The sequence below is a fragment of the Symbiopectobacterium purcellii genome, from assembly GCF_019797845.1.
In the GTDB taxonomy this organism is placed as follows: Bacteria; Pseudomonadota; Gammaproteobacteria; order Enterobacterales; family Enterobacteriaceae; genus Symbiopectobacterium; species Symbiopectobacterium purcellii.
The window spans coordinates 1,956,690-2,014,360 of sequence record NZ_CP081864.1 but is presented as its reverse complement, the minus strand read 5'-3'; the positions used below and the strand labels follow the sequence as shown (position 1 = coordinate 2,014,360).

The window sequence follows — 57,671 nt, the reverse complement described above, 5'->3', positions numbered from 1 at the left end:
GGGTTGCCTGCATAAGTGCCGCCCAATCCGCCAGGGCCAGGTGCATCCATTACGTCAGCGCGACCCACAACGCCAGAAATCGGGAAACCGCCGCCCAGACTCTTCGCCATGGTGATCAGATCCGCTTTCTCCGCATAGTATTCCATGGCAAACAGTTTGCCGGTGCGGGCGAAGCCGGTTTGTACTTCGTCGGCAATCAACAGGATGCCATGTTCGTCGCACAGCTTGCGAATGGCGGTGATGAATGCCGGCGGTGCCGGGATAAATCCCCCTTCCCCTTGAACCGGCTCAAGAATAATGGCTGCCACCTGATCGGCACCGATATCGGTATGCAACAGAATATCCAGGCTCTCCAGCGCACGTTCAACCGAGATACCACGCGCTTCATTCGGATACAGCGCATGAAAGATCGAACCGGGGAATGGACCAACACCGGTAGAATACGGTGCCACTTTACCGGTTAACGTCAATGTCAGCAGCGTGCGACCATGAAACGCAGCGTTAAAGGCGATGATACCGGGGCGTTTGGTGTAGGCACGCGCAATCTTCACGGCATTTTCTACCGCTTCGGCACCGGTGGTGAAAAAGGCGGTTTTAGCGGTTCCTTCGATCGGGGCACGCGCATTGATGCGCTCAGCCAGCTCCACGTAGCTGCCGTAAGGGATCACCTGATAAGCCGTATGCGTAAAGCAATCCAGTTGCTTACGCACTGCGTCCACAATTTTCGGGTGACGGTGACCGGTGTTCAGCACAGCAATACCGGCAGCAAAATCGATATACTCGTTACCTTCCACATCCCACAGCGTGGCGTTCTCGGCACGCGCCGCATAGAAATCACACATGACAGCCACACCACGCGGCGTAGCGGCTAAACGGCGTTGGTTCAATTCGCTATTACTCATTTTCAGCTCCCGATTACGTTCGTACCCAAAGCACAAGGTCGTATTGACGGGCCAGTGAATGAGAGGACGACAGACCCGTTATCAAATTTGATTCTATTTATGCGCTATCTGGTCCTATAATCCAGAGCCAGTTCATACAATTTGAGGGATCCACTTTTGCGCTCGCTGCTTACCGACTTATTGATGCAACGGTTAGCCAAACAGACGTCAGGCACGCTGAACAAGCGGCTATACGATACGCTGCGCCAGGCGATACTGGCGCGCGCTATCACGCCGGGCTGTCGTTTACCCTCATCCCGCGATCTGGCGCAGCAGCTCAGCCTGTCACGCAACACGGTCCTGGCCACCTATGAACAACTGCTGGCGGAGGGATATATCGAAACCCGGCCCGGCAGCGGCACTTTTGTCACCGAGCAACTGCCGGATGGCAATATGGAGCGGGTACCTGATGCGCAGGAAGGCGCTTCACATGCTGCTGCCCCGGCGCTGTCTCGGCGCGGAATGAACCTGCTAGGTTACGCCGGTGCTTCAGCACGCCAGTGGGGCGCGTTTATGCCAGGCATTCCCGATATTGCCAGTTTTCCGCACGATCTCTGGCGACGCACGCAAACACGCTTGATGCGACGCATGAAGCCGGAACAGCTCTCTTATTCACCGATGGGTGGCAGCCCAGAGTTGCAATTGGCTCTGACGGAGTATCTGCGCGTGGCTCGCTCAGTGGAGTGCACGCCGGAGCAAGTACTGATCACCGAAGGCACCCACCAGGGCATGGACCTGCTGGCCAAGATGCTGTGTAACCCCGGTGATACCGCATGGATTGAAGACCCCTGCTACTGGGGGATGCGTAACGTGCTGACCATTAATGGATTACGCGTGACGCCCATTGCCGTGGACGATCAAGGGATGGCGCCACCGGAAACGCCGCCCCCCGGACGCGCGCCGCGTCTGGTTTGCGTAACCCCGTCGCACCAGTACCCGCTGGGTGCCGTGATGAGTCTGGCACGCCGCCAACGGCTGTTGGCACTAGCACAAGAGCACAATAGCTGGATCGTGGAAGATGATTATGACAGCGAATTCCGCTTCTCCGGCAACCCGGTGCCCGCGCTGCAAGGGCTGAACAGAAATGCACCGGTGATCTACATCGGCACCTTCAGCAAGACGCTCTATCCCGGTTTGCGCGTCAGCTATATGGTGCTGCCACCGCAGTTGGCACAGGAACTCAAAATCGCCCACGCCGAACTGTACCGTGGTGGACACTGGCTAACGCAATCGACCCTGAGTGAGTTTATTCGTGAAGGCCACTATGCGGCACATATTCGCCGTATGCGTTTGCTTTATGCCCGGCGACGCGCGCTATTGACGCAACTGATTGAAAGCCACCTTGGCAGCGAGTATGTCGGCGATCGCAGCAATGCCGGGCTGCATATGTTGTTAAAGCTGCCTGCACAGGTGGACGACGTATTACTCAGTACGCAGATTCTTCGCCACGGCGTCATGGTGAAACCGCTCTCCAGCTACTACCTGCGCCCCACTGCGGAACGCGGCTTGTTGCTGGGGTACGCCAGCGTCGAAGAGAGTGAAATTGTGCGCGCTTTTGACGTGGTGGTTGCCTGCCTGCGCACCCTGCCCGGCCTGGCGCGGTAGCGCCCCGTTATCGTGCGCTGCTCCTGCGGCGCACTGCACCACACGCAAGCAAACCACCGCAATGACGCCCCACGATGGCGCATAACAATAACCGTTCACACCCTGTTTTGACTTTTAACCGCTTAGTTACACAACGATTTCATTGAGTGGGCATGCTTTATGCATTACGGCTGTGATAATACTGTTACGCGAGAGATTGGACGCATGAGAACCTACGTCAGCTTCAAGAATATTCAGAAAACCTACGACGGCGATCGTCTGGTGGTCAAGAACCTGAATCTGGACATCCAGGAAGGGGAATTTTTAACCCTGCTGGGCCCTTCCGGCTCCGGTAAAACCACCAGTTTGATGATGTTGGCCGGGTTTGAAACCCCCACTCAAGGCGAAATCTTACTGAAAGATACCCCGCTGCACAGCCTGCCGCCACACCAGCGCGGCATTGGCATGGTGTTCCAGAACTATGCACTGTTCCCACATATGACGGTTGCCGAGAATCTGGCGTTTCCCCTCTCCATTCGTCGTATGAACAAGAGTGATATCAAGGAGAAGGTGGATCGCGTTCTGGATCGCGTCAAGCTGACCGCCCTGGCGGATCGCTACCCGGCGCAGATGTCCGGTGGGCAGCAACAGCGTGTGGCACTGGCGCGCGCTTTAGTCTTTGAACCGAAGCTGGTGCTGATGGATGAGCCGTTGGGCGCATTGGATAAACAGTTGCGCGAGCACATGCAGTTGGAGATTAAAGCGCTGCATGAATCACTGGATCTGACCGTTGTGTATGTGACTCACGATCAAAGCGAAGCCATGACCATGTCGAACCGCGTTGCCGTGTTCAATGATGGCATCATCCAGCAAATGGACAGCCCGAGCGATATTTATGAACGCCCGCAGAACACCTTTGTTGCACAGTTCATCGGTGAAAATAATACGCTGGTTGCCACGCAAAGCGGCATGGATGGTGATTACTATCTGGCAACATTGGACGACGGCACTATTTTACACGCCCTCAAGGTTCGCCCGAGTTCGCCCGGCAAAAAAATCAGTCTGTGTATCCGTCCGGAACGTATTCGCGTCAACGCCAATCCGCTGACCGCCGGTTCAGAACAGGTCCGTGCGCGTATTCAGCAGTTTATTTATCTGGGCGATCATGTACGTATGATGACGGAGGTCGCAGGGCAATCGTCCTTTATGGTGAAACTGCCTGCCAGCGAAATTCAGCCACACTGGAAGCCCGGCACAGAATTAATGCTCTCCTGGCAACCAGAGCACCTGCGCGCACTGGATGTGATTGTTACCCATTAACCACCACCTACCCGGGTTCAGCCCGGGTTTGCTATTCAACGCCAAATCTTCTCTTCTTGTCACAGCCTTTCAGGTCACGATTTGCTACCATCAGCAAACAGACACTTTTTCGGCTAACCACATGGATGTAATCGGATTTATCGCTACCATGATGCCCATCGCCCTGGCACCTGGGGCCAGCTTAACGTTAGCGCTCAATAATGCGGTGACACAGGGTGCTCGTGGCGTACTGCGTATAATTGCCGGCACCGCATTGGGCATATATACGCACGCGATACTGGCAAGCATTGGGATCTCAGCGCTGTTGCTACACTATCCCGTACTGATGCGCGTGCTCACACTGCTCGGCACCGGCTACCTGGTCTATCTGGCATTGCGCCTGATACAACGCGGCTGGCAAGGTTCTGCACACGCCCCTGCGTCCGGACGTTCATTGGGGATTCGCACTGCCTACGTTGCCAATGTGCTCAATATCAAAGCCATTTTACTGTATGTGACGGTAGTGCCTCTGTTTGCCGGCGCCGCGCCTGAGCGTGATAGACTGGCACAGAGCGCGATGAGTTTTATGGCGCTGGCAACGGTGCACGTCGCCATCATGGGCGGGTGGTTACTGCTGACAACGCTGGTGCTGCTGCGTTCGGCGCGCACAATCACTATGCGGAGGATGGAAACCACTATCAATCTCGGCGGTGGAATCCTGCTGCTGGGCCTCACCCTGTGGCCTTATCTATAGGGATAAAGGCGGGAAAGTTATCCCGCCACCGTCGATTACTCACGAATTTTACGGTACACCAATAGCACCACCAGAGCGCCAATCACTGCAACACAAAAGCTGCCAAGATTGAAACCGTCCACGCGACCAAACCCAAAGAAAGTGCTGATATAACCGCCCACCACCGCGCCGACGATGCCGAGCAGTACCGTAATAATAAGACCACCCCCGTCTTTGCCCGGCATGATCCATTTTGCCAAAATACCGGCGATCAACCCAAAGATAATCCAGGACAAGATTCCCATAACCACCTCGTGTTTTACCCATGAAAACGCGTATCCAAGACACACGCGAACGACCCGTTCTTGATCAAGTATAGGCAAAAATGGCAGCGAGCAAGTTATCTTGCGTTGCAACGCTTTATGGACAATGTAATTGAAGATTAAAGGTTTACTATTAATACCGCCCGACCAACCTAAGAAAATTCATCATATTTAATAGCGTGTAGTTTCATTCTTAAAACAAAAAATAAAACCTATTCGATAGATAAAACTCTTTATGATTGATATTTTACAAAAGAACAATAACAAAAAATTAACCAGTGTTTACCCAGAAAAACCAACTAGTAAAACCACCTTGTGTTAATTAGCAGTATTCTTATTTACAAAAGAAAGAAACAATGTTTTACAATTTGGGAGCGGTGTTTTATTTTTTTAGATTCAGATCTCATATTAAAAAAAATACGCTGAGAAAAATGTGTTATTCGTGCTGTAGTAATAGGGTAATAATTATCGTAACGCTAAATTTTAAAGATGCAGAGCCTATCCCAATAGGCGTCATTGACGCAGCCTGTTTGCGCCACCGAGAGTATGCCGAAATTACAGTTCACGCAGGCAGGAAAGGTGGCCAATTGGGATAGGCTCTTAATAACGTCAACGCATGTCGCATAACATTGGCGGGAACGGCCACGTTTGTTCTCCTGTACCGCTGTGCCAAGAGCCGCTGTTATGCAAGTACGTTAGTCATCACTATATCTACAGGGTCAACATGGACATATTATTAAGTCTGGTTAAAACGCCGTCTGTCATCATCGCCATCGTCGCTTTTTTAGGATTATTATTCCAAAAAGCCACGCTATCGCGATTAATAACCGGGACATTTCTGTCTTTTATTGGTTTTACCATGATAAAAGTGGGTGGCGGCATTTTAATGAAAGTGCTTACCGCTTTTAGCAGTTTATTTTCTCATGCCTTTAACATTGTTGGTGTCGTGCCCAGCAATGAAGCCATTATGGCAGCGACTATTGACAAAATAGGTGCCACCGCAGCATTGATATTGCTGTTCTCTATGATCATCAATATCTTGTTAGCTCGTTTTACCCGTATGAAAAATATCTATTTATCGCTGCATCTGGTGTTGTTTATGGCCTTCGCGCTGACCGCCGTCTTAGCGCAATTAGGCTACAGCGTGATGTCTATCGTTATCATCGCATCGGTATTCATCGGGTTCTACATGGCATTTGCTCCTCATGTGTTAGGGCGATTCAGCCGTAAAATCATCGGTTCTGATGAATACTCTATCTCCCATGCGGCAATTTCCTCCTATATTCTAGGCTCTTACATGGGGAAATGGTTTGGTAACACCCAGCATGACACCGAGCATTTGGAAATCAGTAATCGCTTCGACTTTTTGCGCGAGCCGAATGTCGCCACGTTGCTGACCATGCTTATCTTGCTGGTTATCTCCTGCATTTTTGCCACCCAACCGCAAATTAAAGACGCCATGGTAATGGTATATGGTAGCGGCGCGGCGGATAAAAACGTGCTGATTTTCATTTTGGAGCAATCCGCTACCTTCGCCTGTGGTCTCTATTTGGCAAAAGCGGGCGTCGGCCTGTTTACGGCTGAAATCGTTCCGGCATTTAAGGGATTTGCCAAAGTCTTCGCCCCCGGAGCAGTTCCTGCGGTTGACGTGATGGTGTTGTTCGATAAAGCGCCGAACGCGACGCTGATCGGTTTTTTGGTGAGCTTCCTGGTTGAGTTGATTTGTATTTTGATCTTTCCGTTTATCGGCCTGCCGATCATTGTCCCCGGCATTATGGCGAGCTTTATCACCGGCGGCGCAGCAGCCATTTTCGGCAATGCGACTGGCGGATTCAGAGGTGCCATCGTTGCCAGCTTTATCAATGGGCTGTTGCTTTGTGTATTGCCTGCCCTTACGCTGCCGCTGTTTGCCGATCTGGGCGCGAAAGGGGTGACCTTTGCTGACCCGGATTTCACCATTCCATCGCTGATCCTGAATTTTGTGCTGGGGCTGTTTAAATAACAGCAATACAGGAACAAAAAAAATCCCGCTGAATAACGGCGGGATTTTCTATATCGGTATCGCTTAGCGGCGATTGCGCACCAACTGATAACGACGCGTGAGATATTCTACCGGCGCGCTCCAGATGTGAACCAGGCGGCAGAACGGAAACATCACAAACAGGGTCAACCCGAGCACAATATGCAGTTTGAACACCCAGGCAACACCTTCCAGGTGTGCCGATGCGCCGCCGTGGAAGGTCACAATCGACTGCGCCCAGCCGACCAATTTCATCATTTCGCTGCCGTCCATGTGCTGCGCGGAAAACGGAATGGTCAACAGCCCCAACCCGGCCTGAATCACCAACAACGACAGGATGAGAATATCGCCTACGCTCGATGTAGCGCGAATGCGCGGATGAGTGAGCCGGCGCTTAAGCAACAAAATACCGCCCACGAACGTCAGTACACCGGCCGATCCACCACCAATCATCGCCATTTTTTGCTTTACCTCAATGGGCAAAAAGGCTTCATACATCCAGTGCGGTGTAAGCATCCCCAAAAAGTGACCAGCAAAAATCCCTAAGATCCCCAGGTGAAACAGGTTTGAGGCCAAGCGCATGCCCTTTTTATCCAGCATCTGGCTAGAACCGGCACGCCATGAGTATTGCCCATAGTCATAGCGCAGCCAGCTTCCCACCAGAAAAACCGTGCCAGCCAGATAAGGGTAGATATCAAACAACAGCATATTAACGTAGTGCATGGTTTTTTCCTCCGGCAGGTTGTGCGTCAAGATCCAGATACTGGGGTACTACCGCGCCTGCAAAACGACGCTGGTGCGCGGTCTGCTGCGCACTGTCGCACCCTTTATCCGCAAAGAACTTCACCTGCTCTTCTTCCCAAACCGCATCCAACGCCTGCGGTGTGTCGTCACGGGCTTCGTCCGCCACTTTGTGCGTGACATCGTCACTTTTTAAGGCGCTACCAGAAAGCGTCAGCAACACATCGAACAACAGGGCATAATCGCTGTTGCGCCGCTGTAAACGTGCGCCGAGCAAGGCCAGAATGGGCGCGATATCCAATAGTCCCGCACGACTTTCTGCTGATGCCAATCGCGAGAGGTATTCGAGATAGAGCGGCAGAAAATCCGGCAGTTCGCGACAATCCAGCTCAAGACCCGCCGCGTGGTAATGCTGCATCAGGTCCACCATCGCCTGGCCGCGATCGCGCGATTCACCGTGCACATGTTCGAACAACAGCAGCGACGTCGCGCGGCCCCGGTCGAACAGCGCGCAGTATTGGGCCTGCTTATCCAGCAGATCCTGTGCACACTGTTGCCGGATAAACCGCGCTAATGGCTCACGCAGTGGCGATGACAGCATGTCATCTTGTGCCAGCACCTCAATCAGTTCCTGATGATGCGCCCACAGTTCCCCATCGGGATAATCGAGCAGGCGGGCAATAATGCGTAACGTCATCATCATCAATCCTTCTGCATCACTTTGCTGTTCATGTCACGCGTTTTGCTGGTGACATCAATGGCATCAATGCGTTTGCTGTTAAACAGGTTGAATTTGCTGTCGCTGCCGTGGCAACCGTCGCCGAAGCTGAAACCGCACCCTTTGCTTTCAGGAAAGGCGTCACGCGCCAATTCACGGTGGCTAGACGGCACCACGAAGCGATCTTCATAGTTGGCAATCGCCAGATAGCGGTACATTTCCTGCGCCTGAGATTCGGTCAAACCCACCTGTTCCAGCGCGCGGGTATCGATCGCCCCGTCTACCGTTTCTGCCCGTTTAAAGTGGCGCATTGCCAGCATGCGTTTCAGCGCCAACAGTACCGGTGCGGTATCGCCCGCCGTCAGCAGATCGGCCAGGTACTGCACCGTAATACGCAGACTTTCCACGTCCGGCAACACACCGCTGTGTGCCAGCACGCCCGCATCGGCGGCAGATTGGATCGGTGACAACGGCGGCACGTACCACACCATGGGCAGCGTGCGATATTCCGGGTGCAGCGGCAGCGCCAACTTCCACTCCATCGCCATTTTGTAGACCGGTGATTGCTGTGCCGCTTCGATAACCCCGCGCGGTACGCCGTCTTTCAGCGCCTGAGCAATCACGTCTGGATCGTTCGGGTCGAGGAAGACATCAAGCTGACGCTGGTAGAGATCCTGCTCATTTTCTGTGGCCGCCGCTTCCGCGATACGATCGGCGTCGTACAGCAGCACACCGAGATAACGGATACGGCCAACACAGGTTTCAGCGCAGAGGGTCGGTTGCCCGCTTTCGATGCGCGGGTAGCAGAAGATGCATTTTTCGGATTTTCCGCTCTTCCAGTTGAAGTAGATTTTTTTGTACGGGCAGCCGGTCAGGCACATGCGCCAGCCGCGGCATTTATCCTGATCGATCAGCACAATGCCATCTTCACCCCGTTTGTAAATCGCACCGCTCGGGCAGGTCGCAACGCAGGCCGGGTTCAGACAGTGCTCACACAGGCGCGGCAAATACATCATGAAGGTGTTTTCGAACTGGCCGTACATCTCCTTTTGCATATGCTCAAAGTTTTTATCTTTGGCACGTCCGCTAAACTCACCGCCCAGGTCATCTTCCCAGTTCGGCCCCATTTCGATTTTCTTCATGCGCTGACCGGTAATCAGCGAGCTCGGACGCGCTATCGGCTGATGCTTCCCTTCCGGCGCTTTGCGCAGGTTTTCATAGTCGTAGTCAAACGGCTCATAATAGTCATCGATTTGCGGCACATCCGGATTGGCAAAAATCTTGGACAGTACGCTGACGCGGTTGCCCATGCGCGGTTCAAGTTTGCCGCTGATTTTACGGATCCAGCCGCCTTTCCATTTGTCCTGATCTTCCCAGGCGTGGGGATAGCCCACACCCGGTTTGGTTTCGACGTTGTTGAACCAGGCGTATTCCATCCCTTCGCGGCTGGTCCAGACGTTTTTACAGGTAACGGAGCAGGTATGACAGCCGATGCATTTATCCAGATTCAGCACCATGCCCACTTGGGAACGAATTTTCATCAGGCTTTCTCCTGCGCGGTCAGTGAGTGGGCTGCGGGCTGTTGGTAATCCTGGTCTTCATCATCCAGCCAATCGATACGTTTCATTTTGCGCACCACCACAAATTCATCGCGGTTACACCCGACCGTACCGTAGTAGTTAAAGCCATAGGCTAGCTGCGCATAACCACCGATCATGTGCGTGGGCTTTGGCGTAATACGCGTCACCGAGTTATGAATACCGCCGCGCTGGGCGGTGATCTCTGATCCGGGCAGGTTCACGATGCGCTCCTGCGCGTGGTACATCATGGTCATGCCTGCCGGTACGCGTTGGCTGACCACCGCGCGTGCCGTCAGCGCACCGTTGGTGTTGAATGCTTCCACCCAGTCGTTGTCCACAATGCCCAAATCCCGGGCATCATCCTCACTCAGCCAGATAACCGGCCCACCGCGCCCCAACGTCAGCATCAGCAGGTTGTCGCTGTAGGTGGAGTGAATGCCCCACTTCTGGTGCGGCGTCAGGAAGTTGAGCGGCTTCTCCGGGTTGCCGTTTGGTTTCTGATTAATCACCGGTGGGCGGTACACCAGCAGGCTTTCGCCAAAGGCGCGCATCCATTCATGATCTTGATACAACTGCTGACGGCCTGACAGCGTGCGCCACGGGATCAGCTCATGCACGTTGGTGTAGCAGGCATTGTAGGAGACGTGTTCATCTTCCAAACCCGACCAGGTCGGGCTGGAGATGATTTTGCGCGGCTGGGCCTGAATATCACGGAAGCGGATTTTTTCATCTTCTTTGTTCAGCGCCAGATGCGTGTGATCGCGACCGGTAAATTTGCTCAACGCCTCCCAGGCTTTTACCGCCACCTGGCCGTTGGTTTCCGGTGCCAGCGTCAGGATCATTTCCGCCGCGTCGATAGCGGTGTCAATTTTTGGCCGCCCTGCTGCTGCCCCTTCCGCCTTGGTGTAGTTGAGTTTTTTTAGGAAATCGACTTCAGTTTGGGTATTCCACCCAATGCCTTTACCGCCGTTACCCAGTTTGTCCAGCAACGGGCCCACCGAGGTGTAGCGCTCATAGAGATTCGGGTAATCCCGTTCAACCACCATCAGGTGCGGTGAGGTTTTGCCGGGGATCAGATCGCACTCGCCCTTTTTCCAGTCATCCACGCCGAACGGCTGCGCCAGTTCCGCCGCGGAATCGTGTTGGATCGGCAACGTCACCAGATCGCTTTCCACGCCAAGGTGCCCCTGGCACACACGCGAGAAGGTTTTGGCAATGCCTTTGTAGATTTCCCAATCACTCTTGGCATCCCAGGCAGGATCGACCGCCGCTGACAACGGATGAATAAACGGATGCATATCCGAGGTATTCATGTCGTCTTTTTCGTACCAGGTGGCCGTCGGCAATACGATATCGGAATAGAGACAGGTGCTGGACATACGGAAATCCAGCGTCACCACCAGATCCAGCTTGCCTTCACCGCCCTGCGCCTGCCACTCCACCTCTTCCGGCATAACGCCGCCCTGCTTACCGAGATCCTGACCTTGCAGACCGTGTTCAGTGCCGAGCAGGTATTTGAGCATGTATTCGTGCCCTTTACCGGACGACCCCAACAGGTTAGAACGCCAGATAAACAGGTTACGCGGGAAGTTTTGCGGGTTGTCCGGCTGTTCAGCGGCAAACGCGATAGTGCCCGCTTTCAGCGCCTGTACGGCATACTCTTGCGGCGTCATTCCCGCTTGCTGCGCGCTGGCGGCAATACTGAGCGGATTGACATTCAACTGCGGCGCAGAGGGCAGCCAGCCCATGCGTTCAGCACGCACGTTGAAATCGATCATACTGCCGGTAAAACGGGATTTATCCGCCAGCGGCGACAGGAATTCCTGCGGTGCTACCGTTTCGTAACGCCACTGGCTGGAGTGGTTGTAAAAGAATGACGTGCTGTTCATGTGGCGCGGCGGACGCTGCCAGTCAAGACCGAATGCCAGCGGCGTCCAGCCGGTTTGCGGACGCAGCTTTTCCTGCCCGACATAGTGTGCCCAACCGCCACCGCTTTGGCCGACGCAGCCGCAGAACACCAGCATATTGATTAAGCCACGGTAGTTCATGTCCATGTGGTACCAGTGGTTGATACCGGCACCGACGATAATCATCGAACGGCCGTGGGTTTTGTCAGCGTTATCCGCAAATTCGCGGGCGATACGCACGATGTTATGGCGCGAAACACCGGTGATCTGTTCGGCCCACGCCGGGCTGTAGGCTTTCACCTCATCATAGTTGCGGGCGCAGTTGTCATCGTTCAGTCCGCGATCCAGCCCGTAGTTCGCCAGTGTCAGGTCATAAACGCTGGCGACCAGTGCTTCTCTGCCATCGGCCAGCGTCAGGCGTTTTACCGGCAGTTTATGACGCAACACCTCGTCAAGGGCAACGCTGCTGAAGTGCTCACTCGGTAGCCCACCAAAATACGGGAAACCAACGTCCGCCACTTCATCGTGCGCACCCAGCAGACTCAGGCGCAGTTGTACTTCTTCGCCACTGACGCCGTCACGCTGCTCCAGGTTCCATTTGCCCTGATCGCCCCAACGGTAGCCAATGGAGCCTTGCGGCGCGGTGAGATTGCCACTCTGCTCATCAATCGCCACCGTTTTCCACTGCGGGTGATTCTCCTGACCGAGATTGTCCAGCAAATCGGATGCGCGCAGCATGCGGCCTGCCGCGTAGTAACCCGCTTCACGCGGCTCCAGCAACACCAGCATTGGCATGTCGGTATAGCGGCGCACATAGTCAGTGAAATAGCGGCTTGGGTTATCCAGATGAAACTCTTTGAGGATCACATGGCCCATCGCCAGCGCCATGGCGCTGTCGGTGCCCTGTTTCGGATTTAGCCATTGGTCACACAGTTTGGCAATTTCCGCATAATCCGGCGTGACGGCCACGGTTTTGGTGCCCTTGTAACGCACTTCGGCAAAGAAGTGCGCATCCGGGGTACGCGTTTGCGGTACGTTGGAACCCCAGGCGATGATGTATGACGAGTTGTACCAGTCCGCGGATTCCGGCACGTCGGTCTGCTCGCCCCAGGTTTGTGGCGAGGCCGGCGGCAAATCACAATACCAATCGTAAAAACTCAGGCAGACACCGCCGAGCAGCGACAGGTAGCGCGCCCCTGCGGCATAAGACACCATCGACATCGCCGGGATTGGCGAGAATCCGATAATGCGGTCGGGCCCAAAGGTTTTAGCGGTGTACACGTTGGAGGCCGCGATCAGTTCGTTGACCTCATTCCAATCAGAGCGCACAAAACCACCGCGACCGCGGATTTTCTTGTAGTAAGCGGCTTTTTCCGGGTCGGTCACGATAGAAGCCCAGGCATCGACGGGATCCGGATGTGCCAGTTTGGCTGCGCGCCACAGTTTGAGCAGGCGCTTGCGCATCATCGGGTATTTCAGGCGATTGGCGCTGTAGAGATACCAGGAGTAGCTGGCACCGCGTGGGCAACCGCGCGGTTCATGGTTCGGCAGGTCCGGGCGGGTGCGAGGATAGTCGGTCTGCTGCGTTTCCCAGGTGACCAGACCATTTTTCACATAGATTTTCCAACTGCACGATCCCGTACAGTTGACGCCGTGCGTTGAGCGTACCACTTTATCGTGTTGCCAGCGGCTGCGGTAACTGTCTTCCCAATCCCGGTTGGTATTGAGCGTCTGACCGTGCCCATCAGCAAAGGGCTCGGCTAATTGTTTAAAGTAACGTAACCGGTCAAGAAATTTGCTCATCCGGACTCTCCTGCTGCGAAGCCTGCTGGCTTCTGTCGTTATGAATGCGCGTAGTCGATACGGTGTGTTGCCTACGGCACATTGCTCCAATTGGCGCTAGGGTAACGACCTGAGACGGGTCCAAAATTGATACCGATCAAGCTCCTCCGGGGTGTTAAACGGTGAGAACGAACGAAATACCACCAAGGGATTATGGATAATGAAACCGATATCCATATGAAAATAATAGCTTTTAATAACCTTCATACCCACATGGATAAAGATAATTGCAGTACGTGACTATTTGGAGGTAGGTAGAGCGGTGAGACGCAGGCAGAAAGCAAAACGCGGCGCAAATGTGCGCCGCGCGAGGTTGCAGAAATGATGACGTTGATCTTCATCGGCAGCGGAGGGTTCACCACCAGATTATCGGCTATCGCACTGTTTTACGCCCATAGAACAGCCAGGTGATCAACACGCACACCGCATAACACAGGATAAACACTTTTATTGCCCCCGCCGGTGAACCGGTCAACTCAAGCGACGTGCCGAACGCTTTGGGGATAAAGAACCCACCGATCGCGCCAATGGCAGAGATAAAGCCAAGTGCGGCGGCGGAGTCCGTCGCCGCTTCACGCAGTGCGTCGTCATCGCTGCCGCCGCGCGCTTTAACGCGCTCTGCGGTCAAACGCCGGAAAATCACGGCTATCATCTGGAAGGTCGAGCCACTGCCTAACCCTGCGGTGAGGAACAGCAGCATAAACAGCCCGAAGAACACGGCAAAACTGCCCGCATGGCCATCCGCAGCCAGCGACAGATAGAGTAATACCGAGAATAGCGCCATCAGGATAAAGTTGATCAAGGTGACGCGTACGCCGCCGAAATGGTCGGACAGCATGCCTCCCACCGGTCGTGCTAATGCCCCAAGCAGAGGGCCGAAAAAGGCGTAGTGCAGGATAACAATATCGGGAAATTGGGTTTTGGCGAGCATGGCAAATCCCGCTGAGAACCCGATAAACGAACCAAACGTGGAGAGGTAAAGAAAGCTGAGTACCCACAAATGCAAGCGTTTGAGTACCGGCAGTTGCTGACTGATTGAGGCTTTGTTGGTGCTCAGATCGTTCATGCCAAACCAGGCCGCCAGCGCGGCCACCAGCAGGAAAGGTACCCAAATCCAAGCGGCGCGGTATAGCCACACTGTGCTGCCATCCGCCTGTGTCACACCGCCAGCCGAGCCAAGCAACGGCAAGAAAATAACCAGTGGCACCAGAATCTGCATCACGCTAACACCCAGATTGCCCAATCCGCCATTCAGCCCTAGCGCACCACCCTGCCTGGCTTTAGGGAAAAAGAAGCTGATGTTCGCCATGCTGGATGCAAAGTTCGCCCCGGCAAAGCCACACAACAACGAGATGATGACAAAGGTGTGATACGACGTTTGCGTATCCTGCACCACAAACCCCAGCCACAGGCACGGGATCACCAAAATCAGGGTACTCAGGGTGGTCCAGCGTCGTCCACCACAGAGGGGGATGACAAAGGAGTACGGTACGCGCAGCAGCGCGCCGGATACCGAGGGAAGTGCGGTTAATAAAAACAGCTGGTCCGTCGAGAAGTGAAAGCCCACTTTATTCAGGTTAACAGCCACGGTGCTAAACAGCATCCAGACACAGAAAGAGAGCAATAAGCAGGGGATGGAAATCCACAGATTGCGGGTGGCGATGCGTTGCCCCTGCCGTTGCCAGAAATCAGGGTCTTCCGGATACCACTCCCCGATGGTCGCGTTAAGCGGCTTTCTCGTAGGATCATTTTTTGTTGTAGTAGGCTGCGTCATAAAAACCTCAGTGCGTAAAAACTCGGTATATAACCCTGAGGAAATAACAGGGTATTCAGGGCGCAACATGAGGGATGCCAGTGTAAATAAAATTGATATGAATCAACGCACTGTCAGGTAAAAAGCGCCCTTCTAACGCCACCCACCACCTTGTGAGTAACCCTGCGTAAAAAAATAAAAACCGCGAATTCAGCCCGTTAACGCGGCTTTAACGTCAACTACTCCCAGCCATGACTGGCTACGGATATTTGTGGGTACTTATTAAGGGGTATAGGGTTATAGCAAAGGATGGTGAAGAATGCAGACCTATCAGATACCTTTCGCTTTGTCGCCCTGTTTCGCGGCAAAGCACACGTACAAAAACAGGACATTCGTTGAACAACAATGTGAGCGAAGGATGGCGACGTGGCGTTCTCATGGCGAGACGCCTTTTGCTACCACTGTCCCTGACACATCAGGTCGCAATGCTGATGCTGTTACTCGGACTACTCGGCATTGCAGGCATGGCTATATCCAGTTGGATGTCACAGAACATTCAAGGGAATGCGCACGCCATCAATAAAGCGGGCTCCTTACGCATGCAGAGTTATCGCCTGCTCTCCATGGTGCCGTTATCCAACAGCAGCCACATTTACCTGGACGATCTCGAACGTGACGAGGCCAACAGCGATTTGCAGCAGGCGGTGCGTCGCGAAGGGTTGAGCGACCCTTTTTCTCAACTGCGCACGTTCTGGCAAACCCAATTGCGTCCCCGGTTACAGCAGGCGTCTCGTCCGGATGAAGCCGCCAGCGATGTTGCCACCTTCGTCGCGCAGTTAGATGCATTGGTATCCGCCATCGATCACAGCACCGAAGAACGCCTGGCGCTGGTCACCAAAATCCAACGCCTGTTTATCGTGCTGATGGGCATCGTGCTGCTGGCAACCATTCTCTATTTGCGCCATCGGTTGCTCACGCCACTGCGCAAACTGGTCGCCATGGCCCAAGCCATCGGCCACGGTGATTTTAGTGAACGTGTCAGCCTCTCCGGTAAAGATGAGATGAACACGCTGGCGCAAGCGTTGAACAGCATGTCGGATGAACTTTCCGCCATCTACCACCAGTTGGAACAACGCGTCACGGAACAGACCACCCGTCTGCGCCAGAAAAACGATACCCTTTCCTTTCTGTATCGCGCCAGCCGTCGTTTGCATACCAACGCACCGCTGTGCAGTCGGGTGATGCCGATTCTCAACGAATTGCCCACGTTAACCCCGCTGAACAATATCCAACTGCGACTGTATGAGAGCAATAACCAGGAACAGTTTCATCAGTTTAGTCACGAAGCGCCTTACGATGCGGCAAGTTGTCCTGACGCCAGTTGCCAAAGCTGCGGTGTATACAGCAACGCGAATGCGGCCAGCGGTGAGCCAGTATTTTGGACGCTGCACGACCAACACCACCAATACGGTATGGTTTTGGCTACTCGTACCAGTGAATGCGAACTGAACCCCGATCAACAGCAGTTGCTAAATACCCTGTTGGGCCAACTCACCAGTACATTGGCGCTGGAACGACAATCTGAACACCAGCAGCAGCTGATATTGATGGAAGAACGCGCGGCAATTGCGCGTGAATTGCATGATTCACTGGCCCAATCGCTCTCTTGCCTGAAAATTCATGTCAGTTGCATTCAGATGCAAGGCGGAAATCTGTCGGATGAGGTACACAGCCAGTTAACCGAAATGCGTGAAGAGCTGAACACCGCCTACCGTCAACTGCGTGAGCTGTTGACCACCTTTCGACTTCAACTCAACGAATCCGGCCTGTTAGCCGCGCTGCGGGCCACCGTCGAAGAATATGAAAAACGGCTGGGATTTACCTTGCGGTTGCATTATCAATTGCCACCGCAAGCGGTATCGGCCCATCAGGGAATTCATGTCCTGCAAATCGTGCGTGAGGCGCTCAGCAATATTTACAAACATGCACAGGCAACCGAGGTCGACATCACGCTGGTATGGCACGATAAACGTATCGAATTGACCGTACGTGATAACGGCATCGTTCAGGATAGCCAGCGCGTCAATCATTACGGTTTGATTATCATGCGAGACCGCGCACAGCCTGCACGGAGAGTGTGTTATTACGCGCCATCAGGATGGTGGAACGCAGGTGAAAGTGACTTTTGACGCAGAAAACCGCTACCGCCCCGAATTAACAGGAGAACACCATGACGAATGAAGTGCCAAATGACGATAGCGCGACCCTTTTATTGATCGACGACCACCCGATGTTGCGCAATGGCGTAAAACAGTTGCTCAGCATGGTACCCGGTTTGCGCGTGGTGGGGGAAGCCAGCGACGGGGAACAGGGCGTGGTATTGGCGGCCGAGTTAGATCCAGACCTGATTTTACTGGATCTGAACATGCCCGGCATGAACGGATTGGAGACGCTGGTGCGCTTGCGAGAAAAGGCGCTGTCAGGCCGCGTTGTGGTCTTTAGCGTTTCCGATCATGAAGATGACGTAGTGAGTGCCTTGAAAAACGGGGCAGATGGCTACTTGCTTAAAGACATGGAGCCGGAAGATCTGTTGGCGTCATTGCATCAGGCCGCATCAGGGAAGATGGTACTCAGCGAAACCCTGATGCCGATCCTCGCCGCCAGCCTGCGGGAAAATCGTCAGGGGAGCGATCGCAGCATTCAGCAGTTGACGCCCCGTGAGCGTGATATTTTGAAACTGCTGGCACAAGGGCTTGCCAATAAGGTGATTGCACGCAAGCTTTCCATCACGGAAAGTACGGTGAAGGTGCACGTTAAGCATCTGTTGAAAAAAATGAAGCTGAAATCGCGAGTGGAAGCAGCGGTATGGGTACTGCAAGAGAAAATATTTTAGTCGCCGGGAGCCGTCGTAAGCGCCATCCCGGCAGTGCCGCGTTGGCGGTTATCGCAAGAAGATTTTGCCTTCCGAATAGGTGACAGCCTGGCCGCTAATCAGCACCCGATCGCCTTGCCATTCGCAATGCAAATCGCCGCCACGGGCAGAAACCTGACGCGCACGCATCGTGGTTTTTCCCAAGCGATCGTGCCAATAGGGGATCAGCATGCTGTGCGCCGACCCCGTGACCGGATCCTCGGCAACGGCTTCTCCCGGGCAGAAAAAGCGGCTGACAAAATCATAGTCGTCTCCCGGTGCTGTCACGCACACCATTTTGCCCAGGGGCTTCATGGCGTGAATATCTGGCGTTAACGCCTCTACCTGTTGTTGGTTTTCCAGCACCACCAGATAATCGCGCGCTGCACGCACCTCAACCGCGCCGTCGATCCCCAAACAGCGCAACAGCAGCGCGGGCGGCGTGACCGGCTCCGCCTGCCAGGCAGGGAAATCATACGCTGGGCCTTGGCGTAGGTTGGTAACCCGTTTCGTCGCCATTGGCTGATGTAGTGCGGTCAATGGCGACGCGATAAGAGGTTGTTTAGTGCTGTGTTAATTGATGTTGCGTTGATTAACGATGCTAAACGCCCCACCAGTCACCCTGCTGTGGATGCGCCTGCTTCGCCTGTTCCTGAAGCTCTCGCACCCGCTGCGCCAGCGCCGTTAGGCATTCATCGGCCATACCGTGTTTTTTGAGCGCCTCTTCCAGCGCAAACAGATACTGTGCATTGGTTCCCAGCGGACCGCTAGCTCTGGCAATCAGGGGGGCAACGCGGTGTATACAGGTATCCGCTTCGATCAGCGGATGCTGTTCTTGTGAAACAAACACCAACGCCGTGAGTGTCTCACCGCTGTGGCAGTGCAAATCGCACCACTCCGGACGATAGCAACCGGTGATCATCTCACGCTTCCACAGCAGTTCCAGATCTTCACGCAGCGAGGCCTCCGGCAAACGAAATGCCATCCCGGTCGTTTTCCCGCCTGGCGTTAATGCCAGCATGCGCCCAGGTTGGGTTGCCGTACCGCGTCCTGCCGTAAGGCGCAGGCAAAATGCACGCTGCCAGCCGGAAAGTGTAGCCAAACGGGCTTCCTCCGGTGTAAATACCGGATTCCACATCAGTGAGCCATAACCAAAGACCCACACCGGGCTATCAGGGCGACGCGATAGCGTCTGGTTCAGGGAGTCCGCTCGCTGCGAAGGCGTGAGCAGCAAGTTTTCTTCGATACAACCAAAAGACGTACCACAATCAGCCTTTTGTAAAAAATCGCGTGTTAACAATACCTTAAAATCCCCAACAACCAATAACCGAACAAAAAACGCCGCGTACTTTCTGACAAAAACCGCGTAACTGCTTAAAATTTCTGCAACTGGTTCCAGAATATGCCATTTTTTGTGTGGCAATCAAGCTTGATCTTAATCACAAAGGGTTAATGTAACGCTGAAATCGTAACAAAAAAGGGTGAACAACACTTTTTTAGCCACGCGTGCTTTTTGCCTGTCACTAAAATGATAATCACTATCATCAACATGCTATGATGTTGTCCATCAAATCAATAATGATATCGGCTGAATGATGGAGAAATTTAATGGCTCATCCGACAGGTTTTCGCCCAGCCCAACCCCGATTAATCCAGGTTAAACGCATCACCGATCTCTCACCGCACTTGCGCTGCATCACCTTTCACAGCGACACCCTGCTCGACTACCCGGCAGTCGGGCGACATGCTGCACATATTAAACTGTTTTTAGCGCGTCCCGGTCAGAAAGCACCTACGTTACCCACATTAGGAGAGCGAGGCCCGCAATGGCCAGAAGGTGAGGCGCGCCCCGTCGTGCGCACTTATACTATTTATGCTTTCCGGCCCGAATTGGGCGAAGTGGATGTTGCCTTTGCCCTGCACGACCACGGCGGACCCGCCGTCACGTTTGCCCGCAACGCACAGCCAGGAGATAGCGTAGGCATTACTCAACCGGGCGGTCCGCACCCGATGCTGCCTGCGTCCAGCGCCTATTACCTGGCAGGCGATCCCTCTTCGCTACCCGCCATTGCGGCGTTGCTAGACGCATTGCCCCGCGATGCCACCGGTCATGCCGTTATCCGCGTCGACAGCGAGGCCGATCGTCTGCCACTGACCGCCCCCATTGGCCTCAGCGTGCATTGGGTGGTCGGCTCGACCGCTAGCACGGATACGTTGTTGCAAAAGTTCCACGCTGTGACGCGCGATATTGACGCCAGCAGCGCATTTTTCTGGCTGGCAGGCGAAGACCGTATCGTGGTGCAACTGCGTCGTTATGTACGTAGAGAGCTCAAGGTTGATAGAAATCAGCTCTACGCCGTGCCATATTGGCGTGAAGGGTTAAACGAAGAGGATTATCACCAGAAACGTCACGATGTTATGGATAATCCAGATGATTGAGCTTGCTAAAATTCACTAGCCACATCAATACAGTGGGGAGAAAACTGCAAAATTCTCTCCACTTACCCTCTTTTTATCACCAAGAATGTAAAATCACTTAAAATCTCCCGCCTGCTGCGCGCATTCTGCTAATCTGTTTTTGTTTTTTAGGCTATAACTATACCTTAAAGAATTCGTGTTGCAGGGCAAAACGTTTACGCTTTGAACAGCGCCTATGCTGGCCCGTAGGGTGAACCTCAGGATGAGGTTCATTCATCCCGATGCGCATACTCAAGTAAGTGATTTGGATGAACGCATCTGCAACGTGAAGTATGACAGGTATACCTGTAAGCCATTTCTTTCCGCAACGCCACACCCTTGCACATGGATTGCCGTCGCTACCCGTCAGGCATAAGTGAAAAGAACAATAAGGCGTGCGGCACGACCTGTGAGATTCAATACTTTTGATAAGGAACCGCCTGCAATGAAGTCGCACACTGAGGTGATCAAAACGCGTCACCACGAATATTCCCTGATATTCCCCATTATTGCGCTGTTTGTTTTGTTGCAATGGAACGATGCACAGAACCTGATAGCAATCCTTGGTATCAACTTTATTGCATTGGTAGGTATTCTCGCCAGCGCCTTTAGCGTCGTGCGCCATGCTGACGTGTTGGCCTACCGGTTAGGCGAACCTTATGGTTCACTGATCCTCAGTCTCTCCGTCGTCATCCTTGAAGTCAGCTTAATCTCTGCGCTGATGGCCACGGGGGATGCGGGTCCGGACCTGATGCGTGATACGCTTTATTCCATCATTATGATCGTCAGCGGCGGCCTGGTCGGGTTTGCCTTACTGTTAGGCGGTCGGAAATTTGCCACACAGCACGTCAACTTGATCGGTATCAAGCAGTACCTGATGGCCATTTTTCCACTGGCCATTATCGTGCTGGTTTTCCCCACTTCACTGCCGGGTGGTAATTTCACCACCGGGCAAGCGCTGATTATCGCCCTCATTTCCGCCGCCATGTACGGCGTGTTTCTCCTGATCCAAACACGCACGCACCAAAGCCTGTTTATCTACGAACATGAAGATGAAAGTGATGACGGCGACCCGCACCATTGCAAACCCTCTGCGCACAGTTCGCTGTGGCACACCGCCTGGCTGCTGATTCATCTGGTAGCGGTGATCAGTATCACCAAAATGGACTCCGCGCCGCTTAACGCACTGCTGACGCGCATGAACGCCCCGGAGCAATTCACCGGCTTTCTGGTGGCGCTGCTTATCCTCTCTCCAGAGGGGCTGGTCGCGATTAAAGCAGTGCTGCGCAATCAGGTGCAGCGTGCAATGAACCTGTTTTTCGGATCGGTGCTCGCCACCATTTCACTGACCGTGCCAGCGGTCACCGTGATTGCCAGCCTAACGGGTAATACGCTGAATTTCGGTCTGGAGATGCCAAGCATCGTCGTCATGGTCTCGGTGTTGATGCTGTGTCATATTTCGTTCTCAACCGGCAGGACCAACGTGTTGAACGGCAGCGCACATTTAGCCCTGTTTGCTGCATATTTGATGACAATCATGCTGTAATCCTACGGGAAAGCCCTGATTTTGCGTCAGGGCATCCTGCATTTTGATGTAAGTCTTAACACTCCCCGCTTAACAGGCGTATCCTACACTTCACTTATCGACGACGGGTCAACTGCCCGCCATTTTTTTGTCCTTTTTTGGTCTGACATAAGATGAAAACGCATGGAGTAAGCGGGGTTACGCCTTTTAGTGCGCTGATCGCCGCCTGTTGGCGCGAAAAATATACCGCACAACGTTTGGTTCACGACATTATCGCGGGCATCACCGTGGGGATTATTGCCATTCCACTGGCAATGGCGCTGGCGATTGCCAGTGGTGTTCCTCCGCAATACGGGCTTTACACCTCGGCGATTGCCGGGATTGTCATTGCGGTAACCGGAGGGTCACGCTATAGCGTTTCCGGTCCAACGGCAGCCTTCGTGGTAATTCTGTATCCAGTTTCGCAGCAGTTTGGCCTCTCTGGCTTGTTGGTGGCCACACTGCTTTCCGGGGTATTTTTGGTGTTGATGGGCGTCTGCCGCTTTGGGCGCCTGATTGAATATATTCCGCTGTCAGTGACGTTAGGCTTTACCTCCGGTATCGGTATCACCATTGCTACCATGCAGATTAAGGACCTGTTTGGTCTGCACCTGACCACCGTACCCGAGCACTATATCGAAAAGGTGATAGCGCTGGCACAGGCGTTTCCCACCCTGACGCTGGCTGACACGCTGATCGGCCTGACAACGTTGGCAGTGCTGGTGTTGTGGCCCAAACTGGGCATCCGCTTGCCAGGCCATTTGCCGGCGCTGCTGGCAGGCGTTGCTGTCATGGGTATCATGTCGCTGATGGGCCACGATGTCGCCACCATCGGTTCCCGCTTTAGCTATATGCTGGCTGATGGCTCGCAGGGTCAGGGCATTCCGCCCATTCTGCCGCAGTGGGTGCTGCCATGGAACGTGTCCGCCGCCGGTGAACCGGCCATGACGCTCAACTGGCAGAGCATTTCCGCCCTGCTCCCTGCGGCATTTTCCATGGCGATGCTCGGCGCTATCGAATCACTGCTGTGCGCGGTGGTACTGGACGGAATGACCGGTAAAAAACACAACTCCAATGCCGAATTGATGGGACAAGGCTTCGGTAATCTGGTCGCGCCGTTCTTTGGCGGCATCACCGCCACCGCGGCTATCGCACGCTCCGCCGCCAACGTGCGTGCCGGGGCAACGTCCCCGGTGTCGGCGGTGGTGCACGCGCTGTTGGTGCTGTTGGTGCTGTTGGCGCTTTTGGTGCTGGCTCCCTGGCTCTCTTATCTGCCATTGGCCGCCATGGCCGCGCTGCTGCTGCTCGTCGCCTGGAATATGAGTGAAGCCCATAAAGTGGTGGATTTGCTGCGTCATGGCCCCAAAGATGACATCATTGTCATGCTGCTTTGCATGTCGTTGACCGTGCTGTTTGATATGGTGATTGCGATTACGGTGGGGATTGTGTTGGCGTCGCTGCTGTTTATGCGCCGCATTGCCCAAATGACCCGGCTGAGCGAACGTCCAGAGACCTCATCGCCGACGCGACTGGTACTGCGGGTCAACGGCCCACTGTTTTTCGCCGCGGCGGAACGCATTTTCAACGATATTCTGCAACGCAGCGAGCATTATCAGACCATCCATTCTGCAATGGGACGCGGTGCCGATTCTGGATGCCGGAGGACTCAATGCGTTCTTGCGTTTCAGCGATGCCTTACCCGCTGACAAACAGCTATTGATAACCGATATTCCGTTCCAACCGCTAAAAACCTTGGCGCGCGCCAATGTGCATCCCATTGCAGGACGACGCACATTTTATCCCACGCTGGCCCAAGCGTTGGAAGCAACGCAGTCTATCGATTAATCTCACCACCCATTAGGCCGCGCAAGCGGCCTAGACCGGTGTGATCTGGACACTCATTGCGCTGCGACACTGTTGTTGATGCCGCACAGGCTTCCCGGATCGTCACTAACTGTTGTGACGTCAGCGGATACGGCAGCACAATATTCAGTGCTGTCAGCTTCTGCTGCTGCGCCAAGGCGATCAATCGCGTCAGGTTGGTTTCATCGTTGACCTGAGTGGAAAGCACCTGCATTGCCAGCGTTTTCATTTGCTCTTGCGGGGCTACCTGACGGGCCGACGCAGATTTTGTCACCATGCCGATAATCGGCAACACGCCATACATGGCATCAATAAAACGCCAGCGTTTGTTACACAGCGCTGCCAAATACTCAGCGTAATCAATACTTAACGCCTCATTGGAACACACAGACTCTGGGTTATCTCCCATGTCCTTCTCTCCTGTTCGCCAGTGGGTTCATCGCGTCACTTGTACGTCAATCACCTTTCATCAAGCGTCGATAATACATCTGCCCTGTTTTACCAGGCTCACGGGTTACCCCCCTATATTGTCATGAGCGTGAGTGATTTGACAGCGCGAGCACGTTATCAAGTTCACGATATTGCAATGAAATCCGGTATCTGCGCGTTATACCCTTTTACGCTTCATTGCTGGCGCTGCCCATGTGTGGGCTCTATGCTAACGCAAGACGAAAACGGTCTGTCACACGGCAGGCTGACGATAGAGCAACAAAAGCTACGGTGACTATGCATAAGATTGCCTTTGTGGAAGATGACCCTGAAGTGGGCAAACTGATTGCGGCTTATCTGGGAAAACATGACATAGATGTTCATCTGGAGCCGCGCGGCGATAAAGCGCTCGACTTCATCGCGCAGCAAAATCCCGATCTGGTGCTGTTAGATGTAATGCTGCCAGGCAAAGATGGCATGACCATCTGCCGCGAGTTACGCCCCCTGTACAGCGGCCCGATCGTACTGCTGACCTCACTTGACAGCGACATGAACCACATATTGGCGCTGGAAATGGGCGCAGATGATTATATTTTGAAAACGACGCCGCCCGCCGTGCTACTGGCCCGCCTGCGGCTCCATCTGCGGCAATACTCGACGCAGCCTGCCACACAGGTTGCGCCGGAAACGCCCGCAGTACAGGCGCAAGTTCAGGTGCACAAAACGCTGCATTTCGGGTTGCTGTGTATCGATCCGGTTAACCGTGAAGTGACGCTGGCGGAAGAGAATATCGTGCTATCCACTGCCGATTTCGATTTACTGTGGCAGTTGGCAACCCATGCCGGACACACCATGGACCGGGATTTGTTGCTCAAAAATCTGCGCGGCGTCAGTTATGACGGTATGGATCGCAGTATCGATGTGGCTATTTCCCGTCTGCGCAAAAAATTGCACGACAACGCCCTGGAGCCCTTCCGTATCAAGACCGTGCGCAACAAAGGTTACCTTTTCGCGCCGAATGCCTGGGAGAGCGCTATACCATGAGAAAACTGTTTGTGCAGTTTTTTCTGTTGCTGTTTGCCAGCTTCGTGGTGATGACGCTGCTGGTAGGCCTGGTCTACAAAATGACCGCAGAGCGCGCTGGCCGCCAGTCGATGGACGACCTGATGAAAAGCTCGCTCTATCTGATCCGCAATGAGTTGCGTACCATCCCGCCGCGCGAATGGCATAAAACCATCAACGAGATGGATTTGAACCTGTCATTCACGTTGAACATTGAGCCACTGAGTAAATACCGTTTATCGCCGAAAGCACAGCAGCGGTTGAATCAGGGCGAAATTATCGCGATTGAAGATCAATACACCTTTATCCAGCGTATCCCGCGCTCTCACTATGTGCTGTCGGTTGGGCCAATCCCTTATCTGTTTTTCCTGCATGAGATGCGGCTGTGGGATTTGCTGTTTGTGATGCTGATTGGTCTTTCTCTGGCACTTCCCGTGTTTTTGTGGATGCGACCGCATTGGCAGGCCATGTTGAAACTGGAAAATGCCGCGCAGCGATTGGGGGAAGGTCATCTTGAAGAGCGACTCCACTATGACAACACCTCCAGTATGGTGCGACTGGGTATCGCATTTAACCAAATGGCCGATAATCTGAATCAACTGATTGTCAGTAAAAAGCGGCTGATTGACAACATTGCCCATGAATTACGCACCCCGCTGGTACGCCTGCGCTATCGCCTCGCCATGAGCGACAATCTGAGTGAGGAGGAACAAACCGCGCTCAACCGCGATATTGGGCAATTGGAAGCGCTGATTGACGAGTTACTGACCTACGCACGCCTCGATCGTCCGCAGGTCTCACTCCACCTGACACAGATTGATGTCACTGCCTGGCTACAAAATAAAATCGATGAGTGGCGTATGCTGCACGCGGATAAAGCATTCGAACTGTCGATGCCGCCGGGTACGGACATTGGCTATCTCGATATGCGCCTGATGGAGCGGGTGCTGGATAATCTGGTCAATAACGCACTGCGCTTCTGCCACTCGCGCATCAGCGTCAGCGTATCTCGCGATGGGCCAATGGCCTGTCTTCAGGTGGATGACGATGGTCCCGGCATTGCGTTGGAAGACCGGGAAACGGTGTTTGAGCCGTTTATCCGGCTGGAGGCCGGGTTAGAAAACAGCAGCGGAGGTTGTGGACTGGGCCTCGCGATTGTTTATGCCATCGTGCAGGCGTATGACGGCACCATTGTGGCGGAGAGCAATGAATGGGGCGGCGCCCGTTTCCGCTTCTGCTGGCCGATTAAAACCGATATCCCCGTTCGCCCTGCACTCCCGTCTTGAGGGTGTACATTGCGTTACACACCGATACCAATGACTCACAGACCCTCAGCGGGCTTTTTCTTATGCTTCTTTCACCGGGCCGCTTCAAGGCCCACATGTGAACGGAATAATGAGGAATTGATGATGAAAAAAGTATTAGTGTTGATCGCAGGTGCCGCTCTGGGTCTCTCCTCTGTCGCGTTTGCAGCGAACACCACGGCAGCGCCAGCAACCACACCTGCTGCACATGCTCAGGAACACGCGAAAAAGACAGTGAAAAAAGCCGCTAAACCGGCTGAACAAAAGGCTCAAGCGGCTAAAAAACACGTGAAAAAAGCCAAACCGGCTGCTGCACAAAAAGCCCAAGCCGCTAAGAAACACGTGAAGAAAGCGGCTAAACCTGCTGCACAGAAAGCGCAGGCTGCCAAAAAACACGTGAAGAAAGCCACTAAACCTGCCGCTCAGAAAGCCCAGGCTGCGAAAAAACACGTGAAGAAAGCCACTAAACCTGCCGCTCAGAAAGCCCAGGCTGCGAGAAAACACATGAAGAAAGCCGCTAAACCTGCCGCTCAGAAAGCACAAGCTGCCAAAAAACACGTGAAGAAAGCCGCTAAACCTGCCGCTCAGAAAGCCCAGGCTGCCAAAAAACACGTCAAAAAGGCCGCTAAAAAACCGGCTCCAACCGCCGCGTAATCGCATCACGGTTTGTTGTTTCAAGATCCCTGCTCCGGCAGGGACTTGTTGGCCACAAAACGCCGCCAACACCAGCGGGTTTCACACAGAGATAGTGAGTCTGACACCCGGTGAATCGGGTGTTTTTTTATGACAGGCATTCCAGCCGCTCCTCTTCCGGAAGCCGCCGTATGCCCGGACGCATACGGTTTATTTATGGGGTGCCTGATGATGTTCCATCGCTACTCATTCGAAATTGCGTTTTCGTTGGTGCTGGTGTGCGGATTCATCACGCTGCTGTTCTTTATATGATGAACACAAAAGCGATTCCAAGTAGCACCTGAACCCACCATCTTGGCAAACCTGACTATAGTTAGTGGGCAACGAAAAAAATATCGCTTTTCCGCAAGGTAATTCTATTGATGCGTAAACTGGCCTGGTTGTTCTGTTTGATAGCGTTACCCGCCGCCCATAGCTGGGCTGAACAATCCTCCTCTGAAGCTGAACGTCAAAAAACGCTGTTTTTTAATCATGACGATCGCGATCCGGTGCCGTCCCCTACTGCCTGGCCCTGGCAGGCCATCGGTCAACTGGAAACCGCCAGCGGCAATCTGTGTACCGCCACGCTGATCGCTCCCCATCTAGCATTAACCGCAGGCCACTGCGTCTTAACGCCGCCATCAGGAAAACCCGATAAACCGGTTGCGTTGCGTTTTATTGCGGTCAATGGCGAATGGAAGTATGAAACGCACGCCATCGAGGCCGTGACCAATAGCGCGCTACGCAAAAAATTGCAGCCCGACGGCGAAGGGTGGATTGTTTCTCCTGCCGCCGCACCGCTGGATTATGCCTTGATTTGGTTGCGCGATCCCCCTTCGGGTATCACACCGTTAACCACTTGGAATGGCACACAGTCAGAACTGAATGCCGCACTAGCGCAACAGCAAGCAAAGGTTACGCAAGCAGGCTATCCCGAAGACCACCAGGAAGCGCTCTATCGCCATCAGGATTGTGTGATTACCGGTTGGGCGGCCTCCGCGATTTTATCTCACCAGTGCGACACCTTACCGGGTGACAGCGGTTCTCCTCTGATGCTGAAAACACTGCAAGGCTGGCAGTTGATTGGTATCCAAAGCTCCGCGCCAGATGCCAGCGAACGCGAGCGCGCTGACAACCATGCCGTTGCGATCACCGCCATTCAGCGACAATTGAAGGCGCTGGCACGCCATGCGATGAAAAACGCTGCTGATTCAGAATAATTTATCGCCAAACGCGGCGTAAAGCGAAACGCCGCGCATACAAGCGCTAGCCAGGCGATCGGTTTCATGTAAAATCGCTTAACTACGCCCTTCTCGTTTTCATCAGATAATGCAAACGCGGTACTTCTCCGGTTTTTTATCCTGTGAAATATCATGAATAGCGGTGCCTAATGACAGGTTTGTCCCCTATTGAATAGGCTAAGATGAGGTGTTCTTATAGCGCATAAATGGAGTCATCAATGCTAAGACAGTTGAATCATGATGAGGAGCAGCGGATGCATGCGCTCGATAGGCTATTGTTTCACCTGGATACCTCTCAAGATAATGTGCTTAGCCAAATCACTTCGTTGACCAGCAAGATATTGAATATGCCTAGCGCGCTGATCACCGTCAGTGATACCCATTCATTGCATATCAAAGCCAAACATAACTTTGTGCTCAACGAAATGCGCAAAGTCGGCGCACTCGATCAGTACACCATGCAAACCAACGAATTGCTGGTCTGCAATGATGCGTCACAGGATGAGCGTTTTAAGAACAGCCCCTATGTCAGCGGTGAACCTCATATTCGGTTTTATGCCGGTATCCCGCTGATTACTAAAGCCGGTTATGCCATCGGCACCCTGAGCGTTGTGGATTATGTTGCGCGTTCGTTTTCAAAAATGCAGCGCCGTGATTTAAAAACGCTGGCGTCCATTACCATGGCGCTGATCGAATACCGCAACGCCATTGGTCTGATCGATGCCGTGACCCTGTTGCCCAATCGCCAGCGACTTATTGAAGATATCAGCCAGTCCACGGACATTTTCGAAGATTTCGTGCTCATCCTGCTCGACAGCATCGATCTCACCTATATCTATGAAATGGCGCGCTCTCTCGGGATGCCAACCGTAGAAAGCGTACTCAAAGATATCGGCCTGTTCCTGCGGCTGAACATCAGCCGACAAGCCAGCATCTACAGCATTTCTGCGGGGCGTTTTGCACTGCTGGTCAAAAAAGAACAACAAGAGCAGGTACTGAGTACGTTGATGTCGTGTGCTGACCGAATTCAGCAGAGCATCACCAGCCATATCCCGTTGAAACTGGAAATTTTTATCGGCTATACCGAATTTCAGATCCCAATTGATGACCCACAACGCATTCTGCGTGAGGCGTTGAGTGCGCTGCACGATGCGCTCAAGAAAAATACGCGGTTGATGGCCTATCACAAGGAGAGTGACGAGTACCAAAAACGCGCTTTTACGCTGCTTAATGATTTATCGGATACCTTGCAGCACGACCATCCGGGGCTGTATCTGGTGTACCAACCTAAATTGCATATCAAAACGCGCCGCGTGATTGGTGCTGAAGCGTTAATTCGCTGGCGACACCCCGAATTCGGTGAAATCTACCCGGACCAATTTATTCCACTGGCCGAAGATACCACCCTGATGCGTCCGTTAACGGAGTGGGTTATTCAGCAGGCGGCGCGGCAAGTCAGAAAATGGCGACAATCTGGCATCAATATTTCCGTCTCGGTTAACGTCACTGTCACTAATTTCGCCGAAGAAGATTTGATTGAACGCTTACAACGCATCCTACGAACCAATGAACTCAGCATCCACGATATTGAATTTGAATGCCTTGAAACGCAAAAAATAGTCGAAAACTCCGCCGCGCTCTCCACCATTAAAAAACTGAAAGACCAGGGCTTTATGATCTCCCTGGATGACTTTGGAACCGGTTACAGCAACCTTAACTATCTGAAAAATACCCCAGCCCACGTGATCAAGCTCGATAAGTCCCTGATCAAAGATATGAAGACCGATAAGAGCAGCCGCATTATCGTGCAACACACCATTGAGATGCTGCATAAGCTGAATTATCTGGTGCTGGCAGAGGGGATTGAAGATGAGGAAACACTCAACTACTTAGGGCAGTACAATTGCGATCAAGGCCAGGGCTATTACTTCTCTCGCCCGTTGGTGGCCGACAATTTTGCACAGTGGTTAGCGTTACATGATACCAGCATAAAATCGTAATCCGCCGTCGTTTTAGCACCTACGACGCGTATCTATCCCCCAACACCCGCCGTGCTTGCCACTGCGTATCACTCACATAATCCCCTTTGTCCTCAAACAGCGGACAAAAAAAGCGGGCGTACTGTTTCCTGTTCCGCCCACCTGCCTTTGTACTGCACGTTTCGCTGCCTTTTACAACACAATCTGTTCCATGGCTTGCAGCACCCGTTTATCCGAAATGGGATACGGTGTGCCCAACTGCTGGGCAAAATAGCTGACGCGTAGCTCTTCAATCATCCAGCGGATATTTTTCACAGTGTCATCATCGCGCTGCGCTTCAGGCACTTTGTGCCACCACTGCTGCCAGGCTTGCTGCACCTGCTCCACCTTCAGCATTTGCGCCCTGTCGCGGTGAACATCCTGGGCCAATTTTTCCAACCGACGCTCAATCGCCTGCAAATAGCGCAACACATCGGGTAAGCGCTGCCAGCCGACATCCGTGACAAAATCGCGATACACCAAGCCACTCAATTGTGCTTTGATATCGCTTAACGCCAACGCCATCGCCATATCGACCCGGCCTTTGAGACGTTTATTGATGGCGAAAACCATGGTTAGGATCTGCTCCACCTGCCTGGCGATATCGACAACGGTGTCATTGAGATCCGCGCGCACCTTTTCATGCAACTGCTGGAACGCGGCCTCCTCCCACACCATGCCCCCCGCTTGTGCCACCAATTTATCAACGCCACAGGCAATACAATCATCGATCAGATCCAGCACTTTGCCATAGGGGTTGAAATAAAGCCCCAGTTTGGCTTTATTCGGCAGCTTTTCATGCAGGTATTTGATAGGGGATGGGATATTGAGCAATAACAAGCGACGCAGACCGTGGCGCATCGCGTGCTGCTGCTGTTCCGGCGTATCAAATACCCGGATTGCGACGCTCTCTTTCTCATCCACCAATGCCGGGTAAGCCTTCACCGAATAAACGCCGCGCTTCTGTTCATAGCGTTCCGGCAGGGTGCCAAAGCTCCAAATATGCAGTCCCTGCTGCTCCAGCCCATCATCGGCAACGGCAGATAAGGTCTGCTGCACTTTCTCTTTAAGCTGGGTTTTCAATGCCGCCACATCTCTGCCTTCACGCAATGTGTGATTTTTCTCATCGATCACGCGAAACGTCATTTTCAGATGATCGGGCCCCTGTTCCCATTGCCACTCTTCACGCGGCACAGTCACACCGGTCATCAAACGCAGTTCACGTTCCAGCGATTCCAGCAGCCCCCGTGCTAACGGCGTGGCACGTCCGAGAAAGGCTTGTGCGTAGTTCGGTGCTGGCACAAAATTGCGTCGCAACGGTTTAGGCAACGATTTGATCAAGGCAATGATCAGGTCTTCACGCAGGCCGGGAATTTGCCATTCAAACCCGTCTTCATGCACCTGATTGAGAATAGGCAGCGGAATATGTACCGTGACCCCATCCGCATCGGCACCGGGCTCAAACTGGTAGGATAAACGCAGTTTGAGCGCCCCTGATGCCAGAAATTGGGGTAATCCAACGCACTGACCTTCTCCGCGCCATCTTTGATCAACATGCTCTTTTCGAAGTTGAGCAGATCAGCATCTTCGCGGCTGGCGGCTTTCCACCAGTTATCAAAATGGCGGGCAGAGATAATCTCATGCGGGATGCGCTGATCGTAAAACGCAAACAGCGTGTCGTCATCGACCAGAATATCGCGACGTCGCGATTTGTGCTCAAGATCTTCCACTTCCGCCAGCAGTTTGAGGTTGGAGCGAAAGAAAGCGTGACGCGTTTGCCAATCCCCGTCCACCAACGCATGGCGGATAAACAGTTCACGCGCCAGCACCGGATCAATCTGGCTGTAGTTGACCTTACGCGCCGCCACAATCGGTAAGCCGAACAGCGTGACTTTCTCCTGCGCCATCACCACGCCCTGCGCTTTTTCCCAGTGCGGTTCGCTGTAACTGCGCTTAATCAGGTGTTGTGCTACCGGCTCAATCCACTCCGGTTCCAGGCGGGCCGCCATGCGTCCCCACAAGCGACTGGTTTCCACCAATTCCGCTACCATTACCCATTTAGGCGGCTTCTTAAACAACGCAGATCCGGGGAACAGCGCAAAGCGTGCATTACGCGCGCCAGTAAACTCCTGCTTTTCGACATCTTTCTGACCGATATGGGAAAGCATGCCGGTCAACAGCGCACAGTGTACGCTGAGATAGTCTGCCGGTTCGCTGTTAACCGGTATACCCAGGGTTTTCACCACCTGGCGCAGTTGGGTGTAAATATCTTGCCACTCACGCACGCGCAGGTAGCTCAAGAAGTCACTGCGGCACTGTTTGCGAAACTGGCTGGAAGAGAGCGCCTGTTGCTGCTCACGCAGATAGTTCCACAGGTTGACCAGCGTGAGGAAATCGGAGGATTTATCGACAAAGCGCCGGTGTTTTTCATCGGACGCCTGCTTTTTGTCCAGTGGACGTTCACGCGGGTCCTGAATTGACAGTGCCGCGGTTATCACCATCACTTCACGCACGCAGCGGGTTTTACTGGCTTCCAGCACCATACGCGCCAGACGCGGATCGATGGGCAATTGCGCCAACTGCTGCCCCGATGGCGTCAACCGATAGTGACCGTTCTCAGCGGTAGCGATCGCCCCCAGCTCTTCCAGCAGACGCACACCGTCCTGAATGTTACGGTTGTCCGGCGCTTCGACAAATGGAAACGCAGCAATATAGCCCAGCCCGAGTGATGTCATTTGCAAAATGACCGAGGCCAGATTGGTGCGCAAAATTTCCGGGTCGGTAAATTCAGGACGCGACAAAAAATCGGGTTCCGAATAGAGCCGAATACAAACCCCGGCGGCCACGCGACCACAACGACCTTTACGCTGATTGGCTGACGCCTGAGAAATAGCCTCGATCGGCAAGCGCTGCACCTTGGTACGGTAGCTGTAGCGACTGATACGCGCCGTGCCGGGATCAATCACATAACGAATACCCGGCACCGTGAGTGAAGTTTCTGCCACGTTGGTGGCCAGCACAATGCGCCGCCCAGCGTGAGATTGGAAAACACGGTTTTGTTCCTGATTGGATAAGCGCGCATAAAGCGGCACCACCTCAGTGTGCGGCAAGTCCAGCTTGTTGAGCGCATCTGCGGTATCACGAATCTCTCGCTCGCCGCTCATAAACACCAGAATATCCCCCGGCCCTTCGCGGCTCAGCTCATCGACAGCATCGAAAATCGCCTGTAGCTGATCGCGATCGCTGTCATCCGCCTCTTCAACCACCGGGCGATAACGCACTTCCACCGGATAGGTACGTCCTGACACTTCCACAATCGGTGCATTGCCAAAATGACGCGAAAAGCGCTCAGGATCGATGGTTGCCGAAGTGATAATCAACTTGAGATCGGGGCGTTTTGGCAACAATTGGCGCAGGTAGCCCAGTATGAAATCGATATTCAGGCTGCGTTCATGTGCCTCATCGATAATGATGGTGTCATACTGCATCAATAACCGATCTTGCTGAATCTCCGCTAGCAAGATGCCGTCGGTCATCAGCTTGACCAGTGAAGTTTCCCCCACCTGATCGTTAAAGCGCACTTTATAGCCGACACAGCCGCCTAACGGCGTGTCCAATTCGGCCGCGATGCGATCGGCCACGGCACGCGCAGCCAGACGACGCGGTTGGGTATGACCAATCATGCCTCTGACACCGCGCCCCAGTTCCAGACAGATCTTCGGCAACTGGGTGGTTTTGCCCGAGCCGGTTTCACCGGCAACGATCACCACCTGGTGATCGCGCACCGCGCACAAAATCTCGTCACGCTTCTGACTTACCGGCAGCGCGGGCGGATAATTGATGGCCGGACAACTGGCCCGACGCAGCGCAACGCGCGTTTGCGCTGCCGCGATCTCTACACCGAGTTCCTGCGCAATAGCGGCTTGCGCCTGTGGGTTACGCACTTTCGCCGCCCCCTGTAAACGGCGTTGCAGGCGCAACCTGTCGCGCAACATGAGCTCATCCAACTGAGATGACAATGCTGTTAGGGGTGATGTCACAATCCTGTTCCTCAAACGTATATCGCGCAAGCGCTACGCAGGCTGCCTCTGCGCCTGCGTTTTATCTTTCGGCGGGCATGTTATCACATGCCAGCGCGGCTGTTATCACCACGCCTTTTTTCTCTTGTTCAATAAAATCGAACAATGCCCTCGAAATATTGCACTTTCAACCTGTTGGTACACTGCATAAGATGCTAGTCATCCGGGGCAATGATAAGACGTACCCCATCCAAACGAGAAAAGGAATGACACAATGAGTAAAGTACTGGTTCTGAAATCCAGCATTCTGGCAGGGTATTCCCAATCAAACCAACTGGCGGATCACTTCGTCGCTGAATGGCAAACCGCGCACCCAAACGATACTCTGACCGTGCGTGACCTTGCCGCCAACCCGATTCCGGTGCTGGATGGTGAACTGGTGGGTGCACTGCGTCCTTCCGATGCGCCGCTGACACCGCGTCAACAAGAAGCACTGGCATTGTCTGATACCCTGATTGCAGAATTGCAGGCGCATGACGTGGTGGTACTGGCTGCACCGATGTACAACTTCAACATCCCAACCCAATTGAAGAACTATTTTGACCTGGTAGCCCGTGCCGGCGTGACGTTCCGCTACACCGAACAGGGTCCGGAAGGTCTGGTGAAAGGCAAACGCGCTATCGTACTGACCAGCCGTGGCGGCATTCATAAAGGCACCCCGTCTGACCTGTTGGAACCGTACCTGCGTCTGTTCTTGGGCTTTATTGGTATTACCAACGTGGAATTTGTGTTCGCAGAAGGCTACGGTTACGGCCCGGACGTTGCTCAGAAAGCGACCGAAACGGCAAAAGCACAGCTCTCTTCACTGGCGGTTGCGTAACCCCTGCGAACCGCTCCCTGGTGGCGTATACGCCATCAGGACCCAGATTCATCATTACTACCCTGTCTCAATATTGTGTGTTTGGTTAGCCACTGCGCGTCTTTCGACGCGCTTTTTTTTGCTTTCAGTGCCCCTGCACCGCTGTTGCCGCAGGCGTAGTGACAACCGTCTGCGCACGCGTCTGCTCTCGGGTTGTGGTTTCCACCCGACTTTCGCTCTCACTCACCGCGTCAGCCGCCGTGTTATTACCGGATTCCAGCAGCCGCGCCGCGTCCTTATCGGCACGAATGGTGATATCGTGCTCCACCCTGACGTTCATGTTGATAGTGATCGGCGTGGTAGGCGCGGCCACCTCTATGCGCGGCACACAGCCTGCCAGCAGCACTGTCAGTAGGCTTGCCGCTACGTAAAGGGCGCTGGCGGAACGACGCCGCGGGTGCTCACAGCCTAACTTTCTGACGTTATTCTTGTTCATTGGCTCGTTGCTCTAGTGTGTCCTGCACGGTGCCGCCAAAGCGCAAGCTTTGCCAAAGCTGGCTCAGATCCTGCCAGTGGCGGTAGTTAAGTATGACCGGTTTTTGCATGCTGCGCGTCGAGTTCTTGCCTTCGATATGCGCCAGCAGCGCCATTTCACCTTGTGGCGTCATGTCCACAGAGGCATAAGCTCGGCTGATTTCCAGATAACGCAGCCAGTTCACTACGGCACCTTGCGCCATGTTACGTTGCGCCAGTTCATCAGCCAATTGTTGATCAAGACGCAGCGTGAGTGACTTGTCGTTACGCAACTGCCCACGCGTGATCATCTTGTTCGGGTTGGTGAAATCCAACGGCAGCACGCCGCTCATTTTTCCTGAAAGGGCAAACTGCTTTATCTTGAGCGCAGTCACCAGCTCACTCAGGTCGACCCCTTCGACGGTAAACAATACCGGATCGCGCAGCGGCCAGCGCAGCGCAGAGAGACTGCCCCTCCCCCCGAGCACCCCCATCTCTGCCTGGGATAAAATCAGAGGGTGATCCTCACCGAAAGGATAAGCCCCCTGCAATGCCAGATGGATATCCTGCATAGTGAAGACGCTGACCAGTTTGTCGATATGCAGTGTGACGGGGTGCCTGACACCGAATTCCCACCGGTGCTGCGCAAAACGATACGGTAAAACAAAATTGACGCCGCGCACTTCCCCATCCGGTAGCCAGGCGCTGCCATTTTTCACCACCCAGTGCCCACCGGCACTGAAGCCCTGCTGGCGAGCGGCTGAAAAGGCCACCTGCGCATAAAATTCCCCCGAACGGACGTTGACGTTCAGTTTCGGTGATAACAGTGGCTGAAACACCGTTAACGGCTGCGCCGCCCACCACCCCATACCGCGCAGACGCTCACCGTCCCAGCGGCCACGCAGCGCTACCGGACCGATCGCTTCGGCCTTAAGATCGCCCTGCCATTGAAAGTTCGATGGGCTGCGGCCCTCAACGCTAAACAGCAGCTGTGAAGGAGGAAGGTATCCGCCTTCACCCAGATCAACCCGCTGCGAGGTCAGGCGCAATGCACCAGCAAAATGCGTCTCCCCGACTTTACGCTGCCACTGCAAGGGCGCAGTCAGGGTTAAGCGCGGTTGGTGCGCCAGCACACGGCCATAGCGCAACTGATCCAACCCGCTGGTGAGTTGCTCAACCGTGATAAGTGAATCTTCCCAGCGTCCTTGCCCGGCAACATCCCACTGGCTCCCGAGCGGCGGCAACCGCCCTTCTCCCCAATATCGCCACTGCCAGCGGCCATTATCCGGCCAGAAATCTTGCGCCTGTCCATCGAGGTGCAGTGCGATGCGCCCCCAGTAGCGATCCTGCGCGCGCACGATTGCCTGTAACCGGCCATTTACGCCGTTGGCATTCAGTCGCAGGCCAGCCAGCGGCCAGCGCGCTTCCTCGAGCACCGTCTGCGCCGAGGGCCGACCCCAGGCACGCAGTAGCGATCCCGGTAGCAGCGCCAGGGTAGGATTGATAACAGAACCGCGGATCTCGCCGGGGATGGTGGCACTCAACGAGATATCGGCCAGATTAGCCTGCCCGGTAAGTTGGAAGCGTAAAGCGCTATCAATCAGTCCCAGTCGGCCGGGTCCCAGCACCAACACTGCGTTTGCCCGGCCATTATGCCCTTGAGTGAGCATATTCAGACGCGCATCAATGCGCGTTTGCTGCCAGCCATCGCGCCAGTCATGCAGCATCATTGAGACATTACCGGACAAGGGTTGCGCGGCGTAAGGCCAACGCCAGACGCCGTTTTCAATATCGATACGATCTGGGCTCATTTTCCACGGCAGCGACACCAGCGGCGCGCTGTCATGTTGCGCCTCCAAACGCAGAACGCCGTGCGTTCCCTGCCAGTTAAGCGCCAACGTCAGCGGATCGGGGATACTGCTGCTTTCCATCCGCCCTTGCAACGCGCCACGCAACGGCGGATGCGACACGCTCTCCGCCAGATCGACCTCACCGCGCAGCACCAGACGAGAAGCGACATCGGGTGCAGAGAACGCCGCACTCTCCAGCGTAAAATGTGCATCTTCCACTTTTGCAGTCAGCGATAACAGCTCACTTTGGTAGCGCAGGGATTGCTGCTGGCGGTCAATCACCAGATGTACCTGCCCGGCATAGCTGTCCCACGGCAAAACCGCCAGACGGCCGATATTGATGTCGGCAGCGAACAGCCGCGCCTGCCACTGTGCCAGTAACGCTGGCTCGGCGTCTGCGGCGTCAGTGGAGGACGCGGGCAAGCAGGCGGTGTCTAGTGTGAAGCGGTCAATGTCCATGCGCCAGCGCTGCTGCGCGCGCGTAAGTTGGATGTTATCAACATCCAGTAGCACGCAGTCCCCCATCGTAATGCGCACGCCCGCCGTATTCACGCCCTGGTGCCAGACAGGGCGCGATTTCAACGTAAAGGAGGCACCTTCAGGCAATACGCTTCTCGCCGCAGCGGTCAGCCACTGAGGTGAGGTATACCAAATTACCAACGCAAGCAGCATCACGCTCCCTGCGGCAAACAGACACTTTCTCATTGCTCATCCGATCGGCAGCAGTTTGTTTCGCCTGTGCAGAACTGTGCACACTTCTTTATTATTAACATTCATTAACCTATTCAGTCATGCTTTGCACCATTCAGCGCACATATTACTTACAGATTAGTGATAAAATGTTTACTTACGCATAAAAGCTGCAATGCTTTAGCACCAAAATCATCGCAGGCTTAAGGCACCTTGATAACCCTAGAAGTGCCACGGCCACGGGTTACGGCATGCAGGTTACGTTATGCGTTTCTTGTTTTAACCACGCTGTACCCGGAATTTGTATTTAAAGGACTACGTCATGCGCAAAAATCTTCCTATCCTCTCGCAGCGCTATCCATTGGACGCTGAGACACGGCTTATGTCTGTGACCACCCCCGGTAGCTTTATTACCTACGCCAATAAAGATTTTATCCAGGTAAGCGGCTACCACGCCGAGGAACTGATGGGGGAGCCTCATAATATTATCCGACACCCAGATATGCCGCCATCCGCGTTCGCGGATATGTGGAACACCCTAAAGAAAGGCAAAATCTGGACGGGTAGCGTCAAAAACCGCCGAAAAAATGGCGAATTCTACTGGGTAAAGTCGAGTACCACACCGTTAAAAAAGGGCGATCGGCTTACAGGCTATATGTCTGTACGGATTGCTGCCACCCAAGAGGAAATTGCCCAGGCTGAAGCCCTCTATGACCGGGTCAACCGCGGTAAACTGACACGCCAAACCTTTTTTCAAGGTCTGCTAGTCTATCGCGGCCTGTGGGGGTGGTTAAACCTGACAAAAACCTTACCCTTACGCTGGCGTATCCGTATCTGCTTTCTGCTGTGCAGCCTGTTGCCCCTATCGCTGGCCGGTGCAGCCCTGCACGCAACTCCCTCAGCGTCCTTATGGCTGGGGCTGCTTGCCACCAGTTCCGTCGCGGGATGCGAATTACTGGTTCGTCAGGTCGCCGCGCCCCTCGCGCATATTTTGCAGCAGGCGATGCGCGCCGCCGCCGGCCAGGCAGACTCCATGGAACAACTGGACCGCGTTGATGAGATAGGCATGCTGATGCGTGCGGTAAACCAGTCCGGCCTCAACTTTCGAACCTTCGTTGACGACGTCAACAGCAACCTGCAAGCGCTAAATGCTGCCTGCCGTGATATTGCACAGGGTAATCATACGCTGTCGCAGTGCTGTGAAGACACCGAAGATAATTTGCAACAAACGGCGGCATCCGTAGAACAACTCACCGCCACCATTAAAAGCAATGCGGATGCAACCTTGCAAGCGTCTCATTTCACACAGGATGTCAATCGAGCGGTTAACAACGGCGAGGTCGCAGTGGGTCAGGTGTCTGCGACCATGGCGGCGATCACCCAGTCCAGCGCGCGCATTACCGATATTATTAGCGTACTCGATGACCTTGCCTTCCAGACCAATATTCTGGCATTGAACGCAGCTGTCGAAGCCGCACATGCCGGCGATCAGGGCAGAAGTTTCGCCGTGGTCGCTGGCGAAGTGCGCACACTGGCACAGCGCAGTGCGATCGCCGCCAAAGACATTGCGAGCATTATTGACACCACCATTGATAACATCAGCCGTAGCGACAAACTGGTGCACCATACCAGTGATTCGATGGGGAATATTCTTACTCAAGTGCAGCAAGTGACACAGTTGGTGAGTCAGATCAGTCTGGCGACGCAGGAACAGTCCATTGGACTCAATCAGATTACGGATGCAGTTAATAACATTGACGAGCTAACACGCCAAAACACGCTGCTGGCCACCCATTCCAGCTCCGCTATTGATTGTCTGGAAAAGCAGATCTCTACCATGGCAGACGCTGTTTCTGTGTTCAGCGTTGTGCGCAGATAATAACCTGATTTTTATGTGCTTTCTTTTTCAGCAAACCACCGCGAGATAACTGTCGGTGGTTTGTCTCGCCCTGGTTTTCTTGCTAACGTAGCGGAAGTATTCTTGCGGAGAGACGCGTGATGAAAATCGCTATTTACAGCACTAAGCAGTACGACCGTAAATTTTTGGAAAAAGCGAACCTGCAGTTTGGTTATGAGCTTGAATTTTTTGATTTTATGTTAAGCGCGCAAACGGCCAAAACGGCGGTGGGCAGTCAGGCAGTGTGCATTTTTGTCAACGATGACGGCGGCCGCGAGGTGCTTACCGAACTGGCACAGTTAGGGGTAAAAACGCTCGCCCTGCGCTGCGCTGGGTTTAATAATGTGGATCTGGATGCGGCAAAAGCGCTAGGTATCAATGTGGTGCGTGTGCCTGCCTATTCACCAGAAGCCGTTGCCGAGCACGCCGTTGGACTGATGCTTAGTCTTAACCGTCGCATTCATCGTGCATACCAGCGTACCCGCGATGCCAATTTCTCTCTTGAAGGCCTGATTGGATTCAATATGCATCAGCGCACCGCCGGGATCATCGGCACCGGGAAAATCGGCATTGCGACCATGCGTATCCTGAAAGGATTCGGCATGAAACTGCTGGCCTTCGATCCCTACCCGAATCCTCAGGCGTTGGAATTGGGCGCGCAATACGTTGATTTGCACACGCTGTATGGGCAGTCTGACGTCATTTCGCTGCACTGCCCACTGACCCCAGAGAATCACCATCTGTTGAATGCCGATGCCTTTTCGCAAATGAAAGATGGTGTGATGATCGTCAATACCAGCCGTGGTGGGTTGATTGATTCACAGGCAGCCATTGACGCTTTGAAACAGCAAAAGATCGGCGCGCTCGGTATGGATGTGTATGAAAACGAACGCGACCTGTTCTTTGTTGATAAATCCAACGACGTGATTCAGGACGACGTGTTCCGTCGTTTATCTTCTTGCCACAATGTGTTGTTTACCGGCCATCAGGCCTTTTTGACCGAAGAGGCATTGTTGAGCATTTCCCACACGACCCTGAGCAACATCAAGCAACTTGCCCACGGTGAACCCTGTCCTAATCAGTTGGACGCGTAACCCTGACCGGCGGGCGGTAGTAACTCAGCCCGCCGGACACATACCGTTCAGTAACGATGATTCATCGCAACGCTTACCGTTGGCTAACTGGCAGGTGCCGATATTACTGCCGTTCAATTGCCGAGACTGCGCCATCGTGCCGCCCGCCAGCGTGCAATTTACTTCTGCCGGAGAGCTGCTTTTCAGCAATAATGCGGTCTCATTCCGACTTATTGTATTGGCCTCGCTCTGCGCGACCTGATGATTGTCACTGCTGCATGCGGTTACCAGTACTGCACCGATACCGACCAATAGCCATTGATACCCTTTCATTCATTGGCTCCATTACTTTTTTATTCTGATTACATTATGGTTTTCGCGTTGATACCGCCAGCATGCCACGGTACGTCACACCATCGGCACTATCATTTTTCTGCTCCACGGGCGGAATGACGACGTGATAAATTTGCGACATGCATCACAAAAAACTTGCATTGTGTGACGGAAGTCATATTATAGACAACAACAAGGCAAGAACAGATACCGCCAACTTATTAACGCTATACGGAGTCAACAATGAAAATTCGCGCTTTCTTTAAAGACATCCTCGATTCCTATATCAAATTATTCGAAAATGCCCCAAAAGGCGGCTTTTTCTAAGTAACCGCTTATACGAAAAAAAGCTGCTCGGGCAGCTTTTTTTGTGCCTTACCGCCGCCTTACGATCGACAGCGTCTTCGCATTTACGCTACACGTTGCCCATCCTCTGCATTCCCCCATCAGCGAACCGCCTCTGTCCGCCCCTAATTGCCCTAACGTTATAAATCACGACAATACCCAACTTTCTGTTTATTTTTGCGGGTGATAGGAGGAACGATAATATTCTTATCTGTCACTGACAAAAAACTGGGGTGTTCGACGTTAAATTAATGTACTTTAATTATCGATTGGATAAATGACTCAATGCACCATCCTCCTTAGCCATTAATAATGGCCACATAAAAAACGCCAGGATGATTGAAGCACATGGCTAAATGAATGCATATTTACATGACAATGATTGAGGTAAAATATTTCAAAAATAGAACATCAGATAAATTACAATCCCTCACTTTGACCATTTAAATGCATATGATTGACGATAAAAATCTTTGATTGCTCGCTTTAGAATTTTTTTACTCACACCCAATAAATAAAGTCATTAGTATCATGAAATTACCCAAAATCTCATTAGCAAATAGCAATCTATAAAAAATATCATAAATCCTCCAAATAAAACACAGTGTCGTTTTTCGCAACAAACTTGGGGCTATTTACACTAAGTTAACAATTGTACATGTTCGGCTTAATTCACCATTATAGCCTTATCACGTTAAAACCATAAATTTCACCATGACGATATACCCCTTAGTATTAAACTTGAAAATCGATATTTAAAATGGAGTTTCAATGCAGACTAGTGCTATCACATGCCCCCTTCACGGAAATACAGCAATACAAAATTACAATCCAGAAACCAGACCAAATGAAACACTCAATCAAATATCCAACGTCTCTAACACTCCAGACGAACATAGTATAAATACACCTTGTTCGCGTTCATCCGATACGCAGCGGTCATTGCTTCGTTCTGTATGCGAATTTTTTTCTCCGACATCATCAGCATCAACACAGAAACCAGCACCTAAGGAGTTGGCATTCATAGAGGAGGGAAAATCATTGATACAAAAAAGGGACAGCTTAATTCAACAAAACCAGCAATACAGTAATTTTTCGCTTCCCAGTGCACCCACATATGGGTGGAAAACAGCATTTGGATTAGGGTTGCTAACAGGCGCCAGTTTAAGTTGCGGCGCTTTTTTGTGGGCACGGCAACAAAACGGCCTGATACCTGGTAATAGTTGTCCACCCAATAACTATTCACCAGTAAGCCCATTTTCAATGCCTCTACCACCTGAAACACCGTCAACAACCGAAATTTTGCCATTTACGCCCGACACCGTTCACCCCTTTAAGAAAGCAGAACCGTTAACAGCAACCATGAGCACGATAAAACCTATACAATCAAAGAGAGAGTACCCCAAGGGCGATTTCTTTAAACAAACCAAAGTGTGTGATAATTCAACAACGCATTATAAAGATTGCCATGTTAGACATATTAACGCAGATAATTATCAGAGATATTGCTTCCTTTACTCAATAGAAACCCCCTGTGAAAGACCTGAAGACATTAATAAGCCGGTTGCACGCGTCGTTCAACCCAAAAGAAACATAGAGACTGGGAAACTTAAGATTAAGCAACGGGTGAAAAATACGCAACTAGATAGCTGCACCCAAAAAAATAGTTTATGTATCCCCTATCCCTTGGAGGAGAACCCTGACACTTACATACAGAAATTTTATAACTATGAAACCAAATCCAGTTGTTTGGTAAAATTGAACGACTACGAGACAGAGTAATATTTTAGCAAATGCCCTTACATCTGCGCTCAAGGTGGGTCGGGATGTAAGGGGAGCTTATCGGGTGTTTTCGGCGATTCGACCTGCGCTTACGGGGAGCATTTGGATCACTGCATGTAAAACCCCGGTGACGCCTTCTCATCGATTGCACAATGATTGACCTCAGCAGTAAAACGATCTGGTATTCGTCGCCGTAATCCGTACCATACGCGCCATACTTATGCATGCAGGCTACGTTGTGCAAGAGTCCCCCTCGTTTACACTACTCAGATGGGGCGTGAAAATGCACAATAGGTGTATCAACTCTACCGCAAATGGATAGAAGACCTGAATGCAGATCGGGTCGGAATGCCGAGTAAACGGCTTTCCCAGTGAATCAATTTGCCCCTGTGGTGCCCCTCAAGGGCATGGAAAAGAAATTAAATGCAATAAAATCAACAAACTAATCAAAAACAGCAATACAACCTCAACAAACTGCAAAAGCGTTTACGTCGTAACGTTGGCGAAGCGATCGCTGACTTCAATATGATTGAAGAGGGTGACCGCATTATGGTGTGTCTCTCCGGCGGTAAAGACAGTTACACGCTGCTGGAAATACTGCGTAATCTGCAACAGAGCGCCCCTGTGAATTTTTCACTGGTGGCCGTCAATCTCGATCAGAAACAGCCGGGTTTCCCTGAGCATGTTTTGCCACAGTATCTGGACAGTCTGGGCGTTGAATACAAGATTGTCGAAGAGAACACCTACGGCATTGTGAAAGAAAAAATCCCTGAGGGGAAAACCACCTGCTCCCTCTGTTCGCGACTGCGTCGCGGTATTCTCTACCGCACGGCTACCGAGCTGGGAGCCACCAAAATTGCGCTGGGTCACCACCGCGACGATATGTTGCAAACGCTGTTTCTCAACATGTTTTACGGCGGCAAGTTAAAAGGAATGCCACCGAAGCTGATGAGTGACGACGGCAAACACGTGGTGATCCGCCCACTGGCCTACTGTCGCGAAAAAGATATCGAACGTTTTGCCGAAGCGCGCGCGTTTCCGATTATCCCCTGCAACCTGTGCGGATCGCAGCCTAATCTGCAACGTCAGGTGATTAAAGACATGCTGCGCGATTGGGATAAACGTCATCCCGGCCGTATTGAGACGATGTTCACGGCCATGCAAAACGTTGTGCCTTCCCACTTGGCCGACCATCACCTTTTCGATTTCAAGGGGATCCAGCACGGCAGTGAAGTGATTGACGGTGGGGATTTAGCGTTTGATCGTGAAACGCTTCCGCTCCAGCCGGTCGGTTGGCAACCCGAAGACGATGCCGTTGCCGAACCTGAACGCCTTAACGTTATCGAAATCAAATAAGACCAGGGCACTACGGTGCCCGCCTGAGCTTCAGGCAAAAAAAATGCCGACATAAACGTCGGCATGGTGTGAATCAATTGTGCTATGCAGTAATTCAAAAAAGGAAGTAAGACAATATGGAGCGCAACGCCCATCGCTTGACGTTGCATTCACCTGCGAGAGTGATAGTGCCGTACCTGCGTGCATGAAATGTTGATATTTCTCAATATATTCAATTTTTTTTGAAGACACTCAACATATTGTGATAGCAGGCGCAGTAACGCATTGGAAAATTTCATAGCCATTTACTGCGCTTTAACCACAGGGCAACGCCCCCCACCAAGACGATCAACATAACGCAGAAGGTGATAAATCCCATGGATGAACCACCGCCAGGGATCCCGCCCAGATTGACCCCAAACAGCCCGTTTAAGAAAGTGGTTGGCAAAAATATCATGGCCAACACGGACATGCTGTAAGTACGTCGATTCAGCGCCTCTGTCATCTGTGAAGTAATTTCATCAGCCAGTACAGTGGTGCGGGCTACACTGGCGTCCAAATCGTCCAACCCGCGCCCAAGGCGTTCAGCAATTTCCTGCATCCTGCGGCGATCGTCATCGCCCATCCAGGCCAGGCGCTCGCCCGAAAGACGGGAAAATACATCGCGCTGCGGTGTCATGTAGCGCCGTAATACAATCAACTGTTTGCGAATCAATGCCAGCGTACCGCGCGCCGGAATTTTCTGCTCCAGCAGATCGTCTTCCAGATCGATGATTTTTTCATGCAAATCGTCGATAAATTCACTGGTTTGGTCCGTCAGCGCTTCGGCCACGGAAACCAGCCAGCTACCGCTATCCGTTGGGCCGTTACCCTCTTGCAGATCCGTCAGCACATCATTGATGGCGGCAATTTTGCGACGGCGCGTTGAGATAATCAGCGTATCCGTAATAAAGACCCGCACGGCCACCAACTGATCAGGGCGTGAATCGGCATTGAGATTGATGCTGCGCAGGGTAATGAGCGTCCCCTCACCCAGGCGCGTAACCCGTGGACGTGCACTTTCTCCAGCCAGTAAGTTACGAATGCCGTCAGGCAGCAGCGGCGTTTCATTTAACCAACGCGCACTGCCGGGCAGGCTATAATCCAAATGCAGCCAGCAAGGCGTGGTGCTATCCACCACCCCGTCAGCCGAAATCGGTTTGATTCCGCCCTTCCCATCCAACTGGCAGGCATGAACCGCCTCTGAATCCTGCAATACTTTTCCTTCAAACGGCTTCATGTTTTTCTCTCCCACTGCCCTTACGCTACCCCATCACAATGACGGTCAAACCGTAACGGTTTTACAACAGCTAAAGCCTAGCGATAATTAGATTTTTCGCAAATTCAATCAGTAACAAAATCACTCACGATCGTTGCGCGTTTACATTATCGTTAAAGAGCACATTTTTGACACATATCACTGCCGGTTTTTCAAAACCCGCTACAGTATCAGTGAGCTCTTGTTTCCACATCAGATGATGAACAGGAGGTGATATGTATAAGACCGTGCTCGTTCCCATCGACATATCTGAAAATGAATTAACGCAACGCGTTGTGGCGCACGTAGAAGCGTTGGCCAAGCTGCATGACACCTACGTGCACTTTCTTACCGTGATCCCTTCATACCCCTATTACACCACCCTTGGTGTAACCTATCCTGCCGGGCTGCCCGATATCGAGGAGATGAAACGCAACACCAGCGCGGCATTTACCGAGGTCATTAAGCGTTTTAACCTGCCGGAAGACAGGATTATGCCGCACATCATGACCGGCACGCCCAAGGAGCAAATCCTGAAGCTTGCTGACTCACTCGATGCTGACCTCATCATCATCGGCTCCCACCGCCCCAGCGCCACCACCTTTTTACTGGGCTCCAACGCGGCCGCCGTGGTGCGACACGCCACCTGTTTGGTGCTTGTCGTTCGCTAGCCGTAGGCAGCCCGCGCAAAACGGGCTGCATAATCGCTGACAATAATAATCAATGCTTCAAGATATAGAGGGTATGGCTGTAAGCCACATCTTCGGGGTTGGTGATCGGGTAACCTTTTACCCAGGGTTTGATCAAGCGACCGTTGGTGTATTGATAGATAGGGGCGATAGGCGCGGCATCCAGCAGCAGATTTTCGGCCTGGTTATACAGCGCGTTGCGCGCTGCAGCATCGGTTTTCATGCTGGCATCATTGACCACGCGATCGTAATCCGCACTGTGAAAACGCGCAATATTTCCGCTGTGGGTGGAAGTCAGCAAGGACAGAAACGTCGAGGCTTCATTGTAATCACCTACCCAGGATGCGCGGATCACATCAAAATCACCGCTGTTACGGCTGTTGATATAGGTTTGCCACTCCTGATTGGTCAACTTCACGTTGACGCCCAACTTTTGCTTCCACATCGACGCGATAGCGATAGCAATTTTCTGATGGTTTTCCGCCGTGTTATACAACAGTGAGAGCGTCAGTGGACGATCAGGCCCATACCCCGCCGCCGCCATCAGCGCTTTGGCCTGCATATCCAACTCTTCCTGCGAGTAGTGCTGTAACGGGTTAGGCTCCGGCGTAAACCCGGCGGTCACATCAGGCGTGAAGCGGTAGGCCGGTTTTTCTCCGGTGCCCAACACTTTTTCGGCAATGATCTTGCGGTCTATCGCATAGGAGAGCGCCCGGCGCACGCTGGGTGTTAAAGGCGTAGTAGTACGTTCCCAACTGCTCCGGCGTGTACACCTGTCCCGGCACATCCTTGAGCAGCTTCTGGTACATCTGTTTCGGGAAAGATTCGGTGATATCGATATCCCCCGCCAGATAGCGCTTAGTGGCGTTGGATTCCTGATTGATGGGCACAAAGGTCACTTTGGTTAAACGGGTGTTGGCACGATCCCAGTAGTAAGGATTAGGTGTCAGCACCAGCTTCTCGTTGACCACGCGCTCTTTGAGCGCAAATGCGCCGTTACCCACCAGATTCCCCGGTTTAGTCCAGTCATTGCCAAATTGCTCAACGGTTTTCTGGTGCACCGGAAACAGGCTGAAATGGCCGACAAGATTGATAAAATAAGGTACTGGCTTAGTCAATTGCACGCGTAGCGTATGCGCATCTACCGCCGTCACGCCCAACTGATCTGGCGTCTGAGTCCCGGCAATGATCTGCTCAGCATTCACAATCCCCGCCAGACGGGCAAACCAGGCAAACGGCGAGGAGTTGGCGGGATCAACCAGACGCCGCCAACTGTAGACAAAATCCTGTGCGGTCACCGGATCGCCATTCGACCAGCGCGCATCATCACGCAGTGTAAACAGAAAGGTTCGGTTGTCATTGGTTTGCCAACGCAACGCAACGCCGGGGATCGCTCGGCCTTGTGCGTCCTGATTCAGCAGCCCTTCAAACAGATCGCGCGACACCTGAGCTTCAGGCAAACCGACCGCTTTAATTGGGTCCAAAGAGGCGGGTTCATCCTTGATATGGCGAACAATTTCCTGTTTATCCGCCAATACCGCATCAGCAGGCACATTCGCCGCCACGGCACTGCCCATTGTTGTGCCCAAAATGACCGCCAGCAGGCCCCGTTTAAGCCCGGTATTATTAGGGTATTGCATCGCCATTCACCTCATCCATCATCAGGTTACGGTATCACTCACAGTGTATTGCAACCATGATAGCGGGAAATGGGCTATGTCGCCTTATTGGGTTAGCGCTCTGTGTGTATCAATGCGAAACGGGGCACGAATAAGGCTTTGTTCATCACCCCTTTTGTGATGAAGTATGCTGATGTATGACCACAATGAGGCTTTGGCATCATGATGACGGGCACGTGTTTGCTGACACCACGCCACCAGCGTGGACCCCTTAAGGTATCCGGTGAGCGCTATGGTTCATCCGCGTTGGGCGCGCCGTTACTCTACTTTCCTGCCGAGCACGCCAGCAGCGATACCGGTCTGATTCTCGCCGGCACACACGGTGATGAAACCGCGTCAATCGCCGTTCTCTCCTGCGCCCTACGAACGCTGCTCCCCGGACAACGTCATCAGCATCTGGTGCTGTGCGTCAATCCGGACGGCTGCCAGCTTGGTCTGCGCGCCAATGCCAATGGCGTTGATCTGAACCGCAATTTCCCCACCGCTAACTGGCAGGAAGCCAATACGGTCTATCGCTGGAACAGCGCCACGCCTGAACGCGACGTGCAACTGTCCACCGGTGCGTTTCCAGGCTCAGAGCCTGAAACCCAGGCATTGTGTTCGCTGATTGAACGTCTCGATCCGGCCTGGGTTGTCACCTTCCACGAACCGCTTGCCTGTGTTGACGATCCGGACCGTTCTACGCTGGCAGCATGGCTTTCACAGGCCTTCTCGTTGCCGCAGGTCGAACATATTGGTTACCCCACGCCGGGCTCTTTTGGCAGTTGGTGCGCAGAACGCCAATTGCCCTGCATCACGTTAGAACTGCCTGCGATTTCCGCCGACGACGCGAGCGAACGCTACTTGTCCACCTGTGTCACCTTGTTGCAACAAAAGTTTTTATATCAATGTTGCTAATGTTGCCCTACACTGATGAGCGTGTTAACCACCTGTAATTAAAGGACAAAGAAATGTCAAAAAATGTGCATTTTCAAGGCAATCCTGTCGCTGTAGCCGGAAACTTTCCAGAGAAAGGCGCTAAGGCTGCCGCCTTCACACTGGTTGCCAAGGACCTTTCCGATGTCGCGCTGACCCAGTTCGCCGGTAAGCGTAAAATCCTGAATATATTCCCAAGTATCGATACGGGTGTCTGCGCCGCTTCCGTGCGCAAATTTAACCAATTGGCTTCCGAACTGGATAACACCGTGGTTCTCTGCATCTCTGCCGATCTGCCGTTTGCACAATCGCGTTTCTGTGGTGCAGAAGGTCTGAACAACGTGGTGGTGCTCTCTTTGCTGCGCGGTGCAGAATTTAAGGACAACTACGGTGTTGCTATCGCTGCTGGTCCGCTGCACGGACTGACAGCACGTGCTGTGGTGGTATTGGATGAGCAAGACAACGTGCTGCACAGCGAGTTGGTGAACGAGATCACCACCGAGCCCGATTATGATGCCGCGCTGGCTGCACTGAAATAAGTCTCCGCGGATAAAAGAAACGGCTGCCGAGGCAGCCGTTTTTTTTGGTTACTCCTCCGCCTCATCGGCAGCTTTACGCTGGCTCAACCCATATTCGCGCAATTTGTTGGCGATGGCGGTATGGGAAACACCCAGACGTTTTGCCAGTTTCCGCGTGCTAGGATAAGCCTGATAGAGGCGGGTCAGCACCGAACGTTCAAAGCGCTTGCTGATATCGTCCAGTGAACCTTCAAGCAAATCATCGTTCTGTACGGTATCAAGGGTGAACGAGGGCAGATCGATATCCTGCACGCGCAGTTCGCGCCCGTCCAACTGGGTTAACGCACGATAAACGGTGTTTTTCAACTGACGCACATTACCCGGCCACCCGTACTGCGGCAGCAGATGATACAGTTCCGGCGCAATGCGCGGTCTGGCAATGCCCTGCTCATCAGCAAAACGCGCCACAAACAGTTCGGTGAGTGCCATGATATCTGCTGGACGTTCACGCAGCGGCGGCAAGGCAAGCATCAACACGTTAAGCCGGTAGTAGAGATCCTCACGAAACTCACCGCGTTGCACCAGCTCCAGCAGATTTTTCTGCGTGGCGCAAATCACCCGGACATCAACGTGAACCTCGTGCTCTTCCCCTACCCGGCGGAAAGTACCGTCATTGAGAAAACGCAGCAGCTTGGTTTGCATCTGCGGCGACATTTCGCCCACCTGATCCAGCAGTACAGACCCCCCATTAGCCTGCTCAAAGAAGCCTTTTTTGCCTTCCAACGCATTGCGATAAGCCCCCGGTGCGTGGCCGTACAGTTCACTTTCCATCACATCGTCAGGCAATGAAGCGCAATTGAGCGCCAGGAAAGGCTTTTTGCCGCGAGAACTGCGCAGATGGCACGCACGGGCCAGCATATCTTTACCGGTTCCGGTATCACCGACGATCAGCAGCGGTGCATCGAGCATGGCCAGCTTTTTACCTTGCTCAACCACCTGACGCATTTTGGGGCTGACGGCGACGATATGATTGAATTCATTTTCATCGTTAACCGCCAGATCTTGTAACTGGCGGCCCATAAGCACTGCCGATTTCAGCATGACCAACGCGCCAGCAATCACGCTTTCGCCCGCATCATTATCCAAATACACCGGCGTGATTTCCAACAGGAAATCTTGTCCACGGATCACTACACGTTCCGCTTCCAGCCTGCGATCGTCGCGCTCCAACCAGCGTGTGAAGTTGTAATTGGGGATCAACTGGTTAATGGTGACAGCGCTGATGCTGTCAGCCGATTGTTCAAACAGCGCCAGCATCGCCGGATTGAACAATTCAATGTTGCCTTTCAGATCGAGAGAGAAAACCGGCTCAGGCATCGATTCCAATACGGCGCTCATCGCGCGCTGCTCACGCTCGGAAGGCATAAATGCCACGGTGCGCACGTCGCGCACGCTTTCGATACGTCGAATCTCCGCCATCAGTACGCGAAAATCGTCAAAACCGAGCGTAGCAAAATTCAGGTAAATCCGTCCGGCGGGGTCAATTTCAATGCCCCGTAAATCAATAGCGCGCGAGGCCAGCAAATCCAGCAACTCGCGCGTCAGGCCAATTCGATCTTCACAAAAGACTTCCAGACGCATTAACAGCTACCTTCTTCCAGGGGAATGGATATCACTGGCATCATACCGCGTCCCCTTCCACGGATGAAGCCACCTGTCAGCAAAAGTTGACAGGTGGCAACATCTTTTTTCCCGTTGGCGCTATTTCAAGCGCTCGTGGGCGTTACGGCGGCGTTGGTGTGGTTTTTTTCTGTACCACAGCTTTGATCTGCCCGACCAACTCACGCCGGAAATCCCCAAGCTGCGGCTTATCATCGAGCCAAGGCAATGGACGGCAGAGCTCCATCGCCTTGATGCCGAGTCGCGCGGTCAGCAAACCGGCGCCAATACCCTGTGCAGCGCGTGCTGAGAGGCGCGCAGCCAGATCCTGCGACATCCAGTCCATGCCAATTTCACGCACCATCTCTGACGCGCCGGCGAAAGCGATATTCAGCAGCACCAATTTAAACAGACGAATGCGGCTAAAATAGCCCAGTTCAATACCGTAAAGCGCGGCAATACGATTGATCAGACGCAGGTTCCGCCAGGCAATAAAAGCCATGTCCACCAGCGCCAGTGGGCTGACCGCAATCATCAGCGTCGATTCGGCGGCCGAACGGCTGATCTCGCGGCGTGCGCGGTTATCCAGCACCGGTTGCACCACATTGGCGTACAGCACCAGCACTTCTTTATCGTTGTGAGTCTCATGCAGCGAGGCGCGCCAACGCTGGAGTGCAGGATGTCCGTCATCCAACCCGGCCTGCTGCGCCAGCCTTTCACAAAAATCGCGCCCCTGCCCAACAGCGAGGCTACCGAGCAACTCACGGGCTTTATCGCGCGCTTCGGCACGCGCCCGCAAACGGTACAAACGCCGCCATTCGGCAATCAGTGAGCCTACACCGGCGACCACTATCATGCCGCCCGCCGCCAACCCACCCAGCGCGATCCACTGCTGTTCCAGCCAAGCGGTATGTACCGATTGGATACCCTGCGCAACCGCGCTGGCGCCGAATAAGGTAAGACCCGCCATCACCAGCTTGCGCCATAGGCTGCGGCGTGGTCGCAATGCCGCTTCAACGGCGGCTTCCGCCTCGCCTTCGCGGCTCAATTCCGCTTCGGGCACCGTCGGGGAGAAGTGACGCGAGGCATCATCATCAAAGGCAACGGTACTGCGTAGCGTGGATGCGGTTGCCGAGGGTGCCTCGTCATCAAAGGTGATGCGCGGCTTTAGCGGTTCACTCATCGCAATTTGTCCCCCAATAAAAATTCCATGACGCTGTCCAGCCGAATGTGTGGCAGCGGCGTATCAACGTTCATCGCTTGAGGTCGAAAATCTTCAAAATGGAAGCCCTGTTGCTGCCAAAAGGCGGCGCCGGGCAAACGCGCGGGCACTTCACCGGGATAGAGCGTCAGCGGTTCACCGTCGCTAAGACGATGTCCGCGCAACGCGGGCAAGTTCTGTCCGTGATACTCCACGATACCACTTTGGGTTGACTGAACGGAGGCAATACCCGCGCAATCCATGGTGATGCCTTCAAACGCCGCATTCTGCCAGGCTTCCTGTACCAGTTGCTGTAAGAGCGACACCAGATTCGCATGCTGATCCGCCGTGATATGGTCCGCTTTGCTAGCCGCAAACATCAGTTTATCGATGCACGGCGAAAATAAACGGCGCAGCAAGGTGCGTTTGCCGTAATGAAAACTTTGCATGAGTTGCGTCAGCGCCAGACGCATATCAGTAAAAGCGTGCAGTCCACGATTGAGCGGTTGCAGGCAATCCACCAACACAATCTGGCGATCGAAACGTGAAAAGTAGTGCTTGTAAAAACCTTTTACTACGGTCTGACAATAATAGTTATAGCGACGGCGTAGCATACCAAGCGTACTTTTTTCATCCGCCTGCGCCAGTGCGACGTCTCCCAGTTGTTGCGCCTGCGGCCACGGGAAAAATTGCAGAACCGGCGCACCGGCCAATTCCCCCGGCAACACAAAGCGCCCAGGCTGAATAAAATGCAGCCCCTCCTGCTTGCAGCGCAGCAGGTAATCGGTGTAGCGCTGCGCAATCTCGGCCAGCAGATTTTCATCTGCGGGAGCCAGTGGATCGAGTTTTTCGCACAAATCTAACCACGGCTTAGCCCAGAGGGCGCGTTCGCCTTGCAATAATCCGAGCATTTGCCGCGACCAGGCGAGATAATTTTGCTCCAGCAACGGCAGATCCAGCAGCCATTCACCGGGATAATCGACAATCTCCAGATAAAGGGTAGAGGTATCCTTAAAGTGGCGCAGCAGCGAATCGTTGGAGCGGTATCGCAGCGCCAGGCAAATTTCACTGACACCGCGAGTCGGCGTCGGCCACTGTGGCGGATCGCCAAACAGCGACATCATGCCGTCGTCATAGGCGAAGCGTGGCACTGCCAGATTGCGCTGAGGAACCCGTTTTGCGCCGAGTAATCGCCCTTCCCGCACCGCGGAAAAAAGCGGCAGCTGCGCGCCGTTATGCACGTTGAGCAGCTGGTTGACAAATCCGGTAATGAATGCGGTTTTACCGCTGCGACTCAACCCAGTTACAGCCAACCGCAGTTGGCGATCGACGCTGCGGTTTACCAGGGCTTCAAATTCATGCTGTAAATGATGCAAAGGTTGCTGTAGGGGCAATCCGTCACTCCTTGTTCTATACCTCATGATTTATACGCCAGTAGATGACATCACAGTTGACGAAAACAGCTCTGTACCGCAAAGGTCTCCGAGGTGACATAGCGCTCCATGTCACGCAAACGCGCTTCACTGTCACGCAGTACCGCATCGGCCTCGCTCAGCGTTTGGCTTGGTCGCACGGCATTATCATCGTGGTCATAAGCGCCCTCCGGTGCCGGATCGAGGACAAAGGTCAGCACGATATACGCCACCAGCGTAAAGAAAAATAGACCAAAGAACAGCGACAGTACCACAATGACACGCAGCAGTTTCACCGGAACATCCAGATAGCGCGCCAGCCCGGCGCACACACCTTTAATCATGCCCTCTTGCGGTAACCGGTACAGCTTGCGACCGTGCGAATTGATCATCGTGTTCAATTTTCCTTTTATCATGATTGCCTCCAGTGGGGATGCTCTGCATCCAGAATCTCTTCCAATGCCTGGATCCGCTCGCGCATCTGCTTCGCTTCTTGAGACAGCGTGGTCAAACGCTGGAGATCGCCTTGCCCCCAGGATGCCTCCCCTTGCGCCGCATCACGTTGCTTGCGCTGACTGTAGTGCAGCCAAAGCCATACCGGGGCCACGAACAACATGAAAATGGTCAATGGGATGGCAAGAAACAAAGCGCTCATTATATCTCCTTGATAGGCGTATTAGTGTGGTGCGAGCGGTCCAACAAACTGGCCGCCATCAGGCTTCTGGTTTAATTTTTGCTTTTAACGCGGCCAACTGAGCGCTGATTTCATCATCAGCCTGCAACTCGGCAAATTGCTGATCCAACGATTTCTGCTTACCGAAACCGACGCTCTCAGCTTCCGCTTCCATCGAATCGATACGGCGTTCGAACTGCTCGAAACGGGCCATCGCTTCATCCAGTTTACCGCTGTCGAGTTGACGACGCACATCGCGAGAGGAAGACGCTGCCTGATGGCGCAGCGAAAGCGCCTGCTGGCGAGCGCGGGTTTCCGTAAGTTTGTTTTCCAACTCACCAATTTCACGTTTCATGCGCGTCAGCGTTTCATCCACATTTTCCGCTTCGCGGGTCAGCACCACAATCACGTCGGCCAGTTTCTGCTTTTCAAGCAGTGCTGCACGAGCCAGATCGTCTTTATCTTTGCGCAACGCCAGTTCGGCTTTTTCTTGCCATTGCCCCTGCTGGGATTCAGCCTGCTCGACGCGACGCGCAATCTGCTTTTTCTCCGCCAGCGCCCGCGCCGAGGTGGAACGTACTTCGACCAGTGTGTCTTCCATTTCCTGGATCATCAAGCGCACCAGCTTTTGCGGATCTTCCGCTTTGTCCAGTAACGAATTGATGTTTGCGTTCACAATATCGGCAAAACGAGAAAAAATACCCATTACAGTGTCCTCTTGGTCATATCACAGTGCGCATGCACTGGGTGGTGATGTTGATTCGTCATGCTTGATGTCGACCAACCTTAGCGTTCTCCCTTGCTATTACAAGATGCGTGCCAACATGGCCAAAAAATTATCCATATGAATTTATTGATTATTATTTTTTTGACAAATAAACCTCATCGGATAGATTAGTTAAATACACCAACAGTTGGTAAAATTAACCGCGGCAAAAGGTGGTATCTGATGGACAAAGGTCAGGAGAATCTACTGGGCGAAGCCAACAGCTTTGTTGAGATGCTGGAACAGGTCTCACAATTGGCACAGCTCACCAAGCCAGTGCTGGTATTAGGTGAGCGGGGCACTGGCAAGGAGTTGATTGCCAGCCGCCTGCACTACCTGTCGCCACGTTGGCAAGGCCCGTTTATCTCCCTGAACTGTGCGGCGCTTAATGAAAATCTGCTGGATTCAGAGCTGTTCGGCCATGAAGCCGGCGCGTTTACCGGCGCGCAGCGCCGTCATCTGGGGCGTTTTGAGCGCGCTGACGGCGGCACGCTGTTCCTTGATGAGCTGGCAACGGCACCAATGCTGGTGCAGGAGAAATTGCTGCGCGTCATTGAATATGGCGTATTGGAGCGTGTGGGAGGCAGCCAGCCGCTTCAGGTTGATGTACGTCTGGTGTGTGCCACCAATGAAGATCTGCCCGCACTCGCTACGGTTGGCAAGTTTCGCGCCGATCTGCTCGACAGGCTGGCCTTCGATGTGGTGCAACTGCCCCCGCTGCGCGAACGCCAACAGGATATCATGTTACTGGCAGAACACTTCGCTATCCAAATGTGCCGGGAATTGCATCTCCCGTTGTTCACTGGATTTTCTGCACACGCTCGTCATACCCTGCTGAATTACGCCTGGCCCGGCAACGTGCGCGAATTGAAAAACGTGGTCGAGCGTTCGGTCTATCGACACGGTGCAACTGCCGAACCACTGGATGCCATCATCATTAACCCGTTTCAACGCGCTGTTGAAACGCCACTCGCTGAACCGTCTGAGGAAAGCGCCCTACCGTCTCTGCCGTTAGCCTTACGAGAATGGCAGCAGGTGCAAGAAAAAGCCTTGATCGAACAGGCACTGTCTCACGCGCGTTTTAATCAACGTAAAGCAGCTTCACTACTCGGCTTAACCTACCATCAGCTGCGCGGACTGCTGAAAAAGCATGACATCACCAGCGGTGAGGCATAAATTGCAGACAAAAAAAAGCCAGCAAACG

Annotated in this window: 41 protein-coding genes and 5 pseudogenes (1 of these 46 only partly in view); 24 read left to right on the top strand and 22 right to left on the bottom strand. The window is 53.3% G+C overall.

The window, feature by feature from the left end:
* Positions 1–902: the 5' portion of a 4-aminobutyrate--2-oxoglutarate transaminase gene (locus tag K6K13_RS09375; protein ID WP_222160544.1), read on the bottom strand. 364 nt of this gene lie to the left of the window's left edge; the window shows 902 of its 1,266 coding nt (coding positions 1–902); the start codon lies at positions 900–902; its stop codon lies off the left edge, out of view.
* A gap of 156 nt (positions 903–1,058) precedes the next feature.
* Here K6K13_RS09375 and pdxR point away from each other — a divergent pair, with 156 nt between their 5' ends.
* The 3 genes from pdxR to K6K13_RS09360 all read left to right on the top strand — a co-directional run bounded on the left by pdxR (position 1,059) and on the right by K6K13_RS09360 (position 4,578).
* Positions 1,059–2,546: a MocR-like pyridoxine biosynthesis transcription factor PdxR gene (gene pdxR / locus K6K13_RS09370; RefSeq protein ID WP_222160543.1), complete on the top strand. Its 1,488-nt coding sequence runs from the start codon at positions 1,059–1,061 to the stop codon at positions 2,544–2,546.
* Positions 2,547–2,750: 204 nt separating this feature from the next.
* Positions 2,751–3,845, top strand: coding sequence for an ABC transporter ATP-binding protein (locus tag K6K13_RS09365; RefSeq protein ID WP_222160542.1), 1,095 nt, complete (start codon positions 2,751–2,753; stop codon positions 3,843–3,845).
* A gap of 121 nt (positions 3,846–3,966) precedes the next feature.
* Positions 3,967–4,578, top strand: a complete 612-nt coding sequence (locus tag K6K13_RS09360; protein WP_222160541.1) for a LysE family translocator — start codon at positions 3,967–3,969, stop codon at positions 4,576–4,578.
* 35 nt (positions 4,579–4,613) lie between these two features.
* Here K6K13_RS09360 and K6K13_RS09355 read toward each other — a convergent pair whose 3' ends face one another.
* The gene (locus K6K13_RS09355) at positions 4,614–4,862 is read right to left on the bottom strand and encodes a GlsB/YeaQ/YmgE family stress response membrane protein (protein ID WP_222160540.1); all 249 of its coding nucleotides are present in this window, start codon (positions 4,860–4,862) and stop codon (positions 4,614–4,616) included.
* A gap of 742 nt (positions 4,863–5,604) precedes the next feature.
* Between K6K13_RS09355 and ulaA the strand changes: the two genes are divergently transcribed.
* Positions 5,605–6,882 (top strand): PTS ascorbate transporter subunit IIC, encoded by a 1,278-nt coding sequence (ulaA, locus tag K6K13_RS09350; RefSeq protein WP_222160539.1) that lies wholly within the window; start codon positions 5,605–5,607, stop codon positions 6,880–6,882.
* A gap of 63 nt (positions 6,883–6,945) precedes the next feature.
* Here ulaA and narI read toward each other — a convergent pair whose 3' ends face one another.
* From narI to K6K13_RS09325, 5 genes are all read right to left on the bottom strand, one after another.
* Positions 6,946–7,623 carry a respiratory nitrate reductase subunit gamma gene (narI, locus tag K6K13_RS09345; RefSeq protein WP_222160538.1) on the bottom strand — a complete coding sequence of 226 codons (678 nt, stop codon included), beginning with the start codon at positions 7,621–7,623 and terminating at the stop codon, positions 6,946–6,948.
* Positions 7,610–8,341 carry a nitrate reductase molybdenum cofactor assembly chaperone gene (gene narJ / locus K6K13_RS09340; protein ID WP_222161032.1) on the bottom strand — a complete coding sequence of 244 codons (732 nt, stop codon included), beginning with the start codon at positions 8,339–8,341 and terminating at the stop codon, positions 7,610–7,612. Before narJ ends, narI begins: the two co-directional genes overlap by 14 nt.
* A 2-nt stretch (positions 8,342–8,343) precedes the next feature.
* Entirely contained in the window at positions 8,344–9,900 is a 1,557-nt protein-coding gene (gene narH, locus K6K13_RS09335) for a nitrate reductase subunit beta (RefSeq protein WP_222160537.1), read from the bottom strand.
* The gene (locus K6K13_RS09330) at positions 9,900–13,649 is read right to left on the bottom strand and encodes a nitrate reductase subunit alpha (RefSeq protein WP_222160536.1); all 3,750 of its coding nucleotides are present in this window, start codon (positions 13,647–13,649) and stop codon (positions 9,900–9,902) included. The genes narH and K6K13_RS09330 overlap by 1 nt, the downstream gene beginning before the upstream one ends.
* A 412-nt stretch (positions 13,650–14,061) precedes the next feature.
* Complete coding sequence (locus tag K6K13_RS09325) at positions 14,062–15,462, bottom strand: NarK family nitrate/nitrite MFS transporter (RefSeq protein ID WP_222160535.1); 1,401 nt, start codon at positions 15,460–15,462, stop codon at positions 14,062–14,064.
* Positions 15,463–15,878: 416 nt separating this feature from the next.
* On the opposite strand from K6K13_RS09325, the pseudogene narX reads away from it, so the two are divergent.
* Positions 15,879–17,682 (top strand): annotated as a pseudogene (gene narX / locus K6K13_RS09320) (nitrate/nitrite two-component system sensor histidine kinase NarX).
* The gene (gene narL, locus K6K13_RS09315; protein WP_222160534.1) at positions 17,672–18,334 is read left to right on the top strand and encodes a two-component system response regulator NarL; all 663 of its coding nucleotides are present in this window, start codon (positions 17,672–17,674) and stop codon (positions 18,332–18,334) included. The pseudogene narX and the gene narL overlap by 11 nt, the downstream one beginning before the upstream one ends.
* A gap of 48 nt (positions 18,335–18,382) precedes the next feature.
* Here narL and K6K13_RS09310 read toward each other — a convergent pair.
* Positions 18,383–18,826, bottom strand: a pseudogene (locus K6K13_RS09310) (PhzF family phenazine biosynthesis protein); the annotation flags it as partial.
* Positions 18,827–18,953: 127 nt separating this feature from the next.
* On the bottom strand, positions 18,954–19,652 hold the full coding sequence (locus tag K6K13_RS09305; RefSeq protein ID WP_222160532.1) for a gamma-glutamylcyclotransferase: 699 nt from the start codon (positions 19,650–19,652) through the stop codon (positions 18,954–18,956).
* A 308-nt stretch (positions 19,653–19,960) separates the two neighbouring features.
* Here K6K13_RS09305 and K6K13_RS09300 point away from each other — a divergent pair, with 308 nt between their 5' ends.
* From K6K13_RS09300 to dauA, 3 genes and pseudogenes are all read left to right on the top strand, one after another.
* Positions 19,961–20,791 (top strand): siderophore-interacting protein, encoded by an 831-nt coding sequence (locus tag K6K13_RS09300; protein WP_222160531.1) that lies wholly within the window; start codon positions 19,961–19,963, stop codon positions 20,789–20,791.
* A gap of 463 nt (positions 20,792–21,254) precedes the next feature.
* On the top strand, positions 21,255–22,355 hold the full coding sequence (gene chaA, locus K6K13_RS09295; protein WP_222160530.1) for a sodium-potassium/proton antiporter ChaA: 1,101 nt from the start codon (positions 21,255–21,257) through the stop codon (positions 22,353–22,355).
* Between the two features lie 152 nt (positions 22,356–22,507).
* Positions 22,508–24,218, top strand: a pseudogene (gene dauA / locus K6K13_RS09290) (C4-dicarboxylic acid transporter DauA).
* On the opposite strand, the gene K6K13_RS09285 reads toward dauA, so the two are convergent.
* Positions 24,208–24,645, bottom strand: a complete 438-nt coding sequence (locus K6K13_RS09285; protein ID WP_222160529.1) for a hypothetical protein — start codon at positions 24,643–24,645, stop codon at positions 24,208–24,210. The pseudogene dauA and the gene K6K13_RS09285 overlap by 11 nt on opposite strands.
* A 317-nt stretch (positions 24,646–24,962) precedes the next feature.
* Between K6K13_RS09285 and rstA the strand changes: the two genes are divergently transcribed.
* From rstA to K6K13_RS09255, 6 genes are all read left to right on the top strand, one after another.
* A complete protein-coding gene (gene rstA / locus K6K13_RS09280) occupies positions 24,963–25,709 on the top strand; it encodes a two-component system response regulator RstA (RefSeq protein WP_222160528.1) in 747 nt (248 codons plus the stop codon).
* The gene (gene rstB / locus K6K13_RS09275; protein WP_222160527.1) at positions 25,706–27,013 is read left to right on the top strand and encodes a two-component system sensor histidine kinase RstB; all 1,308 of its coding nucleotides are present in this window, start codon (positions 25,706–25,708) and stop codon (positions 27,011–27,013) included. Before rstA ends, rstB begins: the two co-directional genes overlap by 4 nt.
* A gap of 123 nt (positions 27,014–27,136) precedes the next feature.
* Positions 27,137–27,685, top strand: a complete 549-nt coding sequence (gene asr / locus K6K13_RS09270; protein ID WP_222161031.1) for an acid resistance repetitive basic protein Asr — start codon at positions 27,137–27,139, stop codon at positions 27,683–27,685.
* Positions 27,686–27,814: 129 nt separating this feature from the next.
* On the top strand, positions 27,815–27,976 hold the full coding sequence (locus K6K13_RS09265; RefSeq protein WP_222160526.1) for a hypothetical protein: 162 nt from the start codon (positions 27,815–27,817) through the stop codon (positions 27,974–27,976).
* A gap of 110 nt (positions 27,977–28,086) precedes the next feature.
* Positions 28,087–28,923, top strand: coding sequence for a trypsin-like serine peptidase (locus tag K6K13_RS09260; RefSeq protein ID WP_222161030.1), 837 nt, complete (start codon positions 28,087–28,089; stop codon positions 28,921–28,923).
* A gap of 239 nt (positions 28,924–29,162) precedes the next feature.
* On the top strand, positions 29,163–30,944 hold the full coding sequence (locus K6K13_RS09255) for a sensor domain-containing phosphodiesterase (protein ID WP_222160525.1): 1,782 nt from the start codon (positions 29,163–29,165) through the stop codon (positions 30,942–30,944).
* Between the two features lie 171 nt (positions 30,945–31,115).
* Here K6K13_RS09255 and hrpA read toward each other — a convergent pair.
* A pseudogene (gene hrpA, locus K6K13_RS09250) lies at positions 31,116–34,936 on the bottom strand (ATP-dependent RNA helicase HrpA).
* A gap of 319 nt (positions 34,937–35,255) precedes the next feature.
* Between hrpA and K6K13_RS09245 the strand changes: the two are divergent.
* Positions 35,256–35,861: an FMN-dependent NADH-azoreductase gene (locus tag K6K13_RS09245; protein ID WP_222160524.1), complete on the top strand. Its 606-nt coding sequence runs from the start codon at positions 35,256–35,258 to the stop codon at positions 35,859–35,861.
* A 124-nt stretch (positions 35,862–35,985) separates the two neighbouring features.
* Here the strand turns inward: K6K13_RS09245 and K6K13_RS09240 are convergent, their stop codons facing one another.
* Positions 35,986–36,336 (bottom strand): YnbE family lipoprotein, encoded by a 351-nt coding sequence (locus tag K6K13_RS09240; protein WP_222160523.1) that lies wholly within the window; start codon positions 36,334–36,336, stop codon positions 35,986–35,988.
* Positions 36,323–38,908: a YdbH family protein gene (locus K6K13_RS09235; protein ID WP_222160522.1), complete on the bottom strand. Its 2,586-nt coding sequence runs from the start codon at positions 38,906–38,908 to the stop codon at positions 36,323–36,325. The genes K6K13_RS09240 and K6K13_RS09235 overlap by 14 nt, the downstream gene beginning before the upstream one ends.
* Positions 38,909–39,215: 307 nt before the next feature.
* Between K6K13_RS09235 and K6K13_RS09230 the strand changes: the two genes are divergently transcribed.
* Both K6K13_RS09230 and K6K13_RS09225 read left to right on the top strand, forming a co-directional pair.
* A complete protein-coding gene (locus tag K6K13_RS09230) occupies positions 39,216–40,772 on the top strand; it encodes a methyl-accepting chemotaxis protein (RefSeq protein WP_222160521.1) in 1,557 nt (518 codons plus the stop codon).
* A 119-nt stretch (positions 40,773–40,891) separates the two neighbouring features.
* A complete protein-coding gene (locus K6K13_RS09225) occupies positions 40,892–41,884 on the top strand; it encodes a 2-hydroxyacid dehydrogenase (RefSeq protein WP_222160520.1) in 993 nt (330 codons plus the stop codon).
* Positions 41,885–41,908: 24 nt separating this feature from the next.
* On the opposite strand, the gene K6K13_RS09220 is transcribed toward K6K13_RS09225, so the two are convergent.
* Positions 41,909–42,196, bottom strand: coding sequence for a putative hemolysin (locus K6K13_RS09220; RefSeq protein ID WP_222160519.1), 288 nt, complete (start codon positions 42,194–42,196; stop codon positions 41,909–41,911).
* Between the two features lie 1,116 nt (positions 42,197–43,312).
* Between K6K13_RS09220 and K6K13_RS09215 the strand changes: the two genes are divergently transcribed.
* Together K6K13_RS09215 and ttcA are read left to right on the top strand one after the other, a co-directional pair.
* Positions 43,313–44,323: a hypothetical protein gene (locus K6K13_RS09215; protein WP_222160518.1), complete on the top strand. Its 1,011-nt coding sequence runs from the start codon at positions 43,313–43,315 to the stop codon at positions 44,321–44,323.
* A 474-nt stretch (positions 44,324–44,797) separates the two neighbouring features.
* Entirely contained in the window at positions 44,798–45,679 is an 882-nt protein-coding gene (gene ttcA, locus K6K13_RS09210; RefSeq protein ID WP_252120503.1) for a tRNA 2-thiocytidine(32) synthetase TtcA, read from the top strand.
* Between the two features lie 274 nt (positions 45,680–45,953).
* Here ttcA and zntB read toward each other — a convergent pair whose 3' ends face one another.
* On the bottom strand, positions 45,954–46,937 hold the full coding sequence (zntB, locus tag K6K13_RS09205; RefSeq protein ID WP_222160517.1) for a zinc transporter ZntB: 984 nt from the start codon (positions 46,935–46,937) through the stop codon (positions 45,954–45,956).
* Between the two features lie 254 nt (positions 46,938–47,191).
* On the opposite strand from zntB, the gene uspF reads away from it, so the two are divergent.
* A complete protein-coding gene (uspF, locus tag K6K13_RS09200) occupies positions 47,192–47,626 on the top strand; it encodes a universal stress protein UspF (RefSeq protein ID WP_222160516.1) in 435 nt (144 codons plus the stop codon).
* A 49-nt stretch (positions 47,627–47,675) separates the two neighbouring features.
* On the opposite strand, the pseudogene K6K13_RS09195 reads toward uspF, so the two are convergent.
* A pseudogene (locus K6K13_RS09195) lies at positions 47,676–49,221 on the bottom strand (peptide ABC transporter substrate-binding protein).
* A 267-nt stretch (positions 49,222–49,488) separates the two neighbouring features.
* Between K6K13_RS09195 and mpaA the strand changes: the two are divergent.
* A complete protein-coding gene (mpaA, locus tag K6K13_RS09190) occupies positions 49,489–50,220 on the top strand; it encodes a murein tripeptide amidase MpaA (RefSeq protein ID WP_222161029.1) in 732 nt (243 codons plus the stop codon).
* 53 nt (positions 50,221–50,273) lie between these two features.
* On the top strand, positions 50,274–50,777 hold the full coding sequence (gene tpx / locus K6K13_RS09185) for a thiol peroxidase (RefSeq protein ID WP_222160515.1): 504 nt from the start codon (positions 50,274–50,276) through the stop codon (positions 50,775–50,777).
* A gap of 48 nt (positions 50,778–50,825) precedes the next feature.
* On the opposite strand, the gene tyrR is transcribed toward tpx, so the two are convergent.
* The 6 genes from tyrR to pspA all read right to left on the bottom strand — a co-directional run bounded on the left by tyrR (position 50,826) and on the right by pspA (position 56,407).
* Positions 50,826–52,397 carry a transcriptional regulator TyrR gene (tyrR, locus tag K6K13_RS09180; RefSeq protein ID WP_222160514.1) on the bottom strand — a complete coding sequence of 524 codons (1,572 nt, stop codon included), beginning with the start codon at positions 52,395–52,397 and terminating at the stop codon, positions 50,826–50,828.
* A gap of 142 nt (positions 52,398–52,539) precedes the next feature.
* The gene (locus tag K6K13_RS09175; protein ID WP_222160513.1) at positions 52,540–53,598 is read right to left on the bottom strand and encodes a TIGR01620 family protein; all 1,059 of its coding nucleotides are present in this window, start codon (positions 53,596–53,598) and stop codon (positions 52,540–52,542) included.
* A complete protein-coding gene (locus K6K13_RS09170) occupies positions 53,595–54,992 on the bottom strand; it encodes a YcjX family GTP-binding protein (protein WP_222161028.1) in 1,398 nt (465 codons plus the stop codon). The genes K6K13_RS09175 and K6K13_RS09170 overlap by 4 nt, the downstream gene beginning before the upstream one ends.
* A 68-nt stretch (positions 54,993–55,060) precedes the next feature.
* Complete coding sequence (pspC, locus tag K6K13_RS09165) at positions 55,061–55,420, bottom strand: envelope stress response membrane protein PspC (protein WP_222161027.1); 360 nt, start codon at positions 55,418–55,420, stop codon at positions 55,061–55,063.
* 20 nt (positions 55,421–55,440) lie between these two features.
* Positions 55,441–55,683 (bottom strand): envelope stress response membrane protein PspB, encoded by a 243-nt coding sequence (pspB, locus tag K6K13_RS09160; RefSeq protein WP_222160512.1) that lies wholly within the window; start codon positions 55,681–55,683, stop codon positions 55,441–55,443.
* A 58-nt stretch (positions 55,684–55,741) separates the two neighbouring features.
* A complete protein-coding gene (gene pspA / locus K6K13_RS09155; protein ID WP_222160511.1) occupies positions 55,742–56,407 on the bottom strand; it encodes a phage shock protein PspA in 666 nt (221 codons plus the stop codon).
* 243 nt (positions 56,408–56,650) lie between these two features.
* Between pspA and pspF the strand changes: the two genes are divergently transcribed.
* A complete protein-coding gene (gene pspF, locus K6K13_RS09150; RefSeq protein WP_222160510.1) occupies positions 56,651–57,643 on the top strand; it encodes a phage shock protein operon transcriptional activator in 993 nt (330 codons plus the stop codon).
* Positions 57,644–57,671: the final 28 nt, after the last annotated feature.

Excerpts from the sequence above, each read along its gene's own strand:
- K6K13_RS09365 (WP_222160542.1), top strand. The coding sequence starts at position 2,751 with ATGAGAACCTACGTCAGCTTCAAGAATATTCAGAAAACCTACGACGGC.
- K6K13_RS09360 (WP_222160541.1), top strand. The coding sequence starts at position 3,967 with ATGGATGTAATCGGATTTATCGCTACCATGATGCCCATCGCCCTGGCA.
- K6K13_RS09355 (WP_222160540.1), bottom strand. The coding sequence starts at position 4,862 with ATGGGAATCTTGTCCTGGATTATCTTTGGGTTGATCGCCGGTATTTTG.
- ulaA (WP_222160539.1), top strand. The coding sequence starts at position 5,605 with ATGGACATATTATTAAGTCTGGTTAAAACGCCGTCTGTCATCATCGCC.
- narI (WP_222160538.1), bottom strand. The coding sequence starts at position 7,623 with ATGCACTACGTTAATATGCTGTTGTTTGATATCTACCCTTATCTGGCT.
- narJ (WP_222161032.1), bottom strand. The coding sequence starts at position 8,341 with ATGATGACGTTACGCATTATTGCCCGCCTGCTCGATTATCCCGATGGG.
- narH (WP_222160537.1), bottom strand. The coding sequence starts at position 9,900 with ATGAAAATTCGTTCCCAAGTGGGCATGGTGCTGAATCTGGATAAATGC.
- K6K13_RS09330 (WP_222160536.1), bottom strand. The coding sequence starts at position 13,649 with ATGAGCAAATTTCTTGACCGGTTACGTTACTTTAAACAATTAGCCGAG.
- K6K13_RS09325 (WP_222160535.1), bottom strand. The coding sequence starts at position 15,462 with ATGACGCAGCCTACTACAACAAAAAATGATCCTACGAGAAAGCCGCTT.
- narL (WP_222160534.1), top strand. The coding sequence starts at position 17,672 with ATGACGAATGAAGTGCCAAATGACGATAGCGCGACCCTTTTATTGATC.
- K6K13_RS09300 (WP_222160531.1), top strand. The coding sequence starts at position 19,961 with ATGGCTCATCCGACAGGTTTTCGCCCAGCCCAACCCCGATTAATCCAG.
- chaA (WP_222160530.1), top strand. The coding sequence starts at position 21,255 with ATGAAGTCGCACACTGAGGTGATCAAAACGCGTCACCACGAATATTCC.
- K6K13_RS09285 (WP_222160529.1), bottom strand. The coding sequence starts at position 24,645 with ATGGGAGATAACCCAGAGTCTGTGTGTTCCAATGAGGCGTTAAGTATT.
- rstA (WP_222160528.1), top strand. The coding sequence starts at position 24,963 with ATGCATAAGATTGCCTTTGTGGAAGATGACCCTGAAGTGGGCAAACTG.
- rstB (WP_222160527.1), top strand. The coding sequence starts at position 25,706 with ATGAGAAAACTGTTTGTGCAGTTTTTTCTGTTGCTGTTTGCCAGCTTC.
- asr (WP_222161031.1), top strand. The coding sequence starts at position 27,137 with ATGAAAAAAGTATTAGTGTTGATCGCAGGTGCCGCTCTGGGTCTCTCC.
- K6K13_RS09265 (WP_222160526.1), top strand. The coding sequence starts at position 27,815 with ATGACAGGCATTCCAGCCGCTCCTCTTCCGGAAGCCGCCGTATGCCCG.
- K6K13_RS09260 (WP_222161030.1), top strand. The coding sequence starts at position 28,087 with ATGCGTAAACTGGCCTGGTTGTTCTGTTTGATAGCGTTACCCGCCGCC.
- K6K13_RS09255 (WP_222160525.1), top strand. The coding sequence starts at position 29,163 with ATGCTAAGACAGTTGAATCATGATGAGGAGCAGCGGATGCATGCGCTC.
- K6K13_RS09245 (WP_222160524.1), top strand. The coding sequence starts at position 35,256 with ATGAGTAAAGTACTGGTTCTGAAATCCAGCATTCTGGCAGGGTATTCC.
- K6K13_RS09240 (WP_222160523.1), bottom strand. The coding sequence starts at position 36,336 with ATGAACAAGAATAACGTCAGAAAGTTAGGCTGTGAGCACCCGCGGCGT.
- K6K13_RS09235 (WP_222160522.1), bottom strand. The coding sequence starts at position 38,908 with ATGAGAAAGTGTCTGTTTGCCGCAGGGAGCGTGATGCTGCTTGCGTTG.
- K6K13_RS09230 (WP_222160521.1), top strand. The coding sequence starts at position 39,216 with ATGCGCAAAAATCTTCCTATCCTCTCGCAGCGCTATCCATTGGACGCT.
- K6K13_RS09225 (WP_222160520.1), top strand. The coding sequence starts at position 40,892 with ATGAAAATCGCTATTTACAGCACTAAGCAGTACGACCGTAAATTTTTG.
- K6K13_RS09220 (WP_222160519.1), bottom strand. The coding sequence starts at position 42,196 with ATGAAAGGGTATCAATGGCTATTGGTCGGTATCGGTGCAGTACTGGTA.
- K6K13_RS09215 (WP_222160518.1), top strand. The coding sequence starts at position 43,313 with ATGCAGACTAGTGCTATCACATGCCCCCTTCACGGAAATACAGCAATA.
- zntB (WP_222160517.1), bottom strand. The coding sequence starts at position 46,937 with ATGAAGCCGTTTGAAGGAAAAGTATTGCAGGATTCAGAGGCGGTTCAT.
- uspF (WP_222160516.1), top strand. The coding sequence starts at position 47,192 with ATGTATAAGACCGTGCTCGTTCCCATCGACATATCTGAAAATGAATTA.
- mpaA (WP_222161029.1), top strand. The coding sequence starts at position 49,489 with ATGACGGGCACGTGTTTGCTGACACCACGCCACCAGCGTGGACCCCTT.
- tpx (WP_222160515.1), top strand. The coding sequence starts at position 50,274 with ATGTCAAAAAATGTGCATTTTCAAGGCAATCCTGTCGCTGTAGCCGGA.
- tyrR (WP_222160514.1), bottom strand. The coding sequence starts at position 52,397 with ATGCGTCTGGAAGTCTTTTGTGAAGATCGAATTGGCCTGACGCGCGAG.
- K6K13_RS09175 (WP_222160513.1), bottom strand. The coding sequence starts at position 53,598 with ATGAGTGAACCGCTAAAGCCGCGCATCACCTTTGATGACGAGGCACCC.
- pspC (WP_222161027.1), bottom strand. The coding sequence starts at position 55,420 with ATGATCAATTCGCACGGTCGCAAGCTGTACCGGTTACCGCAAGAGGGC.
- pspB (WP_222160512.1), bottom strand. The coding sequence starts at position 55,683 with ATGAGCGCTTTGTTTCTTGCCATCCCATTGACCATTTTCATGTTGTTC.
- pspA (WP_222160511.1), bottom strand. The coding sequence starts at position 56,407 with ATGGGTATTTTTTCTCGTTTTGCCGATATTGTGAACGCAAACATCAAT.
- pspF (WP_222160510.1), top strand. The coding sequence starts at position 56,651 with ATGGACAAAGGTCAGGAGAATCTACTGGGCGAAGCCAACAGCTTTGTT.